The sequence below is a fragment of the Pseudonocardia xinjiangensis genome, from assembly GCF_050948425.1.
In the GTDB taxonomy this organism is placed as follows: domain Bacteria; phylum Actinomycetota; class Actinomycetes; order Mycobacteriales; family Pseudonocardiaceae; genus Pseudonocardia; species Pseudonocardia xinjiangensis.
Genome location: NZ_CP192009.1, coordinates 7,495,749 through 7,552,380 on the forward strand (window position 1 = coordinate 7,495,749; position 56,632 = coordinate 7,552,380).

General features: G+C 73.1%; 54 protein-coding genes (2 of these 54 only partly in view). 16 read left to right on the forward strand and 38 right to left on the reverse strand.

Going from position 1 to position 56,632, the window contains the following annotated elements:
* Together ACQPZA_RS35470 and ACQPZA_RS35475 are read right to left on the reverse strand one after the other, a co-directional pair.
* A protein-coding gene (locus ACQPZA_RS35470) for a PadR family transcriptional regulator (RefSeq protein ID WP_433276764.1) crosses the window boundary here: on the reverse strand, positions 1-100 show its beginning. Its footprint begins 467 nt before the window's first position; 100 of the gene's 567 nt are visible here — the first part of the coding sequence; it begins with the start codon at positions 98-100; its stop codon lies off the left edge, out of view.
* A 23-nt stretch (positions 101-123) separates the two neighbouring features.
* Positions 124-912, reverse strand: a complete 789-nt coding sequence (locus ACQPZA_RS35475; RefSeq protein ID WP_433276767.1) for an alpha/beta fold hydrolase — start codon at positions 910-912, stop codon at positions 124-126.
* A gap of 19 nt (positions 913-931) precedes the next feature.
* On the opposite strand from ACQPZA_RS35475, the gene ACQPZA_RS35480 reads away from it, so the two are divergent.
* Positions 932-1,237 carry an antibiotic biosynthesis monooxygenase family protein gene (locus tag ACQPZA_RS35480; protein ID WP_169400127.1) on the forward strand — a complete coding sequence of 102 codons (306 nt, stop codon included), beginning with the start codon at positions 932-934 and terminating at the stop codon, positions 1,235-1,237.
* A 74-nt stretch (positions 1,238-1,311) separates the two neighbouring features.
* A complete protein-coding gene (locus ACQPZA_RS35485; protein ID WP_433283120.1) occupies positions 1,312-2,064 on the forward strand; it encodes an SIR2 family NAD-dependent protein deacylase in 753 nt (250 codons plus the stop codon).
* Between the two features lie 4 nt (positions 2,065-2,068).
* Here ACQPZA_RS35485 and ACQPZA_RS35490 read toward each other — a convergent pair whose 3' ends face one another.
* Positions 2,069-2,959, reverse strand: coding sequence for an alpha/beta fold hydrolase (locus ACQPZA_RS35490; protein ID WP_433276769.1), 891 nt, complete (start codon positions 2,957-2,959; stop codon positions 2,069-2,071).
* 64 nt (positions 2,960-3,023) lie between these two features.
* On the opposite strand from ACQPZA_RS35490, the gene ACQPZA_RS35495 reads away from it, so the two are divergent.
* Entirely contained in the window at positions 3,024-3,719 is a 696-nt protein-coding gene (locus ACQPZA_RS35495; protein ID WP_433276771.1) for a helix-turn-helix transcriptional regulator, read from the forward strand.
* Positions 3,720-3,925: 206 nt separating this feature from the next.
* Here the strand turns inward: ACQPZA_RS35495 and ACQPZA_RS35500 are convergent, their stop codons facing one another.
* The 5 genes from ACQPZA_RS35500 to lysS form a co-directional block, all read right to left on the reverse strand.
* On the reverse strand, positions 3,926-4,927 hold the full coding sequence (locus ACQPZA_RS35500; RefSeq protein WP_433276773.1) for a YihY/virulence factor BrkB family protein: 1,002 nt from the start codon (positions 4,925-4,927) through the stop codon (positions 3,926-3,928).
* Positions 4,928-5,078: 151 nt separating this feature from the next.
* Positions 5,079-7,625 (reverse strand): ATP-dependent Clp protease ATP-binding subunit, encoded by a 2,547-nt coding sequence (locus ACQPZA_RS35505; protein ID WP_169400245.1) that lies wholly within the window; start codon positions 7,623-7,625, stop codon positions 5,079-5,081.
* A gap of 172 nt (positions 7,626-7,797) precedes the next feature.
* Positions 7,798-8,601: a siderophore-interacting protein gene (locus ACQPZA_RS35510; protein ID WP_433276775.1), complete on the reverse strand. Its 804-nt coding sequence runs from the start codon at positions 8,599-8,601 to the stop codon at positions 7,798-7,800.
* A gap of 82 nt (positions 8,602-8,683) precedes the next feature.
* Positions 8,684-9,028 carry a histone-like nucleoid-structuring protein Lsr2 gene (locus ACQPZA_RS35515; RefSeq protein ID WP_169400252.1) on the reverse strand — a complete coding sequence of 115 codons (345 nt, stop codon included), beginning with the start codon at positions 9,026-9,028 and terminating at the stop codon, positions 8,684-8,686.
* Between the two features lie 114 nt (positions 9,029-9,142).
* Positions 9,143-10,597 carry a lysine--tRNA ligase gene (lysS, locus tag ACQPZA_RS35520; protein WP_433283122.1) on the reverse strand — a complete coding sequence of 485 codons (1,455 nt, stop codon included), beginning with the start codon at positions 10,595-10,597 and terminating at the stop codon, positions 9,143-9,145.
* Between the two features lie 129 nt (positions 10,598-10,726).
* Here lysS and ACQPZA_RS35525 point away from each other — a divergent pair, with 129 nt between their 5' ends.
* Complete coding sequence (locus ACQPZA_RS35525; RefSeq protein ID WP_433276777.1) at positions 10,727-11,473, forward strand: class I SAM-dependent methyltransferase; 747 nt, start codon at positions 10,727-10,729, stop codon at positions 11,471-11,473.
* On the opposite strand, the gene ACQPZA_RS35530 is transcribed toward ACQPZA_RS35525, so the two are convergent.
* The 10 genes from ACQPZA_RS35530 to ftsH all read right to left on the reverse strand — a co-directional run bounded on the left by ACQPZA_RS35530 (position 11,389) and on the right by ftsH (position 20,775).
* A complete protein-coding gene (locus ACQPZA_RS35530) occupies positions 11,389-12,246 on the reverse strand; it encodes a type III pantothenate kinase (RefSeq protein ID WP_433276780.1) in 858 nt (285 codons plus the stop codon). The two genes, ACQPZA_RS35525 and ACQPZA_RS35530, sit on opposite strands and share 85 nt — an antisense overlap.
* 13 nt (positions 12,247-12,259) lie before the next feature.
* A complete protein-coding gene (panC, locus tag ACQPZA_RS35535; RefSeq protein ID WP_169400250.1) occupies positions 12,260-13,135 on the reverse strand; it encodes a pantoate--beta-alanine ligase in 876 nt (291 codons plus the stop codon).
* A complete protein-coding gene (locus ACQPZA_RS35540; RefSeq protein WP_169400251.1) occupies positions 13,132-14,025 on the reverse strand; it encodes a Rossmann-like and DUF2520 domain-containing protein in 894 nt (297 codons plus the stop codon). The genes panC and ACQPZA_RS35540 overlap by 4 nt, the downstream gene beginning before the upstream one ends.
* Positions 14,026-14,158: 133 nt before the next feature.
* Positions 14,159-15,436 (reverse strand): PrsW family intramembrane metalloprotease, encoded by a 1,278-nt coding sequence (locus ACQPZA_RS35545; protein WP_344016136.1) that lies wholly within the window; start codon positions 15,434-15,436, stop codon positions 14,159-14,161.
* A 40-nt stretch (positions 15,437-15,476) separates the two neighbouring features.
* Positions 15,477-15,938, reverse strand: a complete 462-nt coding sequence (locus ACQPZA_RS35550; RefSeq protein WP_433276783.1) for a DUF3180 domain-containing protein — start codon at positions 15,936-15,938, stop codon at positions 15,477-15,479.
* On the reverse strand, positions 15,935-16,444 hold the full coding sequence (gene folK / locus ACQPZA_RS35555) for a 2-amino-4-hydroxy-6-hydroxymethyldihydropteridine diphosphokinase (RefSeq protein WP_433276785.1): 510 nt from the start codon (positions 16,442-16,444) through the stop codon (positions 15,935-15,937). Before folK ends, ACQPZA_RS35550 begins: the two co-directional genes overlap by 4 nt.
* On the reverse strand, positions 16,441-16,830 hold the full coding sequence (folB, locus tag ACQPZA_RS35560; protein ID WP_433276787.1) for a dihydroneopterin aldolase: 390 nt from the start codon (positions 16,828-16,830) through the stop codon (positions 16,441-16,443). The genes folK and folB overlap by 4 nt, the downstream gene beginning before the upstream one ends.
* The gene (folP, locus tag ACQPZA_RS35565) at positions 16,827-17,657 is read right to left on the reverse strand and encodes a dihydropteroate synthase (RefSeq protein WP_433283124.1); all 831 of its coding nucleotides are present in this window, start codon (positions 17,655-17,657) and stop codon (positions 16,827-16,829) included. The genes folB and folP overlap by 4 nt, the downstream gene beginning before the upstream one ends.
* Before the next feature lie 59 nt (positions 17,658-17,716).
* On the reverse strand, positions 17,717-18,280 hold the full coding sequence (folE, locus tag ACQPZA_RS35570) for a GTP cyclohydrolase I FolE (RefSeq protein WP_211175307.1): 564 nt from the start codon (positions 18,278-18,280) through the stop codon (positions 17,717-17,719).
* A 77-nt stretch (positions 18,281-18,357) separates the two neighbouring features.
* On the reverse strand, positions 18,358-20,775 hold the full coding sequence (gene ftsH, locus ACQPZA_RS35575) for an ATP-dependent zinc metalloprotease FtsH (protein WP_433276789.1): 2,418 nt from the start codon (positions 20,773-20,775) through the stop codon (positions 18,358-18,360).
* Between the two features lie 295 nt (positions 20,776-21,070).
* Between ftsH and ACQPZA_RS35580 the strand changes: the two genes are divergently transcribed.
* Positions 21,071-22,003 carry a serine protease gene (locus tag ACQPZA_RS35580; RefSeq protein ID WP_433276791.1) on the forward strand — a complete coding sequence of 311 codons (933 nt, stop codon included), beginning with the start codon at positions 21,071-21,073 and terminating at the stop codon, positions 22,001-22,003.
* A gap of 63 nt (positions 22,004-22,066) precedes the next feature.
* Here the strand turns inward: ACQPZA_RS35580 and hpt are convergent, their stop codons facing one another.
* The 4 genes from hpt to dacB form a co-directional block, all read right to left on the reverse strand.
* Positions 22,067-22,618, reverse strand: coding sequence for a hypoxanthine phosphoribosyltransferase (hpt, locus tag ACQPZA_RS35585; protein ID WP_169400274.1), 552 nt, complete (start codon positions 22,616-22,618; stop codon positions 22,067-22,069).
* 30 nt (positions 22,619-22,648) lie between these two features.
* Positions 22,649-23,641, reverse strand: coding sequence for a tRNA lysidine(34) synthetase TilS (gene tilS / locus ACQPZA_RS35590; protein WP_433276794.1), 993 nt, complete (start codon positions 23,639-23,641; stop codon positions 22,649-22,651).
* Positions 23,642-23,855: 214 nt separating this feature from the next.
* Entirely contained in the window at positions 23,856-24,938 is a 1,083-nt protein-coding gene (locus ACQPZA_RS35595; protein ID WP_433276796.1) for a zinc-dependent metalloprotease, read from the reverse strand.
* Positions 24,939-25,026: 88 nt separating this feature from the next.
* Entirely contained in the window at positions 25,027-26,370 is a 1,344-nt protein-coding gene (gene dacB, locus ACQPZA_RS35600) for a D-alanyl-D-alanine carboxypeptidase/D-alanyl-D-alanine endopeptidase (RefSeq protein WP_433276798.1), read from the reverse strand.
* A 233-nt stretch (positions 26,371-26,603) separates the two neighbouring features.
* Here dacB and ACQPZA_RS35605 point away from each other — a divergent pair, with 233 nt between their 5' ends.
* Positions 26,604-27,122, forward strand: a complete 519-nt coding sequence (locus ACQPZA_RS35605; RefSeq protein ID WP_169400341.1) for an inorganic diphosphatase — start codon at positions 26,604-26,606, stop codon at positions 27,120-27,122.
* 690 nt (positions 27,123-27,812) lie between these two features.
* Here ACQPZA_RS35605 and ACQPZA_RS35610 read toward each other — a convergent pair.
* From ACQPZA_RS35610 to ACQPZA_RS35620, 3 genes are all read right to left on the reverse strand, one after another.
* Positions 27,813-28,319 (reverse strand): MarR family winged helix-turn-helix transcriptional regulator, encoded by a 507-nt coding sequence (locus ACQPZA_RS35610; protein WP_312859589.1) that lies wholly within the window; start codon positions 28,317-28,319, stop codon positions 27,813-27,815.
* Between the two features lie 116 nt (positions 28,320-28,435).
* Positions 28,436-29,650, reverse strand: a complete 1,215-nt coding sequence (locus ACQPZA_RS35615) for an acetyl-CoA C-acetyltransferase (protein ID WP_433276801.1) — start codon at positions 29,648-29,650, stop codon at positions 28,436-28,438.
* A 38-nt stretch (positions 29,651-29,688) separates the two neighbouring features.
* On the reverse strand, positions 29,689-30,141 hold the full coding sequence (locus ACQPZA_RS35620; RefSeq protein ID WP_433276803.1) for a MaoC family dehydratase: 453 nt from the start codon (positions 30,139-30,141) through the stop codon (positions 29,689-29,691).
* Positions 30,142-30,288: 147 nt separating this feature from the next.
* On the opposite strand from ACQPZA_RS35620, the gene ACQPZA_RS35625 reads away from it, so the two are divergent.
* Positions 30,289-31,245: an ATP-binding protein gene (locus ACQPZA_RS35625; protein WP_433276805.1), complete on the forward strand. Its 957-nt coding sequence runs from the start codon at positions 30,289-30,291 to the stop codon at positions 31,243-31,245.
* Between the two features lie 52 nt (positions 31,246-31,297).
* Positions 31,298-32,074: a transglutaminase family protein gene (locus ACQPZA_RS35630; protein ID WP_433276807.1), complete on the forward strand. Its 777-nt coding sequence runs from the start codon at positions 31,298-31,300 to the stop codon at positions 32,072-32,074.
* Positions 32,075-32,158: 84 nt separating this feature from the next.
* Here ACQPZA_RS35630 and ACQPZA_RS35635 read toward each other — a convergent pair whose 3' ends face one another.
* A complete protein-coding gene (locus ACQPZA_RS35635) occupies positions 32,159-33,058 on the reverse strand; it encodes an aldose 1-epimerase family protein (RefSeq protein ID WP_433283126.1) in 900 nt (299 codons plus the stop codon).
* Positions 33,059-33,164: 106 nt separating this feature from the next.
* Here ACQPZA_RS35635 and surE point away from each other — a divergent pair, with 106 nt between their 5' ends.
* Complete coding sequence (gene surE, locus ACQPZA_RS35640; RefSeq protein WP_433276809.1) at positions 33,165-33,965, forward strand: 5'/3'-nucleotidase SurE; 801 nt, start codon at positions 33,165-33,167, stop codon at positions 33,963-33,965.
* 33 nt (positions 33,966-33,998) lie between these two features.
* Here the strand turns inward: surE and ACQPZA_RS35645 are convergent, their stop codons facing one another.
* From ACQPZA_RS35645 to ACQPZA_RS35665, 5 genes are all read right to left on the reverse strand, one after another.
* A complete protein-coding gene (locus tag ACQPZA_RS35645; RefSeq protein WP_169397298.1) occupies positions 33,999-34,388 on the reverse strand; it encodes a hypothetical protein in 390 nt (129 codons plus the stop codon).
* A 39-nt stretch (positions 34,389-34,427) separates the two neighbouring features.
* Positions 34,428-35,843, reverse strand: coding sequence for a fused MFS/spermidine synthase (locus ACQPZA_RS35650; RefSeq protein ID WP_211174504.1), 1,416 nt, complete (start codon positions 35,841-35,843; stop codon positions 34,428-34,430).
* Positions 35,844-35,920: 77 nt separating this feature from the next.
* Entirely contained in the window at positions 35,921-37,072 is a 1,152-nt protein-coding gene (locus ACQPZA_RS35655) for an acyl-CoA dehydrogenase family protein (protein ID WP_433276812.1), read from the reverse strand.
* Position 37,073: 1 nt separating this feature from the next.
* Positions 37,074-39,065, reverse strand: coding sequence for an acetyl/propionyl/methylcrotonyl-CoA carboxylase subunit alpha (locus ACQPZA_RS35660; protein WP_433276814.1), 1,992 nt, complete (start codon positions 39,063-39,065; stop codon positions 37,074-37,076).
* Positions 39,066-39,092: 27 nt separating this feature from the next.
* Positions 39,093-40,694 (reverse strand): carboxyl transferase domain-containing protein, encoded by a 1,602-nt coding sequence (locus ACQPZA_RS35665; RefSeq protein ID WP_433276816.1) that lies wholly within the window; start codon positions 40,692-40,694, stop codon positions 39,093-39,095.
* A 131-nt stretch (positions 40,695-40,825) separates the two neighbouring features.
* Between ACQPZA_RS35665 and ACQPZA_RS35670 the strand changes: the two genes are divergently transcribed.
* Entirely contained in the window at positions 40,826-41,500 is a 675-nt protein-coding gene (locus tag ACQPZA_RS35670) for a response regulator transcription factor (RefSeq protein ID WP_169397304.1), read from the forward strand.
* Here ACQPZA_RS35670 and ACQPZA_RS35675 read toward each other — a convergent pair.
* The gene (locus tag ACQPZA_RS35675; RefSeq protein ID WP_433276818.1) at positions 41,476-43,098 is read right to left on the reverse strand and encodes a sensor histidine kinase; all 1,623 of its coding nucleotides are present in this window, start codon (positions 43,096-43,098) and stop codon (positions 41,476-41,478) included. The two genes, ACQPZA_RS35670 and ACQPZA_RS35675, sit on opposite strands and share 25 nt — an antisense overlap.
* A 164-nt stretch (positions 43,099-43,262) precedes the next feature.
* Here ACQPZA_RS35675 and ACQPZA_RS35680 point away from each other — a divergent pair, with 164 nt between their 5' ends.
* Positions 43,263-43,874 (forward strand): SACE_7040 family transcriptional regulator, encoded by a 612-nt coding sequence (locus ACQPZA_RS35680; RefSeq protein WP_433276821.1) that lies wholly within the window; start codon positions 43,263-43,265, stop codon positions 43,872-43,874.
* Positions 43,875-43,990: 116 nt separating this feature from the next.
* Entirely contained in the window at positions 43,991-46,837 is a 2,847-nt protein-coding gene (gene ppc, locus ACQPZA_RS35685; protein ID WP_433276823.1) for a phosphoenolpyruvate carboxylase, read from the forward strand.
* Positions 46,838-46,856: 19 nt separating this feature from the next.
* On the opposite strand, the gene ACQPZA_RS35690 is transcribed toward ppc, so the two are convergent.
* Positions 46,857-47,702, reverse strand: coding sequence for an SDR family NAD(P)-dependent oxidoreductase (locus tag ACQPZA_RS35690; protein ID WP_433276824.1), 846 nt, complete (start codon positions 47,700-47,702; stop codon positions 46,857-46,859).
* Between the two features lie 125 nt (positions 47,703-47,827).
* Between ACQPZA_RS35690 and ACQPZA_RS35695 the strand changes: the two genes are divergently transcribed.
* The 3 genes from ACQPZA_RS35695 to ACQPZA_RS35705 are packed head-to-tail and all read left to right on the forward strand — an operon-like array spanning position 47,828 to position 50,090.
* Positions 47,828-48,598: a LamB/YcsF family protein gene (locus ACQPZA_RS35695; RefSeq protein WP_433276826.1), complete on the forward strand. Its 771-nt coding sequence runs from the start codon at positions 47,828-47,830 to the stop codon at positions 48,596-48,598.
* Entirely contained in the window at positions 48,595-49,200 is a 606-nt protein-coding gene (locus tag ACQPZA_RS35700) for a 5-oxoprolinase subunit B family protein (protein WP_169397290.1), read from the forward strand. Before ACQPZA_RS35695 ends, ACQPZA_RS35700 begins: the two co-directional genes overlap by 4 nt.
* Complete coding sequence (locus ACQPZA_RS35705; protein WP_433276828.1) at positions 49,197-50,090, forward strand: biotin-dependent carboxyltransferase family protein; 894 nt, start codon at positions 49,197-49,199, stop codon at positions 50,088-50,090. Before ACQPZA_RS35700 ends, ACQPZA_RS35705 begins: the two co-directional genes overlap by 4 nt.
* Before the next feature lie 12 nt (positions 50,091-50,102).
* Here the strand turns inward: ACQPZA_RS35705 and ACQPZA_RS35710 are convergent, their stop codons facing one another.
* The 5 genes from ACQPZA_RS35710 to ACQPZA_RS35730 form a co-directional block, all read right to left on the reverse strand.
* Positions 50,103-51,008 carry a DMT family transporter gene (locus tag ACQPZA_RS35710; RefSeq protein WP_433276830.1) on the reverse strand — a complete coding sequence of 302 codons (906 nt, stop codon included), beginning with the start codon at positions 51,006-51,008 and terminating at the stop codon, positions 50,103-50,105.
* Positions 51,009-51,058: 50 nt separating this feature from the next.
* A complete protein-coding gene (locus ACQPZA_RS35715; RefSeq protein ID WP_433276832.1) occupies positions 51,059-52,606 on the reverse strand; it encodes an adenylate/guanylate cyclase domain-containing protein in 1,548 nt (515 codons plus the stop codon).
* Positions 52,607-52,782: 176 nt separating this feature from the next.
* The gene (locus tag ACQPZA_RS35720; protein ID WP_433276834.1) at positions 52,783-53,610 is read right to left on the reverse strand and encodes a MaoC family dehydratase; all 828 of its coding nucleotides are present in this window, start codon (positions 53,608-53,610) and stop codon (positions 52,783-52,785) included.
* Positions 53,610-54,953: a 3-oxoacyl-ACP reductase gene (locus ACQPZA_RS35725; RefSeq protein WP_433276836.1), complete on the reverse strand. Its 1,344-nt coding sequence runs from the start codon at positions 54,951-54,953 to the stop codon at positions 53,610-53,612. Before ACQPZA_RS35725 ends, ACQPZA_RS35720 begins: the two co-directional genes overlap by 1 nt.
* 1 nt (position 54,954) lies before the next feature.
* Positions 54,955-56,250, reverse strand: coding sequence for an acetyl-CoA C-acetyltransferase (locus ACQPZA_RS35730; protein ID WP_433276838.1), 1,296 nt, complete (start codon positions 56,248-56,250; stop codon positions 54,955-54,957).
* A gap of 83 nt (positions 56,251-56,333) precedes the next feature.
* On the opposite strand from ACQPZA_RS35730, the gene ACQPZA_RS35735 reads away from it, so the two are divergent.
* Positions 56,334-56,632 carry the start of a TetR family transcriptional regulator gene (locus ACQPZA_RS35735; RefSeq protein WP_433276840.1) on the forward strand. 367 nt of this gene lie beyond the right edge of the window, so the window shows 299 of its 666 coding nt (coding positions 1-299); the start codon lies at positions 56,334-56,336; its stop codon lies off the right edge, out of view.

Below are 56,632 nucleotides of genomic sequence, written 5' to 3' on the forward strand. Positions count from 1 at the left end.
GCTCCGCGCGGTCGACGCGGGCGTCGCGACGGATCTGGTGGCCGTACATCGCGCCCCGTTTCGCGAGCGCACTGAGCACGAACAGGCGGGTGGGATTCACGCCGGGCAGTAAAACACGAGTACTCACATGTGAGTAGTAAGAAACGCCTCCACCGCTGCCCGATAGGCGCCCGGGTCCCCCGCGTGCACGAGGTGCCCGGTGCCGGGGATCCGCACGTGGGCGGCCGCCGGCATCCGGGACGCCATCTCCGCCATCTGCCCGCCCGGCGCGACGCTGTCCCCCGCCTCGATCAGCAGGGTCGGGCAGCCGACCGCGGCCACGGCGTCCCAGTGGTGCCGCTCGGCCCACTCCGCCGCGATCCCGACCGTGTCCTCCACGCGGGCCAGCAGGTGGTAGCCGTCGGGCCGTTCCTCGACGCACTCGGTCATGTAGTCGCCGAACTCGGCGCGCGGCCAGCCGAAGGCCTGCCGCACCGCGGCGAGCGAGGGAAACGGCTGTGGCATCGCACCGAACCACGAACCGGCCTCCGCGGCGCTGCGGCCCCGGAAGTCCACCCCCATGTCCTCGACGACCAGCGCCCGCACCAGCTCGGGATGCCGCGCGGCGAGGACCAGGCCGTGCAACCCGCCCATCGAGTGCCCGACCACCACCCCGGGACCCACCTCGGCGAGCACCTCCGCCGCGTCGGCCGTCATGCGGTCGGTGGTCCACGGCCCGCGCGCATCGGACCGCCCGTGGCCCCTGGCGTCGGGACCGAGGACCCGGCCGTGCGCGCTGAGCCATCCCGCCACGGGCCACCAGGTGGTGGCCCGGCCCATCAGGCCGTGCAGCAGCAGGATCGGGATCCCCTCGCCGCCGAACTCCACCACGGCCAGGTCGAGACCGTCGCTGGTCCGCATGCTGCGCCGCATCCCGGCTAGCCTAGGTGGCATGGCCGTCGTGAAGATCAATGCCATCGAGGTACCCGAGGGCGCGGGGCCCGAACTGGAGAAGCGGTTCGCCAACCGGCTGCACGCCGTGGACGGGCAGCCGGGCTTCATCTCGTTCGAGCTGCTGCGCCCCGTCAAGGGAGAGTCGCGCTACTTCGTGCTGACGCACTGGGAGGACGACGAGTCGTTCCAGGCCTGGCGGGACGGGCCGGCCGCGGAGGCGCACGGAGGCGAGCGCGCGAAGCCCGTCGCCACGGGAGCGTCCCTGCTCGAGTTCGAGGTCGTTCAGCGCTCCACGGCTTCCTGAACCTCACGGAGGCGTCCGCTGCCGCCGCCCTCCTCGCCGGCGCCGACGCACTGCTGGTGTGCGCCGGCGCCGGGATGGGCGTCGACTCCGGTCTGCCCGACTTCCGCGGGCCGGAGGGCTTCTGGCGCGCCTACCCGCCCTACCGTGGGCTGGGACTGCGGTTCGAGGAGATCGCCGACCCGATGCACTTCGCGGCCGACCCGGAGCTGGCCTGGGGCTTCTACGGGCACCGGCTGGCCCTCTACCGGAGCACGGTGCCGCACGCCGGGTTCGGCGTACTGCTGAAGTGGGCGCAGCGGGTGCCCGTGCGCGTCTTCACGTCGAACGTCGACGGCCAGTTCCAGTGCGCCGGCTTCACCGAGGACCAGGTGACCGAGTGCCACGGCTCCATCCACCACCTGCAGTGCCTGGTCGACTGCGGGCAACCGGTGTGGCCGGCCGACGGGGTAGTGGTGGAGGTGGATCACGCAACGATGCGCGCCACCGGACCGCTGCCGTCCTGCCCGTCGTGCGGCGCGCTCGCCCGTCCCAACATCCTGATGTTCGGCGACGCCGAGTGGGTCGCCGACCGCTCCGCCGGCCAGATGCAGGCACACAACGCCTGGCTGCGTGGTCTCCGGGCAACGGGACAACGGCTCGCCGTGGTGGAACTCGGAGCGGGAACCGCACTCCCCACGGTGCGCAGAGAAGCCGAACGGGCGAGCGCGGCATCCGGGGCGCTGGTCCGGATCAACCCGCGCGAGCCGAACGTGCGTCACGGCCGCGGCGTGGCGATCGCCGCGCCCGCCGCAGCCACCCTGCTCGCCCTGGACGACCTGCTCGGCTGACCCGTCACGCCGGCACGAGGTGCGCGAGCGCCCTCTTCCAGAACGGCACGATCAGCAGGTGCCCCGCCCCCGGCACCATCTCCAGCCGCGCATCGGGCAGCTGCCGCTGCCACCAGACGCCGTGCGCCTGCCCGATCGCGTCCGCCGAGCCGTAGGCGAGCAGCACCTGCGCCGCGACGTCGGCGGGATCGAAGCCGTACGGCTGCAGCGTGTAGCCCGCGATGTCCGCGACCATCCCCGCCCCACCCTGTACGAGCGCCTCGTCGAGCATCGCCCGCACCCGGTCCGACACGCCCGGCTCCGCGAGCACCGGCCCGTCCACCTCGTCGATCCCGACGAGCCCGAAGCGGGCGTCACCGGTGAGAGCCGCCAGCACCGGCCCGAACGCGGCCGTCAGCGCCTCGTGCGCGACCTCGGCAGGCGCACCCCGGAGCGCTTCCACGCCGGCCCGGTTCTCCTCCGGGATCCACGGCACCTCCTCGTCCGGAGCCGGAGTCCCGATCACAGCCACCCGTCCGACCAGGTCAGGACGCCGGGCCGCGAGCGCGAGCGCCACCCGTCCCCCTGCCGACCAGCCCGCAACCGCAGCCGTGCTGCCTGGCGCGAGGATGCTCTCGAGCACCGCCGCGGCGTCCTCCGCCGCCGTCTCCACGGTTGCGAACGCCCCGCCGGACACCGGGTCGGACCCGCCGTAGCCGGGACGGTCGGGCGCCACCAGCCGGATCCCGCGCGCAGCGGTCTCCGCCGGGTCGGGGTCGAACGCTCCGGAACCGGGCGCCGCATGGCAGAAGAGCACCACCGGGGCACCGGCGGGGGCGTCCGGCGTGAGGTCGTGCAGCGCGACGCGGCGACCGTCGGGGCGGCGGATGTGCTGGGGAGTGCTCGTCGTCGTCATGGAAGAAGCATCTCAGCGGGTCGGTGACACCGTGGTGTCACCGTTTTCCGGGCATTCTCGACACGTGAACCGCACCGAACGGCTGTACGCGATCGCGGAGGAGCTACGTGCCGCCGGCCCGGCCGGACGCACCGGCAGCTGGCTGGCCCAGCGCCTCGAGGTATCCACCCGCACGATCAAGCGCGACGTCGAGGCCCTGCTCCAGGCCGGACTCCCGCTGTGGGCACAGGCCGGACCAGGCGGTGGCTACGTCCTGGACACCGCCACGCTGCCCCCGCTGAACATCACCGGAGCCGAGGCGGCCGCGATCGCCGTGGCACTGGCCGCCCTCCCCGCCCTGCCGTTCGCGGTGGACGCACGCAGCGCGCTGTCGAAGGTGCTCGCGGCGATGCCGGCGGCGGAGCGGGAACGCGCCGAGGCGATCGCCTCCCGGCTCTGGCTGCATGTGCCCGAGACGGCCCCGCGCCCGGCCGTCGCCAGGGTCCTCGACGAAGCCGTGCGCCGGCAGCAGGTCGTCGCCCTGCGCTACGTCGGAGGAGCGGGCGAGGTCACCGAGCGTGCCGTGGAGCCGGTGGCACTGGCCGCGACCGGCGGCCACTGGTACCTGCTCGCCTGGTGCCGGCTGCGGAAGGGACCGCGGTGGTTCCGCACCAGCCGGATCACCTCCGCGCACCTCACCGCCGAACCCGCCCCCACCCACGACGCGGCCACGCTCTTCGGCACACCCCCCGACGACGCCCGCCCCGTCACCCTCCGCTGACCCGACGCGCCCCGCGCGAGTCGCCAACTTCCCGCGCGCGAGTCGCCCGTTCCACGCCCGCGAGTCGCCCCTTTCGCACCCGCGAGTCGCCCGTCCCGGGTGCGCGAGTCGCCGTCCCCTGTGCCCGCCCCCCTGCCGCCCCTCCGAGTCGGGACGGCAGGAGGGGGCGACTCACCCGCAGAAACGGGGCGACTCGCGGGAGTTGGTCAGCGGGCCGGGGAACCGGGGTGCTCGTCCAGCTCGTCGGGGATGCCGTCGTCGTCGCTGTCGGGCAGCAGTGGGTCGGGGCGGCCGGCGCGCACCGCTTCCAGCTGCGCGGCCAGTGCCAGCCCCGTGAGCAGTGCGATACCCGTGACGTTCGCCCACAGGAGCAGGGCCATGACGGCGGTGAGAGGCCCGTAGGTGTCGTCGAACCCCGCCGCGGCCACCACGTACAGCGCGAGCAGCCCGGACCCGGCGAGCCAGGCCAGCACGGTGACCGCCGCACCCACCGCCAGCCAGCTCAGCCCCGGCTGGCGGCGGCGGGGAGCATGACGGAACAGCAGCGTCACGGCCACCACGAGGGCCGCCAGCCCGATCGGCCAGCGCAGCGCGTCCCAGACCTCCTCCGCGCCGTCACCCCAGTGGTAGACCTGCTCCATCGCCTCGCCGAACGGCTCGCCCGCCACGATCAGCAACAGGCCGAACGCCATCGCGACGCCCGCCGTCGCCGTCAGCACCGCGGCACGGCCGTACTTGCGCAGTGCCTGCCGGTCCCGCTTGGTGCCGTAGATCCGGTTCGCGCCCCGCTCCAGCTGGGCGAACGCGGAGGTGGCGGCAACGAACGCGGTGGCCAGGCCGAGCAGGACCACCACCTCGGCGCGCTCGCTCCCCTCGTCGGGACGCCCGTCGAGCACCTCGGAGAGAAGCGAGTCGCTGCTGCCCGGGGAGATCGCCACCACCGTGCGCGCGACGACCTCGGCGAACGACTCCACACCGAGCGCGCTCGCCAACCCGGCCCCGGCGATCACCAGCGGCACCGCGGCCAAGGCCAGCTGCAACGCGAAAGCGCGGGCGTGGCTGAACCCGTCGCCGTAGCGGAACCTCACGAACGCCGTGGCCAGAAGGTGGCCGAGGCCGTAGCGACGCACCGTGTGCCACGCGTCGTCGGCCGACAGCTCCTCGCCGGACATCAGCTCGGTCTCCGGGACCACGCGAACCGAGCTCACGCACCGAACCTACCGGCCCCCGAGGTTCAGGAAAGCCACTTTCCTGCCCGGAGAGGGCCTGAAAGTGGCTTTCCTGAACTTACGGGACGCGAGACGCGGAACGGCCCGCCCGGGCGGAGCCGGGCGGGCCGTTCGCGGTTGTGCTTGTCGATCAGTCGTCGCTGGACTTCGCCAGGTCGACGGGCGGGGCGTCAGGGACCGTGACGGGCTTCGGCTCACCGCGGAAGGTGAACTTCGCCTTGTCGTCAGCGGCCCGGGACCCCTCGGGGGCGTCGGAGTCGACACCCTCGACGTCGACCACCACGATCTGGCCGGGCTCGATCTCGCCGAACAGGATCTTCTCCGACAGCTGGTCCTCGATCTCGCGCTGGATGGTGCGGCGCAGCGGCCGGGCGCCCAGCACGGGGTCGAACCCGCGCCGCGCGAGCAGCCCCTTCGCCGCAGGCGTCAGCTCGATGGCCATGTCCTTGTTGGCCAGCGCAGCCTCCACCCGCGTGATCATGAGGTCGACCATCGTGATGATCTGCTCCTCGGTGAGCTGGTGGAACACGACGATGTCGTCGATGCGGTTGAGGAACTCCGGCCTGAAGTGCTTCTTCAGCTCGTCGTTGACCTTGTTCTTCATCCGCTCGTAGTTCGACACCTCGTCGTTGCCCTGGGCGAACCCGAGGCCGACCGCCTTGGAGATGTCCTGCGTGCCGAGGTTCGAGGTGAAGATGATGACGGTGTTCTTGAAGTCCACCGTCCGGCCCTGACCGTCGGTCAGGCGGCCGTCCTCGAGGACCTGCAGGAGGGTGTTGTAGACCTCCTGGTGGGCCTTCTCGATCTCGTCGAACAGCACCACGGAGAACGGCTTGCGGCGCACCTTCTCGGTGAGCTGGCCGCCCTCCTCGTAGCCCACGTACCCGGGAGGGGCACCGAAGAGCCGCGAGGCGGTGTAGCGGTCGTGGAACTCGCCCATGTCGATCTGGATGAGCGCGTCGTCCTCGCCGAACAGGAAGCTCGCCAGCGCCTTGGACAGCTCGGTCTTACCGACACCCGAGGGGCCGGCGAAGATGAACGAGCCGGACGGGCGCTTCGGGTCCTTCAGGCCGGCCCGCGTGCGGCGGATGGCCTGCGAGACCGACTTGACGGCCTCCTCCTGGCCGATGATCCGCTTGTGCAGCTCGTCCTCCATGCGGAGCAGACGCGTGGTCTCCTCCTCGGTGAGCTTGAACACGGGGATACCGGTCCAGTTGGCGAGCACCTCGGCGATCTGCTCGTCGTCGACCTCGGCGATGACATCGAGGTCGCCGGACTTCCACTGCTTCTCCCGCTCGCCCTTCTGAGCGAGAAGCTGCTTCTCGGAGTCGCGCAGATGCGCGGCCCGCTCGAAGTCCTGCGCGTCGATCGCCGACTCCTTGTCGCGACGCACGGCCGCGATCTTCTCGTCGAACTCGCGCAGATCCGGCGGCGCGGTCATGCGGCGGATCCGCATCCGGGCGCCGGCCTCGTCGATCAGGTCGATCGCCTTGTCGGGCAGGAAGCGGTCGCTGATGTACCGGTCGGCCAGCGTGGCCGCGGCGACGAGCGCCGGGTCGGTGATGGTGACCCGGTGGTGCGCCTCGTAGCGGTCGCGCAGCCCCTTCAGGATCTCGATGGTGTGGCCGACACTCGGCTCGCCCACCTGGATCGGCTGGAAGCGGCGCTCCAGCGCCGGGTCCTTCTCGACGTACTTGCGGTACTCGTCGAGCGTGGTGGCACCGATGGTCTGCAGCTCACCACGTGCCAGCATCGGCTTGAGAATGCTGGCGGCGTCGATCGCGCCCTCGGCGGCACCGGCACCCACGAGGGTGTGGAGCTCGTCGATGAACAGGATGATGTCGCCGCGCGTGCGGATCTCCTTGAGCACCTTCTTGAGGCGCTCCTCGAAGTCACCGCGGTAACGGGAGCCGGCGACCAGTGAACCCAGGTCGAGCGTGTAGAGCTGCTTGTCCTTGAGCGTCTCGGGCACCTCGCCCTTGACGATGCCCTGGGCCAGCCCCTCGACGACGGCGGTCTTGCCGACGCCGGGCTCGCCGATCAGGACGGGGTTGTTCTTGGTCCTTCGGGAGAGGACCTGCATGACCCGCTCGATTTCCTTCTCCCGGCCGATGACCGGGTCCAGCTTGCCCTCACGGGCCGACTGGGTGAGGTTGCGACCGAACTGGTCGAGAACCAGCGACGACGACGGGGTGCCCTCGCCACGACCACCGGAGGTGCCCTCGGCGGGCTCCTTGCCCTGGTAGCCGGACAGCAGCTGCAGGACCTGCTGGCGGACGCGGTTGAGGTCCGCACCCAGCTTCACGAGGACCTGCGCGGCAACTCCCTCACCCTCGCGGATGAGGCCGAGCAGGATGTGCTCGGTGCCGATGTAGTTGTGGCCGAGCTGAAGCGCCTCGCGCAGAGACAGCTCCAGCACCTTCTTGGCCCGCGGCGTGAACGGGATGTGCCCGCTCGGTGCCTGCTGGCCCTGACCGATGATCTCCTCGACTTGCTGGCGGACGCCCTCCAGGGCGATCCCGAGGGACTCCAGGGCCTTGGCGGCCACTCCCTCGCCCTCGTGGATGAGGCCAAGGAGGATGTGCTCGGTGCCGATGTAGTTGTGGTTGAGCATCCTGGCCTCTTCTTGGGCCAGAACGACAACACGCCTCGCTCGGTCGGTGAACCTCTCGAACATTTACACTCCTAGCCTGGCTGCGCCATGCACCGGCGCGCGCTGCGCCGCGTACACCCCGGGTACCACTGTATCGGCCCAGGGGGGATGGTCGCCCGGGTCGTTCGTAGTGGAAACAACGTCGCAACGCCTGTCCGGATTCCCGATCGGCCCATTGCCGGGGTGGACCCGCTGGTCAGCCTGCCGGGGCGGCCGCACGCTCCGCAGCCTTGTCCGCACGCCACCCGTCCTCGTTGCGTCCGCGTCTCCAGTATCCGGAGACCGACAGCAGTTCGCGGGCCACCTCGCGCTCGCCGACAAGGTGGGTCCGCACCCCGCGTACCAGGCCCGCTTCGCCGTGAACGAACGCATGGACGCGCCCGTGGGGAAAGGTCATGGCGCGCACGGCCGCGAGCAGCTGATCGGGCGTGTCCGCATTGCGGTGGAGCCAGGTGACCCGCAGATCCCCCGGCGAACTCAGGTGCTGCTGTTCGGCGGCGTCGGCCACCTCGAGGACGGCGTGGACGGGCACCCCCGCCGGAACGCGTTCGCAGGCCGCGCCGATAGCGGGCAGCGCACTCTCGTCACCCACCATCAGGTGCCAGTCGGCCTCGGGGTCCGGCGCGTACGCGCCGCCGGGACCCAGCAGCCGCAGCACGTCGCCGGGGCGGGCCGCTGCCGCCCACGGCCCTGCGACACCCGTGTCGCCGTGCACGACGAAGTCGATCGCCAGCTCACCGGCGTGCGGATCGAAGGAACGCACCGTGTACGTCCGCGTGATCGGCCATTGTTCGCGTGGCAGCTCCGCCCGGATCACGTCCATGTCGAACGGCTCTGGACAGGCAACGCCTGCGCGCGGAAAAACGATCTTCACGTAGCGGTCGGTGTAGGGCGTGTCGGGGAAACCGTCGAGGTCACCGCCCCCCGCCACCACTCGGATCATGTTCGGGGTCAGCCGTTCGGTGCGGCGGACCTCCAGGACGGTCGTCCTACGGGCCACGGGGCCTCCTCTGCCGGGTTAGGTCACCCTAAACAGAAGACGGGGCCGGCGCACCCCGCCGACCCCAACCCGTCCCCTGAACTCAGTTCTCCTGGTGGTATGCGTCGAGCACCTCGGCCGGAATACGGCCCCGGTCGGAAACCTTCATGCCCCGCTTGCGGGCCCAGTCGCGAATCGCCTGGTTCTGCTCCCGGTCGATGGACGGACGGCGCGCCGGAGCGCTCGTTGCCGTACCACCACGGCGGCGTCCGCCACCGGAACGACGGGCGGCCGCGACGAACGCCGCGAGTGAGTCCCGCAGCTTCTCCGCATTGTCCTTCGAGAGGTCGATCTCGTAGTTCTTGCCGTCGACACCGAACTCGACCGTCTCGTCGGCAGCCTCTCCGTCCAGGTCGTCGATCAGTCGGATCTCACGGATCTGCGCCACCGTCGCAGCCCTCCATACTTCATCGTTGTTGTTCTGCGGCGACGCCGCATCAACGCGCACGATATATCCAATTCAGTGCGACTGTCGAGTCGGGCCGCCCAACACTGCCGGTAGTTACTCAGAACGCACGATCGGGTACAGAATGGTCTCCCGGATTCCGAGCCCTGTGAGCGTCATGAGCAGCCGGTCGATGCCCATTCCCATCCCACCCGACGGCGGCATTCCGTACTCCATCGCACGCAGGAAGTCCTCGTCGAGCTGCATCGCCTCGACATCTCCTGCCGCGGCGAGCAGGGACTGGGCGTAGAGCCTTTCCCGTTGCTCGACGGGATCGACCAGTTCGGAGTACGCGGTGGCGAGCTCCGTGCCGAACACGATCAGGTCCCATGCCTCGGCGAGCCGCGGCTCGGCGCGGTGGCGCCTGGTCAGCGGGCGGACCTCGATCGGGTAGTCGCGAACGAACGTCGGCTCGACGAGTGTGTGCTCCACAAGCTTCTCGAACAGTTCCAGCACGATCTCACCCGCACTCAATGAATCCTTGAGTTCGACGTCGTGCGTCGCTGCGAGCTTCCGCAGATCCTCGACCGGAGTGTCCAGGGTCACCTCTTGGCCGACCGCCTCCGTGACAGCCGCGTGCAGCGTCACCGATCGCCATGGGGCGCCCAGATCGTGTTCGGTGCCGTCGTGGTGGCGGACCACCGTCGAACCGAAGACGGCACGCGCGGAGGCCAGCACCATCTCGCGTGTCAGATCGGCCATGTCGTCGTAGGTCGCGTACGCCTGGTACGCCTCGAGCATCGCGAACTCCGGCGAGTGCGTGGAGTCGATGCCCTCGTTCCGAAAGTTCCGATTGATCTCGAAGACTCGTTCGATACCGCCCACCACGCTGCGCTTCAGGAACAGTTCCGGGGCGATCCGCAGGTACAGATCGACGTCGAGCGCGTTGGCATGGGTGACAAACGGACGCGCAGTGGCGCCGCCGTGCTGCAGTTGCAGCATCGGTGTCTCGACCTCGACGAAGTCGCGCTCGTGGAGCACCGACCGGAGCGTCCGAACGACCTGAGCGCGGTTGCGGACCATCTCCCGTGCCTGTGGCCGGACGATGAGGTCGACATAACGCTGGCGCACGCGCATCTCCTCGGAGAGCTCGCGATGTGCCACCGGCAGCGGGCGCACGGCCTTGGCCGCCATCTCCCAACGGTCGGCCATCACCGACAGCTCGCCTCGGCGGGAGGTGGCCACCTCGCCGTGCACGAAGACGTGGTCGCCGAGATCGACGCTGGTCTTCCAGCGGGCCAGCTCCTCATCGCCCACCAGCGCGAGGCTCAGCATCGCCTGCAACTCCGTGCCGTCGCCCTCCCGCAGCGTGGCGAAGCAGAGCTTGCCGGTGTTGCGCAGGAAGATCACCCGGCCGGTGACACCGACCTGCTCGCCGGTGCCCGTGTCGGGCGGCAGATCCGGATGGGCGGCCCGCACGTCGCGGAGGCTGTGCGTGCGCTCGACCGCGACCGGATAGGGGTCCCGGCCCTGGGCGAGCATCTCCGCCCGCTTGGCCCGGCGCACCCGCATCTGTTCGGGAAGCTCGTTGTCGGGGCCGTCGAGGGGGTCGGTGCTCACAGACTCCAGGTTAGTGACGCCCGCTCCCGGGTTTCCGGCCGGTCTTCCCGGCCCGATCCGCGGCGACGTACGGTCGATCGTGTGACGACATCCCGGGCCCGGTCCTTCGGCACCGCGGCCGCCGAATACGCCCGCCACCGTCCGGAGTACGCGGACAACGCCGTCGACTGGGCCCTGGAACCCGTGGCCGCCCGGCCCTCGCTCCAGCTACTCGATCTCGCTGCCGGCACGGGAAAGCTGACCGGCGCGCTGCACGCCCGGGGTCCCGTCATCGCCGTCGAGCCCGACCCGGCGATGCTCGCCGAGCTGCGGTCCCGGTTCCCCGACGTCGACGCGCGCGAGGGCAACGCGGAGTCGATCCCGTTGCCGGACGCGTCGGTCGACGCCGTGCTGGTCGGTCAGGCCTGGCACTGGTTCGACCCGGAGCGCGCGCTGCCGGAGATCGCCCGCGTCCTGCGGCCCGGTGGGGTGCTCGCCGCCCTGTGGAACGGCGACGACGCGAATGTCGAGTGGGTCGCCGGCTATCACAAGGCCGCAGCCCTGATCGAGCGCCGGGTCCGCGACCGCGCCGACTCCGGCCTCCGGCTGCCCGAGCACGAGGCCTTCGAGGCGAGCGAGCACACCGTACTGCCCAACCCGGTGCGCACCACGATCGACGGCCTGGTCGCAACCCTCGGCACGCACTCGTGGGCGCTCGTCGCCGATCCCGCCGACCGCGACGCGGCGCTGGCACGGGTCCGGGCCTACCTCGCGACGCGCCCCGAGACGTCGGCAGGCGAGTTCGAGCTCCCGCTCGTGACCGACGTGGTGCGGATGTTGCGCAGGTAGGTCAGCCGCAGACCCAGCAGCGTCAGGTCGGGCACGAACTCGGTGATCGTCTCCGAGTTCCCGACCATCAGCGGCGCGAGGCCGCCGGTGGCCAGCACCGTGACCGGGCCTGCCTTGGGCCCGAGCTCGGCGAGGATGCGTCCGACCAGCCCGTCCACCTGGCCGGCGAACCCGTAGAGCACCCCGGACTGCAGGCACTCCACCGTGTTCTTGCCGATCACCGAGCGGGGCGGGACCAGCTCGACGGTGCGTAGTGCGGCCGCGCGGGTGGCCAGCGCCTCCAGCGAGATCTCGATGCCGGGGGCGAGCGCACCACCGAGGAACTCCCCCTTCGCGGACACCACGTCGATGTTCGTGGACGTCCCGAAGTCGACGACGATGCACGCGGTGTCGAACAGGCGATGGGCGGCGAGGGTGTTCATCACGCGGTCGGTGCCCACCTCCTTCGGGTTGTCGACCAGCAGCGGAACGCCCGTGCGCACGCCGGGCCCCACGACGACGTTCGGGTCACCGCGGCGGTCGATGAGCAGCCGCAGCTCACGGAGCAGGCTCGGCACGGTGGACAGGGCCGCGATGCCGGTGACCTCGCCCGCGTAGCGGCCGAGCAGGCCGTCGACGGCGACGGCGAGCTCGTCGGCGGTCATGCGCGGGTCGGTGCGCATCCGCCAGTCGCGCACCAGTGGCGGGTCGACCTCGGGCTCGCCCTCGGTGCCGGTGTCCGCGTAGAGCCCCAGCGCGATCTGGGTGTTGCCGACGTCCACGCAGAGCAGCACGGCGCCGTCCCCCCTACAGCTGCACGGAGATGTTGTCGATCAGGCGGGTGCGCCCGAGCCGCGCCGCCACCAGGAGCCGCGCGCGACCCGCTGTGGGGTCCGGCCGCAGGTCGGGGTCGCGCAGCTCGAGGTACTCCACCTGCAGCGCGGGCTCCTCCGCCAGCACCGCGCGCGCCGCGTCCAGCACGGCCTCCGGGCCGCGGGCCGACACCGCCGCCCCGGCGGACAGCGCGCGCCGCAGTGTGGCCGCCCTGGGCCGCTCCTCGGCTGAGAGGTAGACGTTGCGGCTCGAGAGCGCCAGGCCGTCGGGCTCCCGGACGGTGGGCACTCCGACCACCGACACCGGGAAGTCCAGGTCGCGCGCCATCCTCCGGACCAGGATCAGCTGCTGGTAGTCCTTCTCGCCGAAGAACGCCACGTCCGGGGCGACGATGTGGAAGAGCTTCGCGACCACCGTGAGCACACCACCGAAGTGCCCGGGCCGGGCGGCGCCCTCGAGCTCGTCACCGAGCCGACCGGGCACGATCGTGGTGTCGGCGCCGTCGGGGTACATGTCGGTCACCTCGGGGAGGAACACCAGCTCGACGCCCTCCTCCCGGCACACGTCGAGATCGGCCTCGAGCGGTCGGGGATAGCGGTCGAGGTCCTCGCCCGCCCCGAACTGCAGCGGATTCACGAAGATCGACACCGCCGTGACGGTGGCACCGGGAGCGCGCCGGGCGTGCCGGATCAGCTCCCGATGGCCCTCGTGCAGTGCGCCCATCGTCGGGACGAGCACCACCCGGCGGCCCGCGCCGCGCAGTGCGCGCGTCACCGGCGCGATCTCGGCGGGCGAGCGGTGCACGACCAGCTGGCCCGGGGCGTAGCCGCCCTGCGTACGAACCGTCATGTGGAGCCTTCCAGAACGGCGAGCACGTCCTTCTCGGCGTACTCGGACAGCAGACCGGCCGCGAACGCCCGCCGCGCCGTGCGGGCGGCGAGCACCCGGTAGGTCTGCGCGAGGTCGGGGTCGGCGGAGGAGAGCTCGCGCAGGTGCGTGCGCACCGTCTCGACGTCGCCGCGCGCGACCGGGCCCGTCAACGCGCGGTCCCCGTGGCGCAGCGCGTTGTCCAGAGCAGCCGACAGCAGCGGCGCGACGAGCTGTTCGGCCGGGCTGATGCCGGCCCGCTCCAGGGTCTCGACGCAGTCGCGGACGAGCGTGACGAGATGGTTGGCGCCGTGGGCCAGCGCAGCGTGGTAGAGCGGGCGGACCTCCTCCGAGATCCGCACCGGCTCGGCGCCCATCTCCACCACGAGCGCCTCGCCGACGCTCCACGCGGCCTCGTCACCTCCCGTGGCGGTGACACCGACGCTGCAGCCGGCGAGCCGCGCGACGTCCTCGGTGCGGCCGGTGAATGTCATCACCGGGTGCAGGGCCAGCGGCAGCACGCCGTGCTCGGCGGCCGGGGCGAGCGCAGCCACCCCGTGGGCACCTGAGGTGTGCACGACGATCTGGCCGGGACGGAAGCTGCCTGCGGCGGCCAGCCCACGTACCAGGCCGGGCAGCACGTCGTCCGGGACGGCGAGGAGCGCGAGGTCGGCACCCGCCACGACCTCGTCGGGGGCCAGGAGCGGCACGCCGGGCAGCAGCGCCTCGGCGCGCTTGACCGACGCCCGGGACACCCCGGAGGTGGCGACCACCCGGTGTCCCGCGGCCACCCACGCCGCACCCACGACGGCCCCGACCCGTCCTGCCGAGACGACCCCGACGGCGAGCCGGGCCGGCCTGCCTGCACCCATCACCATCTCCTCGCTCGGCCGTGCCGCTGGGGTACCGGACGACGAGCCACCGCCGCGACGCGAGCACAGGTTACGCGGCCGGGCGAGTGCGACGGGCAGCCGACCTGGGCGGCACCGGTTCGGGTGGCCCCGGTCAGGGGTGTCGGGGCGGCCAGCTCTGCGGGGGCGCATCGGGGGGCATGGACGCCGCCGGGGGCGGTCCGGGCGGCGGTGGCGTCCAGGTCTGGTTGCCCCGGTGCCGCATGGCCACCGTCAACGCCTCGGGGTGGCCCACGGCGCGGGCGCGCGCCTGGCGCAGGCCGGCCAGCGCCTCGTCGTGCCGGAACACCCCGGAGGGTCCAACCGCACCACGCTCCATCCGCGCCCGGAGGAACGCGAGCTCGGTGACGGCGTCCTGGTACTCCGAGACGGCCTTCGCCACCTGCCGGCCCGAGCCCCGCCGCACCGCGGCCCGCCAGCCGCGCCTGCCGGCCAGGCTGGACAGCAGCGGGACCTCGCTCGGGGCGATCCAGCCGGCCCGGGCGAAGCCGGGCAGCTGGTCGATCACGGTGCGCTGCTCGCGCCTGCGCTGCCACACCACGACGGCCGCAACGGCCAGGAACATCGGCACCATGATGAACCCGTAGACCGTGAAGAACACGGCACCGCCGTACAGCGAGGCCGACGCGTTCCAGAGCGCGTGCAGCGTCACCGCCAGTAGATAGCCGACGGGCACGGTGACCAGTGCGACGCCGAGGCTGCGGCTGCGGGCGGCAATCCCGGCGCCGATCCCGGTCATCACCGTGAACAGCGGGTGGGCGAACGGCGAGAGCACACCGCGCAGCAGGAGCACGGCCACCACCCCGCTGCCCTGACCGACCATGTCGCCCTCGGAGAAGGCCCGGCCGATGTAGAGGATGTTCTCGGTGAACGCGAACCCCGCCCCCACCAGCCCGGCGTAGACGATCCCGTCGACGATCCCGTCGAACTCCCGCCTGCGCAGAGCCAGCAGGCCGACGACGAAGATGCCCTTCACCGCCTCCTCCACCACCGGGGCGATCGCGACCGTCCCGAGGACGTCACCGCTTCCGCGGCCGACGACCTCGTCGGCCACCAGCACCGCGCTCGAGTTGATCAGCAGCGCCGTGAGGGCGGCGAAGCAGGCGCCCCACAGGAACGCGGTCAGCAGCAGCCGCGGCGGCTCCGGCTCCCAGCGGTCGACCCACAGGAACGTCGCGACCACGGGGCCGACCGGCAGCAGCGCGCACAGCGCACCGACCAGGACTCCGCCCGGCCCGACCGTGCTGCCGAACACCCCGAGGACGATCAGCCCGCAGATCGCGAGCGCCACGAGTCCGAGGACCGGGCCGAGCACGCCGCGGCGCTGCCGTCCGATTGTGGGCATCGGAACGGCCCGGGTCGCCTGCGCCATGGGCCGAGAGCCTACGGGCGCCCACTACGGGGCGTGCACGTCACTCACCCGGCTTCTCGCGCGGCTCGTCATCCGGGGTACGGCAGCACCATTCCAACCACAGAGCGCCACCGACGAGGACGAGAGCGCACGCCAGGCCGACGCCGGCCGCCAGTGAGTCGTCGGCCGCGGCCGTGACGTCGGCGGCCCGGGGCAGCACGTGGGCGAGCAGCCCGGCCCATACGCCCGCCATGACCGCGCCGGCCAGCGACGACGCCTTGGCGACGAGCACCGCCCTCGCCGCCACCAGCGGTTGTACCGGCTGCGTTCCCGGCCGGTGCCGGATGCGGGCGCGCAGCGCGCTCCCGGCCAGAGCCTCGGCCACCCCCAGCACGCCCAACGTCGCCCCGGCCGGGAGCGGGAGCGCCGGCAGCGAGTTGTAGGTGAGCCGCACGATCAGGTTCACGACCAGTCCCGTCACGAGCGCGACGGCGAGCAGGTGGCGCGGGCGCGTCAGCGTCATGGCACGAGCACCAGGTCGTCCCGTCGCCGCATCCCGGACTCGGCGTCCGGCCCCAGCGCCGCCAGCAGCGCGGCGACCGGGCCGTGGCCGGGTAGCTGCGCGTCCGCGTCCACGTCGAGCCAGGGCCGCAGCACGGTGGCGCGCTCGGGCGTGCCGGGGTGCGGCAGCAGGAGGTCCGGATGCGTGCTCCGCACCGGGCCGTCCGGGCCGTCCACCGTGACGACGTCGACGTCCAGCGTCCGGGGACCCCAGCGGACCTCGCGGATCCGGCCGGACGCCTCCTCCAGGCCCTGTCCGCGGCGCAGCCACCCCCAGGCGTCGGTCCGGGGGTCGTCGACGACGACCACGGCGTTGAGGAAGTCGTCCTGCTCCACACCGCCCCAGGGGGACGTCTCGTACACCGGCGACGCCGTGACCAGCACGCCGGCGAACCCCTCGACGGCCGCCCGCAGGTGGGCGAACCGGTCACCCAGGTTCGATCCCAACGACAGCACGGCGCGGGTCACGCTGGGATGATCCGGGGCTGCGGGTCGCGGCGCGAGCGGTGGACCACCACGGACACGTCGGCGAACTCCAGCGGGATAGGAGCCTGCGGCTTGTGCAGCACGACCTCGACGGACTGCACGCGGCCGTCGGTCATGACCTCGTCGGCGACGCGTCCCGCCACTGCCTCGATGAGGTTGTACGGCTCACCACCGACGATCGCGGCGACCCGCTGGGCGAGCACCCCGTAGTGCAGGGTGTCGGTGAGGTCGTCCGACGCCGCGGCCGCGGCCAGGTCCATCCAGACCGTGACGTCCACGACGAAGTCCTGCCCGTCGCGGCGCTCGTGGTCGAACACCCCGTGGTGCCCGCGGACCTTCAGCCCTCGCAGCTCGATCCGGTCGGTCATCGCCCGTCCTGGGAGGCGGTGCTGGCCCGGGACGTACCCAGCTGCCATGCCGCGGCCACCGCGACCGCGTCCAGTGTGCTGTGCACGTCGTGCACGCGCACGCCCCACGCACCGTTGTAGGCCGCCAGCGCACTCACCGCCGCCGTGGCACCGTCGCGGTAGTCGAACGGCCGCGGCGTGCCGTCGGCGTCGGCCAGCAACTGGCCGAGGAAGCGCTTGCGGGAGGCACCGACCAGCACCGGGAAGCCGAGCGCGGTCAGCACGTCGAGCCTGCGCAGCAGCGCCCAGTTGTGTGCCGCGGTCTTCGCGAAGCCCAGACCGGGGTCGAGCACCAGGCTCGACGGCTCGACGCCCGCCAGTACGGCTGCGTCCACCCTGGCCACGAGCTCGTCACGCACCTCACCGACCACGTCCTCGTAGGTGGCGAGCGAGTTCATCCGGTCGCTGTGCCCCCGCCAGTGCATCAGGATCCACGGCACGCGCGCCTGAGCGACGGTGGCGGCCATCGCGCGGTCGGCGAGGCCACCGGAGACGTCGTTGACGACGGAGGCACCCGCCTCGACGGCCGCCTCGGCCACCGCCGCCCTCGTGGTGTCGATGCTGACCCGCACACCCTCCGCCACCAGGTCCCGGATCACCGGGAGCACCCGGGCCTTCTCCACGTCGGCCTCGACACGGCCGGCGCCGGGGCGGGTGGACTCACCGCCCACGTCGACGAGGTCGGCCCCGGCCTCGTGCATCGCGACGCCGTGCGCCACCGCGTGCTCACGGTCCAGGTAGCGGCCCCCGTCCGAGAACGAGTCGGGCGTGACGTTGAGGACGCCCATCACCACGCACCGCCCGGGCCGGGGCAGTCCGGGTAGCTCCGGGCGGGTGCCCACGCGCCTCACCCGCTCCGGATCAGCGAGAGCGCCTCGGCCCGCGACGTCGGCGAGGACTGGAACATCCCGCGGACCGCTGACGTGACGGTGCGCGACCCCGGCTTGCGGATGCCCCGCATGCCCATGCAGAGGTGCTCGGCCTCGATCACGACGATCACACCGCGCGGGACGAGCTTGCGCACCATCGCGTCGGCGACCTGCCCGGTGAGCCGCTCCTGCACCTGCGGGCGCCGCGCGTAGAGATCGACCAGACGTGCCAGCTTGGACAGCCCGGTGACGCGCCCATCCACGTTCGGAATGTAACCGACGTGCGCCATGCCGTGGAAGGGCACCAGGTGGTGTTCGCACGTGCTGAACACCGGGATGTCCTTGACGAGGATGAGCTCCTGATGGTGCTCGTCGAACGTCTTCTCCAGCACGGTGTCCGGATCGACGTACAAGCCGGCGAAGATCTCCTCGTAGGCCCGGGCGACCCGGGCCGGGGTGTCGCGCAGACCGTCGCGCTCGGGATCCTCCCCGATCGCGATCAGCAACTCGCGCACGGCGGCCTCGGCGCGTTCCCGATCCATCCTGGGCTTACCGTCCGCGGCGCCCCGCTCGAACGCCTCGGCCGCGGAGGCTCCCGTGTCGCCCAGTGCTCCCGAGCTCAGCGCGACCCGTCCTCGTCCGGACCCTTACCGTTCTCCTGCGGCGGTGCGGGCGGCGGAACGGGCCCGTCGGCGTGACCGTTGCCCGCGGCGGGCGGGGCGGTCGGCGGCCACGGCGGCTGCTGCCACTGCCCAGCCGGCGGCCAGGGCTGGCCGTGCGGCGTGGTGGCGGGACGCCAGTCGGCCGGCGCACCGTAGTTAGGCTGTACCGAGTTGGGCTGGCCGGCGCCGGGCTGCTGCGCGGGGGGCCCGGGCTGCTGCATCGGAGGGGGACCCCAGTTCTGCTGGGGAGCCGTCGGCGGCCCGTACCCGCCAGGGGCAGTGGCCGGGAACGGAGGCTGACCGGGACCGGCGGGATACCCACCGTGCGGGCCGGGACCGGGCGTGGGCACCGGACCCCCGTTGGGCCCGGGGGTGGGCACCGCGTAACCGCCGCCCGGGTAGGACCCGACGGGGGCGGGCTCGCGCTGCGGCTCGGTGTTGGGCGGCCACGGCTCGCCACGCTCCCTGGCCCGCTCGGCCGGAGTCTGGATCGGCGGCTTGTCCGACGGGGTGCGCCCGCCGAAGTCGTTGAACGCGGTGATCCGCGGCCGCTTCTCCACCCGGTCGAAGATGCGCTCGAGGTCCCGGCGGGTGAGCGTCTCCTTCTCCAGGAGCTCGAACACCAGGTCGTCCAGCACGTCGCGGTAGGTGTTGAGGATCTCCCAGGCCTCCGTGTGCGCGGCCTCGATCAGCGCGCGCACCTCCTCGTCGATCTCGTGGGCGACCTCGAGGGAGTAGTCGGCCTGGTTGCCCATCGACCGGCCGAGGAACGGGTCGCCCTGGTCGCGGCCGTAGCGGACGGCGCCCAGCCGAGCGCTCATGCCGTACTCGGTGACCATCGCCTTGGCGATCTTCGTGGCCTGGTCGATGTCGGAGGAGGCACCGGTGGTGGGCTCGTGGAAGACGAGCTCCTCCGCCGACCGGCCGCCCATCGCGAACACCAGCCGCCCGATCATCTCCGAACGGGTCATCAGACCCTTGTCGTCCTCGGGGACGACGAGCGCGTGGCCACCGGTGCGCCCGCGGGGCAGGATCGTGAGCTTGTAGACCGGCTCCAGGTCCGGCATCGCCCAGGCCGCGAGCGCGTGGCCGCCCTCGTGGTAGGCGGTGATCTTCTTCTCCTGCTCGGAGATGATCTTGCCCTTGCGCCGCGGACCGCCGACGACGCGGTCGACGGACTCCTCCAGCGCCGCGCCGTTGATCAGCGTGCCGTTCTCCCGCGCCGTGAGCAGCGCGGCCTCGTTGACGACGTTGGCGAGGTCGGCGCCGGACATGCCGACCGTGCGCTTGGCCAGGCCCTCGAAGTCGACGTCGTTCGCGAACGGCTTGCCCTTGGAGTGGACGGCCAGGATCGCGCGCCGGCCCGCGAGGTCGGGGGCGCCGACCGGGATCTGGCGGTCGAAGCGGCCGGGGCGCAGCAGCGCGGGGTCGAGGATGTCGGGCCGGTTGGTGGCCGCGATCAGGATGATGCCGCCACGGGCGTCGAACCCGTCCATCTCGACGAGTAGCTGGTTGAGCGTCTGCTCGCGCTCGTCGTGGCCACCGCCGAGGCCCGCGCCGCGCTGGCGGCCGACCGCGTCGATCTCGTCGACGAAGATGATGCAGGGCGAGTTCTGCTTGGCCTGCTCGAACAGGTCGCGCACCCGGGACGCACCGACACCGACGAACATCTCGACGAAGTCGGAGCCGGAGATCGTGTAGAACGGCACGCCCGCCTCGCCCGCCACGGCGCGCGCGAGCAGCGTCTTGCCGGTGCCGGGAGGGCCGTACAGCAGCACGCCCTTCGGGATCTTCGCGCCGAGCGCCTGGTAACGGCCGGGGTTCTGCAGGAAATCCTTGATCTCGTGGAGCTCTTCGACCGCCTCGTCGGCGCCCGCGACATCACCGAAGGTGGTCTTCGGCATGTCCTTGTTGAGCTGCTTGGCCTTCGACTTGCCGAAGGACATCACGCGGTTCCCGCCGCCCTGCGCGTTGTTCATCATCCAGAACAGGATGAGCAGCACGAGGCCGAGCGGGATCAGGTAGATGAGGATCGTGGTCAGGAACGACTCCTGGCGCACGACCGTGTTGAACGACGGCTTGTTGCCCGCCGTCTCCAACGCCTGCACGATGGGGCCACTGGTCTGTGCCGGGTACTGGGTGATGACCTGGGTGGCGCCGTTGACCGGCTGGTTCAGGGTGAGGCGCAGCTGCTGCTCGTTGTCCTCGATCAGCGCGTCCTTGACGTTGCCGCTGCTGATCTGGGCGAGCGCGACCGACGTGGGCACCTGGGTGTAGCCGCGCGTGTCGTCGAAGAGCACGCTGAAGGTGAAGTAGACCAGGATCGCGGCGAGGATCCAGATCAGCGGGTTGCGGAGCAGGCGCTTGCGGTCCATGCAGCTTCGGCCGTGCGGCCTTCACCCTCCCTGGCGAGATTCCCCGACGGAGACCCGGCGCAGCACACTGACCGGCCCTGAGTCCGCCAGGATAGCGGTCTTGAAGCCGGGCCGCGTCGTCGACGTCGACCGACGCACCCCTCATGGGTACGTGCTGGTACAACGGCCGGAAGGGGACCGGTGTTCCCACCCCGCCTTTCCCGGCAAAGCCGGGGTATCCCGCACAGACCGCTGTCGTTGAGTTGACGGCGGTAGTGATCGACATCGGCCGGCGGCCGGTGATGGGGGAGTGCACATGAGGTTCCGGTTCCGTGGTGTCGCGCTGGGCATCGCCGTCGGCGTGGTTGCGCTCGGCGCGTTCGCCGCCCCGGCAGCGACGGCAGCACCGGCACAACCATCGGTACCTGCGGAAACCACCGCGGACCAAGCCGAATGGGCACCGGCCGACACGGCCGCGATCCACCCCGGCGTGGTCACCGAGACCACCGGCGGCGGGGCCTGCACCAGCAACTTCGTCTTCACCTCCGGCGACCGGACCTTCCTCGGCCAGGCCGCCCACTGCGCCGGCACCGGCGAGGCCACCGAGACCAACGGGTGCGACTCCGGCACCGGACCCGTCGGCACCCTCGTCACCATCAAGGCGGCCGACGGCACCGACCGCACCGGCACACTCGCCTACAGCTCCTGGGTCACCATGCAGGGCAACGGCGAGTCCGACCCCGACACCTGCGCCTACAACGACTTCGCGCTGGTCGAGATCGCGCCGGAGGACGTCGCCGACGTCAACCCGAGCATCCCGTTCTTCGGCGGCCCCGTCGGCATCGACACCGACGGCCTGGTCGCGGGCGAGCCCGTCTACAGCTACGGGAACTCGCCGCTGCGCGCCGGCGTCAAGGCGCTCAGCCCGAAGGCAGGCGCCAGCGCGGCCGAGGCGGGCGGCGGTCGCAGCCACGAGGTCTACACGATCACCCCCGGCGTCCCCGGTGACTCGGGCAGCGCGTTCGTCGACGGGAAGGGCGACGCCGTCGGCCTGCTCTCCACGCTCAACCTCGCCCCGCTGCCCGTGAGCAACGGTGTGAGCGACCTCGCCCACGACCTGCAGTACGCCAACGCCAACGGCGGCCTCGGCGACATCCAGCTCGTGCCGGGCACGCAGCCGTTCACCCCGGCGCCCCCCGGCGTTTCGGCCACCACGCTCGCCGGGCCGGCCGGACCGCCCGTGGGCTGAGCGGCCACGGTCCGCCGCGATCGGCGCCTCCCCTGCCCGGCAGGGAAGGCGCCGTTCGCGCGTTCAGGCGTAGACGGCCGGGTCCAGCGTCCCGATGAACGGCAGGTCGCGGTAGCGCTCGGCGTAGTCGAGGCCGTAACCGACCACGAACTCGTTGGGGATGTCGAAGCCCACGTACTTCACGGGGACGTCGACCTTCACCGCATCCGGCTTGCGCAGCAGCGTGACCACCTGGAGCGACGCGGGCTGGCGCGACTCCAGGTTCTTCAGCAGCCAGGACAGGGTCAGCCCCGAGTCGATGATGTCCTCGACGATCAGCACGTGGCGGCCCGCGATGTCGCGGTCGAGGTCCTTGAGGATGCGCACCACCCCGGACGACGACGTGGCGGAGCCGTAGGAGCTGACCGCCATGAACTCGAGCTGCACCGGCAGCGGCAACGCCCTCGCGAGGTCGGTCATGAACATCACCGCGCCCTTGAGGACCCCGACGAGCAGGAGGTCCGACTCGGCCTGCTCGGACGCGTAGTCCGCACCGATCTGTGCGGCCAGCTCAGCGATCTTGTCACGGATCGCCTGCTCGGTGACCAGCGTCGAGGCGATGTCGCCGTCGTACACGCGGACGTCCTCCTGCGGTATCGGGGAAGATCAGCCCGATGGCCAGCGGACCGGGCGCAGCAGCAGCCTGCCACGCTCCCGCACCAGCTCCAACCCACCGGGAAGGGCCACTCCCCCACGATCCGGACCATGAGCTGCAAGAACGTCAGCGGCGCGCAGATGCACCTCAGTGAGTGTGGTCACGGCCGAGGCCGCCAACCAGGCCCTCAGCACCCTCCGGCGCACCGCAGGCGGCGTGGTCGCGAGCGGTTCGAGGCGCAGCGCGTCGCCGTCACGGGCCTCCGCGACCAGGGCTGTGGCCAGCGCGTCCAGTGCGTCGTCGTCCTCCCGCAGCTGCGCGGCGGTACGCGCCAGCGCCGCCGCCACTCCCCCGGCGAGCACGTCCTCCAGCAGCGGCATCACCTCGTGCCGCAACCGCACGCGGGTGAACCTCGGGTCGACGTTGTGCGGGTCGTCCCAGACCGGGAGGTCCAGGGCAGCGCACGCCGCCACGGTGACCGCGCGCCGCACCCCCAGCAGCGGGCGTGACCAGGGCGGATCCCAGGCGCGCATGCCCGCGATCGACCGCGCTCCCGAACCCCGTCCGAGCCCGAGCAGCACCGTCTCGGCCTGGTCGTCGAGCGTGTGGCCGAGCAGCACCGGCGCAGCCGGGTGGGGGCGCGCGGCGCGCAGGGCGGCGTAGCGGGCCCGCCGGGCCGCGGCCTCCGTGCCGCCGGGGCCGCCGACCTCCACGCGGTGGACCGACGCCACGGCGCCCATGCCCGTGAGCAGCTCGGCAGTGGCGGCGGCCTGCCGGGCCGAGCCGTCCTGCAGACCGTGGTCGACCACGGCGGCATGCACCTCGCCCGCACCTCGGACGGTCAGGGCCGCGGCGGCGAGGGCGAGCGAGTCGGCCCCACCGGAGCAGGCCACGAGCAGCGGGGCGTCCCGGTACGGGGAGGGCAGCGCCGCGAGCGCGGTGCGGACGGCACGCCGGACCTCCGCGACCGCGGGGTCGACGCGTCGCTGCGCCTGGTCGCCCACCGGTCCTCCCCGCCTAGCCACGACCGCCCCGCGAACCCGCGGGGACCTGGGATGCGAGTGTGCCGGACGGGCTCCGGGACCCAGGCGGCGCGCAGGCACGCATCCGGGCGACTCGCGCACGCAGATCGGGCGACTCGCGGGGAGGGTTCGGGCGACTCGCGCACGCAGATCGGGCGACTCGCGCACGCGAACCGGGCGACTCGCGGGGGGCGGGTCAGGGGTGGACTCGGCGCAGCCAGGCTCCGGGGTCGGCGAGCTCCGCGCGGGTGGGGAGGGTCTCGGGGCTCTCCCAGACGCGGTTGAAGCCGGCCATGCCGGCGGCGAGCACCACGTGGCGGGTGAAGGCGGAGCCGACGGCGTACTGCCGCACCTTGGCCTCCACCCCGAGCAGCGCGCGCAGCACCCGGTCGACGACGCCGCTGCCACGGCGGCGCGCGGTGAACCGGGAGCGGATGATGGCCACGCTCGGGACCACCTCGGGCCCCGCGGCGTCCATCACGTGGTCGGCGTGACCCTCCAGCAGCGTGGTGAGGGCGAGCAGCCGGTCGAGCACCGCCCGCTGCTCCGGGCCCTGCAGGAGCTCCACGATCGCCAGCGAGTCGCCGCCGGACGAGCGCACCGCGCGCACCACCTCGGGCAGCCGCTCCAGCACCGCGCCCCGCTCCATGCCCTGCGTGACGGTCAGGAAGCGGCCGACCTCGGTGGCGAAGTAGGTGCGCAGCCACGGAACGGCGGTGAACTGGAGCCGGTGCGTGGCCTCGTGCAGGCACACCCACAGCCCGAAGTCGGCGGCCGGCACATCGAGAGCCCGCTGCGCGGCGTGCACGTTGGGCGCCACCAGCAACAGCCGTCCGTCGCCCGCCGGGCCGCCGAACGGATCGTACTGACCCAGCACGCGGGCCCCGAGGTACGCGACGACGCCACCGACCTGCAGACCGGCCGTGCGGGCGGTGACGATGCGGGCCGCGCGGGACACCGCGGGCAGCTCGGCGTCGGCGGTGAGCGCCGCCATGCCGTGCACGGCGGCCGCGGCCCACGCCGGCCGGTCGACGACGTCGGCGGGCAGCAGCGGCAGCCCGTGACCGAGGCCGGTGACCTCACGGACGTGTCCCTCGGCCACGGCGGCGTCCGACCGCAGCCGCGCGACGAGCTCGCCCGCCTCCTGGCGGGTGGCCTCCGGGCCGGGCTGCATGAGACGGCTCGCGGTGCGCCGGGCCAGCTCCCAGTCGACCGGGAGGCCGCGCTCGGTCGGGCCGGGCTGCTGGGCGGACTGGGGGACGTCGGTCGCGTGCGGCACCCGACCCACGCTACGCAACGGGCGACGGGTGCGCCCCCGCTCTGCGAAACCCCTTTCCCGGCACGCGCGAAAGATCAGCGGCGGGGTGTCAGCGGCAGCCGCAGCCGCTCAGCAACGCCGCCATCGCGTCCAGCTTCGGCCGGATGGACGACGGGTTCACGCCGTTGGACATCAGCGCGAAGACCAGCAGCCTCCCGTCGGCATCGGTCACGATCCCGGCCAGGCTGCTCACGCCGGTCAGCGTGCCGGTCTTGGCCCGCACCACCCCGCGGCCGGGCCCCGACGGCCCGGAACGGAACCGGTCCTCGAGCGTGCCGTCCCCAGCGGCCACGGGCAGGCCGCTGAGGACGGGGCGCAGGAACTCGGTGCCGTCGGGACCCTCGACTGGCGCAGCGGCCGCACCGAGCAACGACCCGAGCAGCCGCGCCGGGACCCTGTCCTCGGTGGACAGGCCACTACCGTCGTGAAGCACGGCGCCGGTCGGGTCGAAACCGGCCTGGCGGAGCGCGGCGAGGGTCTGCTGTGCGGCGCCGTCGAAGGTCGGCTCGCCGCCACGGGCGATCGCGACCTCCCGGGCGAGGACCTCGGCGAGCACGTTGTCCGAGGCACGCAGAAGCTGCTCCACCAGGTCCGTGATCGGGAGCGAGTGCACCGACGCGAGGGACTTCGCGCCCGGCTGGGCGGTGCCCTCGGAGACGTTCTTCGGGTCGGCTCCCAGGTCCTGCGCCAGCGCACGGCCCGCAGCCAGCGCGGGGTCGTCGACGCGGGGGCCGTCCTGTTCCGTCGGGTCGATCCGGCCGCCGTCCACCATCACCGGCTCGATCGGGGTGATGAAGCCCGCGGCGACGTCGGCAGGGTCCCAGCCCTCGGCCATCGACGGCCCCTTGTAGCGGCTGGTGTCGACGAGCACGCGCGTGATCGGGCCGGGTACCGCCTTCCGCACGGCGGCCGCGAGGTCGGACATCCGGGGCGCGCCCGGGTACACGCTGTTCCGACCGGGCGGCAGGGTCGTGAGAGTGGGATCGCCGCCGCCGACGAGCACCACCGTGCCGGGCTGTGAGCCCTGGACCACGCGCGTGACGAGCGTGTCGGTGGGGTTGAGCGTGAGCAGCGCGGCGGAGACGGTGAGCAGCTTGCCCGTGGAGCCGGGGACCAGCGCCTTCTCCGGTGTGTGCTGCCAGAGGGTGTTCCCGGTGGACGGGTCGACGACGACGCCGGTGAACGTCCCCGGCATCGCGTCGGCGGCCCCGTCCAGGGTCTGGGACAGCCCGGCCGTGGTGGGCCGGGGCGCGTTCGCCGGGAGCGGCCCGAGCACGGCGGGCGGTGCAGGCGGCGCCTCCGCGGCCTCGGCCTGCGTCAGCCCGAGCCGTTGCACCAGGGTGGGGCCGCTGAGTGCCACCGCACCGCCGGACGCCCCGGCGACGGCCAGCACAACGAGAACGATCAGCCCACGTCGCGCTCCGCGACCCGGCAGACGCAGCGTGTCACCGATTCGGCGCCCGATACCCACGTCGCCCCCTCCCGCATAGCGCGCGACAACAGCACTGGTCGGCCGGTCACAACCCGGCAGACGCGGTCCCCCACACTAGAGGCAGGCGCCGGAGCCGGTCGCCCGACCGGCATCGGCTCTGTAGATGCCCGCTTCTGAGCAGCAGGAGAGCGCCAGTGGACTTCGACGTCACGATCGAGATCCCCAAGGGGGGTCGTAACAAGTACGAGGTGGACCACAAGACGGGGAGGATCCGGCTGGACCGGACGCTCTTCACCGCCACCCAGTACCCGGCCGACTACGGGTTCATCGAGGACAGCCTCGGTGAGGACGGTGACCCGCTCGATGCCCTCGTGCTCGTGCAGGAGCCCACGTTCCCCGGCTGTCTGATCCGGGCCCGCGCCATCGGCATGTTCCGCATGAAGGACGAGAAGGGCGGGGACGACAAGGTCCTGTGCGTCCCGAGCGACGATCCGCGCCAGGAGCACCTGCGCGACATTCATCACCTGCCCGAGTTCGACCGGGCCGAGATCCAGCACTTCTTCGAGATCTACAAGACGCTGGAGCCGGGCAAGAGCGTCGAGGGCGCCACCTGGGTGGGTCGGGCCGACGCCGAGCGCGAGATCAAGGTCTCGTGGCAGCGGGCGAGGGACGCCGAGGCGGCGGAGGCCGAAGAGGCCGAGTCCGAGCACTGAGCACCGAGCAGGCGGCCTGCGGGGAGGCCGCTCCGTTCGGTCAGTGACCCGGCAGATCCTGGTCGGCGCGGAGCCCGAGGATCTCCCGGACCTGCGCCGGGTGCAGTCCCCGGGCCACGAGTTCGCCGGCCACGGCGTCCAGCTCGCCGGCCCGATGCTCCGGCTCCCGGCGGCCGAGCGCACCGCGTCGCGGGCGGCCTCGGCTGCGCGCACCTCGGGGAGGGCCTGCCTGGGGTCGGGCAGCAGTGTGGTGAGCAACCGGTCCCTGGCAGCGTTCGCGCCGTCAGGGACCTGGGTCGGGACGGGCACGGCCTCGGCCGGGACGGTGATGGGCGCCGCCGAGGGCGCCAGCGTCGCCAGCGGGCCGAGCTCCTCGTCACGTCGGGCATCGACGCCCGACTGCGTGCGCAGCGGCAGCTCCTTCATCATGACCACGGCGAAGAGCCCGATGACGAGCCCCGCCGTGGCCGCCAGGAACACGGTGCTCATGGAGCTCGCGAACCCGTCGAGGATCGGCCTGCTCAGCACCGGGTCGGCGGCGGACAGGAACGACGCCGATCATCAGCCCGGCGAAGATCGTCAGGATCTGCCGGTGGCTGAGCACGCTCCCGTGCCCGCTGGCGGCCCCGCGGCGAGGATGTCCGGCCGGTCACCGGCGGGGCCGGCTCGGGGCACGGACATGGGGCTCCCTCAGTGCCGCGCTGCCGCCACGTCGATCGGAGCGGCCGCCGGCTCGGCGGGACGTGACGTCTCGCTCTCGAAGTCGGTGGTGAAGCGGGCCAGCAGGTCGGCCAGCGCCGCGCGGTCCTCGCCGGACCAGCTCTCGAGCATCTGTGCGATCTTCTCGTTGCGGATGCGCCGGTTCTCCTCGAACACCCGCCTGCCCTCCGCGGTGGCGGCGAGCAGCGTGGCGCGCCCGTCGACCGGGTCGGCCGTGCGCTCGACGAGACCGAGCCGCACCAGGTGACCGATCTGGCGGCTGATCGTGGACGGGTCGGAGTACACGGCCTCGGCCAGCGACCCGGCCCGGCGCGGCCCGTCCTTCACGAGGTGGACGAGCAGGTGGTAGGTGGCCCGCTCCACGGCGTCCGGGTGCTCGGCCTGGTACTGCACCTGCTTGCGCTCGATCAGACGAACCAGCCGGATGAGCTGGCTGCCGACCTCGTCGGCAATGGCGAGCTCGTCCTGGGACGGCACGGTGGTAGCCCCCTGCGGGATTGTCGGCTTGCGTGTGTCACGCAAAAAGTTGACTCATACAAGGATGTACCTGTCCGTGTCGTCTCGGCAACCCGGCCGGGTGTGATGTGTGCGGGTCAGGAGACCCGTTCGAACACCGCCGCCAGACCCTGGCCCCCGCCGATGCACATCGTCTCCAGGCCGTAGCGGACCGAGCGGCGGTCCATCTCCCTCGTCAGGGTGGCCAGGATGCGCCCCCCGGTGGCGCCGACGGGGTGGCCGAGCGAGATGCCCGAGCCGTTGACGTTGAGCCGGTCGAAGTCCTCCGGCGCGAACTTCCATTCGCGGGTGACGGCGAGCACCTGGGCCGCGAACGCCTCGTTCAGCTCGATCAGGTCCATGTCGGCGAGCGTGAGCTCGGCCGCGTCCATCGCCTTCGCGACGGCCGGCACGGGGCCGATGCCCATCGTGGCGGGCGGGACCCCGCCCACGCCCCACGAGACCAGCCGGACCAGCGGCCGCAGACCCAGCTCCGCGGCCTTCTCCGGGGAGGTGACCACACAGATGGACGCGCCGTCGTTCTGCCCGCTGGCGTTGCCCGCGGTGACCGTGGCCTCCGGGTCGTCCCGGCCGAGTACAGGACGCAGCCCGGCCAGCTTCTCCACCGACGAGTCGGCCCGGATGTGCTCGTCGGCGTCGACCACCGTGTCGCCCTTCCGGCCCTTCACCGTGACCGGCACGATCTCGTCGGCGAACCGGCCCTCGTCGCGGGCGGCGGCGGCGCGCTGGTGGGAGCGGACGGCGAACTCGTCCTGCTCCTCGCGCGGGATCGAGTACTCCCTGCGCAGGTTCTCCGCGGTCTCGAGCATCCCGCCGGGCACCGGGAAGTTGATCCCGCCCGCCGTGACGCGGCCCCGCGCCAGTGCGTCGTGCAACATCACGCCGGGCCCGCCCTTGGCGCCCCAGCGCATCGCCGTGGAGTAGAACGGCGCGCCCGACATCGACTCGGCCCCGCCCGCGAGCACCACCTCGGAGGCGCCCGCCTGCACCTGCATCGCGGCGTACAGGACGGCCTGCAGGCCGGAACCGCACCGCCGGTCGATCTGCAGGCCGTTGACGGTGACGGGCAGGCCGGCGTCCAGTGCGGCGACCCGGCCGATCGCGGGGGCGTCCATCGTCGGGTAGCAGTGCCCCAGCAGCACGTCGTCCACCGCGTCCGGGGGCAGGCCGGTGCGGTCCATGAGACCCCGGATCACGACTGCCGCGAGCTCGTGGGCCGGCACGTCCCGCAACGAGCCGCCGAAGCCGCCCACCGGGGTCCGCAGTGGCTCGCAGATGACCGCGTCACGCATCAGGTTCGTCTCCCTCGTCGTCCCTGCAGTTCCCGGCCCTACACGTGCTGGCGGGTCAGCCACTCCGCCACGAGCGCCGGCCGGTCGGATCCGTCGATCTCCACCGTGACCTTGTTGGTGATCTGCACCCCACCGGCCACGTCGGCGACATCGACCAGTTCGATGCTGCCCCTGACCTTGCTCCCGACGGGTACGGGCGAGGTGAACCTCACGCGGTTCAGGCCGTAGTTGATGCCCATCTTCACGTTCTCGATCCGGTAGATCTGCGAGATCAGCGCGGGCAGGAGCGAGAGCGTCAGGAACCCGTGAGCGATCGTGGTGCCGAACGGGCCGGCCTTCGCCCTCTCCTCGTCGACGTGGATCCACTGGTGGTCGCCCGTGGCGTCGGCGAACGTGTCGATCCGCGCCTGGTCGATCGTCACCCAGTCACTCACCCCGACCGGGCCGCCCACCGCCGCCCGCAGCTCGTCGACACCGCTGAAGACTCGCATCGGCACTCCTGATCTTCGATCCGCTGATCCACCGTTGCACAGGCGGATCTCCACCGCCGATTAACCCTGCCATACGGCTCCCGGTGGTTCGCCCTGCTCCGAGCGGGTATGCGCAGTTGAAAAGCAGTCGAGCAGGGGACGGGCCACATGGATACCGCAGCGGAGACGGCGCCGCCGCCGCGACGCGATGGTGCGTGGCACGAGGCCGTGCCGTACTCCTCGGCCGGCCAGCTCGTCGAACGGCTGGCTCCGCAGGTCGCGGCCGCGGTGTCAGCCGGCGATCCGGTCCTCGCGGTGCTCGACGAGGCCACCGGCGTGCGGCTGCGCGACGTGCTCGGCACCGACTCGTCGGGCGTCGACTTCCAGGACCCGCTCGAGGTGCACCGGATGCCGGCCTTCACCGTCGCCCTGCAGTGGGCCAGGACGAGCAGGCTGATCACTGCTCCCGGCGGGCGGGCGCTCGTCGTGGGCCAGCAGCTGGACGCGATCGACCGCGGGCCCCACCACTGGGCACGGCTCGACATCGGCGTGAACGTCGCCACCGCCGGGCTGCCCGTCACGGTGCTGTGCCCCTTCGAGGACGACATCGCCCACCTGGACACGGTGCAGGCGACCCATCCGCTGCTGGGCACGGCCACGGGTTCCGAGCCCAGCCGTTTCTACCGGGAGCCGGAGGAGTCGGTGCTGGACTATCCGCCGCCTCCGCCACCCGACCTGGGCACGCCGGCCGCGGAGCTCATCTTCGTGCCGGACGACCTGGTCGACCTGCGTCACCTCGTCGTCCGGGTCGCCGGTTCGGCAGGCCTCGACCCCGACCGCGTGGCGGACCTGGTGCTGGCGGTCAACGAGCTGGCGTCCAACAGCGTGGAGCACGGTCCGGGGTGGGGCAGGCTGCGCCTGTGGACCGGCGCCGAGTCCGGCGCCGACGTCGTGGCCGAGGTGGCCGATACCAGCCGGATGACCGTGCCGTTCCCCGGCATGAGGATGCCGCCACCGGCAGGCGCCCGCGGCCGGGGCCTCTGGCTCGCCGCGGAGCTGTCCGACGCGCTCGAGGTGTGGAGCGAGCCGAGCAACACCGTCATCCGGGTGCAGATGAGCATCTGATGTGCCTGATCCGCCGTCGACGGGCCGGGTGGGCGGGGGCCACGATGACCGGATGGACGCCGTGGCGCACTTCGCCGAGCTGGTCGGACGGCCCGACCCGCCGCTGGACCGCGCCGCGCTCGCCCTCGCCGCGGGCGCCGACGCCACCCTCGGCCCGGAACCGTGGCTGGCCGAGCTGGACCGGCTCGCCTCGGGCGTCACGTCACTCGACGGGCTGCTGCAGCGGCTGTTCGCGGAGGAGGACTTCCGGGGCAACGTCGACGACTACCACGACCCGCGCAACTCCCTGCTCCCGCACGTGCTGAGGCGCAGGCTCGGCATCCCGATCACCCTGGCCGTCGTGACGATCGAGGTGGGCAGGCGGGCCGGGATCGCGCTGGAGGGGGTCGGGATGCCCGGGCACTTCCTGGTCCGGCCGGTCGGGACGCAGACGCTCATCGACGTCTTCCACGGGGGCGCCGTGCTCGACGCCGCCGCGTGCGAGGCGCTGTTCCGGACCGCCACCGGCGCCGGCCCCGACGTGCCCTTCGGCCCGCACCTGCTGGCCGCGGCCCCGACGCGGTCCATCCTGCTGCGGATGCTCGAGAACCTGCGGTTGATCTACCGGGCCCGCCAGCGTGCGGCCGACCTCGAGTGGGTCGTGCGGATGCGCCTCGCGCTGCCCGGCGCCGGACTCCCCGACCTGCTCGAGCTGGCCGGCACGCTCGGCGACCAGGCCCGCTGGATCGACGGGGCCCGCCTGCTGGAGGAGCAGGTCCCCGGCGCGCCGCCGGAGCGGGCCGAGATCCTGCGGACCGCGGCCCGGACCCTGCGCGCCCACCTCAACTGACCCCCGCACCCCACCCGCGAGTCGCCCGTTCCCGGCCCGCGAGTCGCCCGTTCCCGGCCCGCGAGTCGCCCGTTCCCGCGGCGATCACCCGAGCGGTCGGAGGCCCCAGCTTCCGGTCCACGTCTCCCCCGGCTCGACGACGAGGAGCCCGGTGCCGGTGTTGAGCGCGTCCGGGGGGCAGGTCATGGGCTCGACGGCGACGGCCCGTCCGCGCCCGGGGTGGTCGTCGGGGGTGAAGACCTGCACCCAGCCGAAGTCGGGGTCGGCCCACAGCTCGACACCGGCTCCCGGCCCGGTCAGCCGGTGCCGGATGACGGGGTCGCCGTCGGCCGGGGCGCAGTCGCCCCAGGCGTGGTCGAGGGTCACGCCGCGCAGCGGGCGCCCGCCACGGAAGTCGAGGTCGCCGTCGGCCGGGGTGGCCGGGCCGGTGGGCAGGCCGCCGGACAGCGGCAGCGTGGATGCGGCGGCCAGGGTGAGCACGCAGTCGTCCGTGGCCTCGTCCCCCGCCCTCAGGTACGGGTGCGCCCCCACCCCGAACGGCACTGCATCGGTGCCCACGTTGCGCACGCTGTGGGTGACGGTGAGCCCCTCGTCCCCGACGGCGAACCGCACGCTGGTGTCGAGCGGTACCGGCCAGCCCGGCTGCGGGGGGACCACCGCGTGCAGCGTGATCGACTCCGCGGTGCGCTCACCGGGCAGGTAGAGGCTGTGGCGGAGCAGCCCGTGGATGGCGTTTCCCGCGGCGGGCTCGCTCAGCACGAGCTGCTGCGGCCGGCCGTTCCACGTCCAGCGGCCCCGCGCGGTGCGGTTCGGCCACGGGACGAGGACGGTGCCCGAACCCCGTGGGGGACGCGCGGTCTCGTCGAACGTCTCGATGTACGGGAGGCCGCCGGCCTCGAAGGACCGGAGACCGGCGCCGACCTCCGTGACGACGGCGCGGACGTCGCCTGCGGCGATCTCGAACTGCTCGCCCGTCGGGGGCATGGGGATGCGCGTGACCACTTCGGGAGCCTACGTGCGCGGCGCACGGGACCGGTGAGGGTCATCGGCGCGTCGCCCGACGGCCACCTACCTCGCATACGGTGGCTGGGTGGCTTCTTCCCGACGTCTCCGCGCATTGATCACCAACGACGACGGAATCGACTCACCAGGGCTGTGGGCCCTCGCCGCCGGAGCGCGTGACGCCGGCTTCGACGTGGTGGTCGCCGCTCCCCACGTGGACGCCAGCGGCGTCGGAGCATCGGTCCTGTCGGTCCGGGAGGGCAACCGCACCCGCCTGCACCGCCGGGAGCTCGACGGCCTGCCCGGGATTCCCGCCTACGCCGTGGAGGGGCACCCGGCATTCATCGTGCACTCCGCCGGGCGCGGCTGGCTCGACCCCGAGCCGGACGTGGTGCTGTCCGGGATCAACCGCGGGGCGAACCTCGGCCACGCGGTGCTGCACTCCGGCACGGTCGGGGCGGTGCTCGCCGGGTCGCTGCACGGCTGGCGCGGGCTGGCCGTGTCGCTCGACGTCCCGGAACAGGACACGGAACGCCCCCGCTGGGAGACGGTGCTGGCGGTCCTGCCCGAGGTGCTGGACGTGCTGCTCGCCGCCCCCGACGGCACCGCACTGTCGCTCAACGTGCCCAACCTGCCCGCTGCCGAGATCGGCGAGCTGCGCGAGGCCCGGCTGTCGGCGTTCGGAGCCGTGCAGGTGCGCGTGGACCTGCGCACCGGGGAGCACGGGGAGGCACTCCACAGCGCGGTCCAGGAGATGGCGTCGGCCCCGGAGCCCGGCACCGACCTCGGGCTGCTCACCGCCGGGCATCCGACGCTCACCGAGCTGCAGTCGGTGTCGGAGCGGTCCGGTGTGCTGGACCGGGCGGCACCGAGCAGGCGCGCGGGCTAGGGCCCCCGTCCCGCGGAACGTCGCCGACGCGCTTCAGTGCTCGTCGGCGCCGGTGAGCTCGTGCTCGAGCCGGTCGGCCGCCTCGACCACCAGCCGGAACGAGCGGTCGAACCCGTCGAGCGCGGTGTCGCCGAGCGGGATCGAGTGGCGGAACAGCACCAGCCCGTCGTTGACGACGGCGCCGCCCGCGAGCGACTCACCCGCGAGGGTGAGCATCGCGGCGAGGTCGATGTCGCCCACGCGCCCGACCGGTGACGTGATCTGGGCCCACGGGTGCCCGTCCTCCCCTGTGACCAGCCGCACCGCGACGAGCTGGGTGCGCTCGCCGGACGTGGGGAGGTTGAACCACAGCTCGTCCTCCACCTGCCGCATGATCTCGTAGCGCACGCGGACGAAGGACATCAGATCGTCCCAGCTGGCCACAACGCCGCCTCTCCTCGGTCGAGCCGGACCGTACCGCGCTCAGCCCCTCAGCTGGTCGACCGGTGCCCAGTCGTCGGTGAGCACGGCGGCGGCACCGGCGAACTCACGGGTGCGGTCGTCGCCGAGCACCGAGCCCGGTTCGCCCCGCACGGCCGCTCTGGCGGCCAGCCCGGCGAGGTCGAGCGGCAGGTCGGACGCCACGATCACCGCGTTGCCCCCGCCGCCCGGCCCGAGCTGGTCCGGGCGGACCAGCAGTACGACGTTCGGGAACCTGGTCGCCACGGTGGCCACCTCCGCCGCCAGCAGCCGCCACGGCTGGCGGTCGATCACGTTGAGCACGAAGACGCCGTCGATCCGCAGCACCCGGTTCACATCGGCGACGAACTCGGTGGTGGCGAGGTGCCACGGCACGGACCGCGCGCCGAACGCGTCGCCCACCACCAGGTCCGCGGAGGCGGTCTGCAGGCCGGCGAGCGCGGTTCTGGCGTCCCCGATCTGCACGGTGGTGCCCGGGATGTCGGCCGCGCCGAGCTCGCGGCGCGCCAGGTCGACCACGCCGGCGTCCACCTCCAGCACGGTCGAGGTGCTGCCCGGCCGGGTCGCGGCCAGCCAGCGCGGCATCGTGAAGCCGCCCCCGCCGATGTGCACGGCGTCCACCGGACGACCTGCGGGGAAGACCGTGTCGATCGCGTCGGCGAACCGCTGGGTGTAGGCGAACTCAAGACGTGTCGGGTCGGAGAGGTCGACCGCCGAGTGGCGCAGGTCGTCGAGCACGAGGATCCGGGTGCCGGGCCGCCCGGCGTCGGTCTCGATGCGGGCGCAGTAGTACACGGTGTCGACGTCGCAGCGTCCCGGCACGGCCACGAGCACGGCGCCTGCCACTGCCGCGGCGACCGCGACCCCGACGACGGTGGCCGGCGCGCGGACCGTGGCCGTGACCGCCGCCAGCAGCAGGCAGGAGGCCGCCGTGACCAGCAGGATCGCGGTGACCGGCAACAGCGACACCAGCAGGAACCCGGTGAGGAAGACCCCGGCGAGCGACCCGAGCGTGCCGGCGGCGGACAGCCGCCCGATCACCGCACCGGAGCCGTCCAGACTCGACAGGCTGGCCCGCGTGACGGCGGGCGTGACCATCGCCAGCGCGGTGACCGACACCAACGTGGATACCGCGACCAGCACCACCGCGGCGTAGGGGCCGGGCCCGAGCGCCGGACCGAGCAGCCGGATCAGCGGGCGCACCACCAGCACCCCCAGGCCGCCGACGGCGAGCGCGCCCGCGGCCACCCAGCGTGGTGGCAGCACGTCGGACCAGCGCCCCCCGAGCGAGGCGCCCGCGGCGATCCCGGCCAGCGCGACCCCGATCACCGCCGTCGTCGACTCGAGGGTCAGACCGACGTAGGGCGCCACGAGCCGGGTGGAGAGCGTCTCCACCACCAGGATTGCGGCACCGCTCACAATCACGACTATCCGGGCGAACAGGGCGTTCACCCCACCATCCTCCGGTGGCCCCCCGCCGCGGCGCCAGCGGGGTGCTACAAACCCAGCTGCCGGGCGATCAACATGCGTTGAACTTCGGAGGTGCCCTCGCCGATCTCCAGAATCTTCGCATCCCGGTAGAAGCGCCCCACCGGATACTCGTTCATGAACCCGTAGCCGCCGAAGACCTGGGTGGCGTCGCGGGCGTTGTCCATCGCCGCGTTCGACGCCACCAGCTTCGCGATCGCCGCCTCCTTCTTGAACGGCTCGCCCGCGAGCATCTTCGCCGCCGCGGCGTAGTACGCCAGCCGGGCGGTGTGCGCCCGCGCCTCCATGTCGGCGATCTTGAACTGGATGCTCTGGTAGCTGCCGATCGGGTTGCCGAAGGCCACGCGATCGTGGGCGTAGCGCACCGACTCGTCCACGCAGCCCTGCGCGAGCCCGACCGACAGGGCGGCGATGGCCACCCGGCCCTCGTCGAGGATCGACAGGAACTGCGCGTAGCCGCGCCCCCGCTCGCCGAGGAGGTTGGCGGCAGGCACCCGGCAGTCGTCGAAGAAGAGCTCGCGGGTGTCGGAGGCCGACCAGCCGACCTTCGAGTACTTCTTCGACACCCGGAACCCCGGCGTCCCGGCCGGCACCATGATCGCCGAGATCTCCCGGCGCCCGGTGGCGTCCGCATCACCGGTGAGCGCCGTGACCGTGACGACCGAGGTGATGTCGGTGCCGGAGTTGGTGATGAACGCCTTCGAGCCGTTGATCACCCACTCGTCGCCGTCGAGCCGCGCGGTGGTGCGGGTGGCACCGGCGTCCGAACCGCCACCGGGTTCGGTGAGCCCGAACGCGCCCAGCCGCTCCCCTGCGGTGAGCGCGGGAAGCCACTCGCGCTTCTGCTCGTCGGTGCCGAACCGGTAGATCGGCATCGAGCCCAGCGACACCCCCGCCTCCAGGGTGATCGCCACCGACGAGTCGACGCGCGCGAGCTCCTCCAGCGCGACACACAGGGCGAAGTAGTCGCCGCCCATGCCTCCGTAGGACTCGTCGAAGGGCAGGCCGAACAGGCCCATCGCCCCCATCTTCGCCACGATCTCGTACGGGAACTCGCCACGCTCGTAGAGCTCCCCGATGACCGGAGCCACCTCCTTGCGGGCGAAGTCCTCGACGGTAGCCCGCAGCGCCTCGTGCTCGGGGCTCAGCGTGAGGTCCATGTCATCCCTCTTCCGTGGTGGGTTCGACGACCAGGAGCACGGCGTCACGCGCGACGGTGGCGCCCGCACGGGCCCGGAGCTCACGGACCACCCCGTCGACGGGTGCGGTGAGCACGTGCTCCATCTTCATCGCCTCGACGACGACGAGGCGGTCGCCGGCGGCGACCTGCTGCCCCTCGGCGACCTCGACGACGGTGACCGTGCCGGGCATCGGCGAGAGCACCGGCCCGCCTGCGCCCTCCTCCGCGGAGGCCGCCGCGTCCAGCGGGGCCTGCTCGCGGATGCCCCAGGCGTGGCCGTCGCGCCCGAGCCACAACGTCTCGCCGCCGGCCCAGTGGTAGCGGCGGGTGACGCCGTCCAGGGTCACCTCGAGCAACCCCGCGCGGCGCTGCGCGCGCAGCGACACCGCAGCGCCGTCGCCGACCACGCACTCGGCGGACGACGCGCGCCCGCTCACCCTGACGACCACGGGCTCGTGGCCGGTGACGAGCATCTGCCACGTGGTCGACGCCGGGTCGCCGATGCGCCAGCCACCGGGCACGTCGAACGGGTCGACCACCGGCCCGGTGGGCTCCAGTTCCAGCATGGCGTGGGCCGCGGCGGCCGCGAGCACGTCGGCAGGCAGCTCGGACGCGGTCCAGGCCGCTCCCCGGCGCGCGACGAGGCCGGTGTCCAGCCGCGCCGCCCGGACGTCGTCGTCGGCGAGGAGGGCGCGCAGGAAGCCGATGTTGGTGTCGAGGCCGAGCACCACCGTGTCGCGCAGTGCGGTGTCGAGCCGGCGGAGGGCCTCGGCGCGGTCGGCGCCGTGGGCGACGACCTTCGCGAGCATCGGGTCGTAGTCCGACCCGACGACGGCACCCTCGGCCATCCCCGAGTCGACCCGGACCCCCGGACCGGCCGGTTCGTGCAGCGCCAGTATCCGGCCGCCGGTCGGCAGGAAGCCCGCGGCCGGGTCCTCGGCGTAGACCCGCGCCTCGACGGCGTGCCCGGTGAGGCGGACGTCGTCCTGGGCGATGGGCAGCGGCTCACCTGCGGCCACGCGCAGCTGGAGCTCGACGAGGTCGAGCCCGGTGACCATCTCGGTGACCGGGTGCTCCACCTGGAGCCGGGTGTTCATCTCCATGAAGTAGAAGGCCCCGTCGCCTGCCCGGTCGCCCTCCACGATGAACTCGACGGTGCCCGCGCCGGAGTAGCCCACTGCACGCGCGGCCTCGACCGCCGCGGCACCCATCGCGGCGCGCTGCTCCTCGGTGAGCAGCGCCGACGGCGCCTCCTCGACGATCTTCTGGTGGCGTCGCTGCAGGCTGCACTCGCGCTCGCCCAGGTGCACGACGGCGCCGTGCGCGTCGGCCACGATCTGGATCTCGATGTGCCGTGGCGTACCGACGAGCCGCTCCACGAGCAGCGTGTCGTCGCCGAACGAGCCGCGGGCCTCGCGCCGGGCGGACGCGACGGCGTCGGCGAGCCGCTCGGGGCGGTGCACCTCGCGCATTCCCTTGCCACCGCCGCCGGCGCTGGGCTTGAGCAGCACCGGGTACCCGATCTGCCGGGCGGCGGCGGCCAGGTCGTCGTCGGACAGACCCGCGCCGTCCGAACCCGGGACGACGGGCACCCCCGCCTTGGCGACGGTCTGCTTGGCGCGGATCTTGTCGCCCATCGCCTCGATCGCGGCCGCAGGCGGCCCGACGAACGTGATCCCGGCCTCCTCGCAGGCCGCGGCAAAGGCCGTGTTCTCGCTGAGGAACCCGTAGCCGGGGTGGATCGCCTGCGCGCCGGTGGCCCGCGCCGCCTCGATCACGGCGGGGATCGACAGGTAGCTCTGCACGGCCGCCGCAGGCCCGATCCGGACCGCGACGTCGGCGAGGGCGACGTGCGGGGAACCGGCGTCGGCATCGGAGTACACGGCGACGGACCGCACCCCCATGCGCCGCAGGGTGCGCAGCACGCGCACGGCGATCTCGCCCCGGTTCGCGACGAGCACGGTGTCAAACACGCGAAGCCTTCCTGCTGGTCGGGGCGGTCACATCCGGAAGACGCCGAAATGCGGCGTCTCGAGAGGAGCGTTGGCTGCAGCGCTCAGCGAAAGACCCAGGACGGTTCTCGTGTCGAGGGGGTCGATCACGCCGTCGTCCCAGATTCTCGCCGTGGAGTAGTACGGGTGGCCCTGGTGCTCGTACTGGGCGCGGATGCGGTTCTTGAAGTCCTCGTCGGACTCCCCGTTCCCGTTGCCGCGCACGGCGGAGAGGACCGTGGCGGCCTGCTCGCCGCCCATGACGGAGATGCGGGCATTGGGCCACATGAACAGGAAGCGCGGTGAATAGGCCCGCCCGCACATCGAGTAGTTGCCGGCCCCGAACGAGCCGCCGATGATCACGGTCAGCTTCGGCACCCGCGTCGAGGCCACGGCCGTCACCATCTTCGCGCCGTTCTTCGCGATTCCGCCGGCCTCGTACTCGCGGCCGACCATGAAGCCCGAGATGTTCTGCAGGAACACCAGCGGGATCCCGCGCTGGTCGCACAGCTCGATGAAATGGGCACCCTTGAGCGCCGACTCGGAGAACAGGATGCCGTTGTTCGCCACGACACCGACGGGGTGCCCGTGCAGCCTCGCGAAACCCGTGACGAGGGTGGTGCCGTACTCGGCCTTGAACTCGTGGAACCGCGAACCGTCGACGATCCGCGCGATCACCTCGCGCACGTCGTACGGGGTCCGGGAGTCGGTGGGCACCGCGTCGTAGAGCGACGCCGGGTCGACGGCGGGCTCCTCCGTGGGGAGCACGTCCCACGGCCGCGGCGCGCGCGGTCCGAGCGTGCCGACGATCGAGCGGACGATCCGCAGTGCGTGCGCGTCGTCGTTGGCGAGGTGGTCGGTGACCCCGGAGATCCGCGAGTGCAGGTCCCCGCCGCCGAGCTCCTCGGCCGTGACCACCTCGCCGGTCGCGGCCTTCACGAGCGGGGGGCCGCCCAGGAAGATCGTGCCCTGGTTACGGACGATCACGGCCTCGTCGCTCATCGCCGGGACGTACGCGCCGCCCGCCGTGCAGGAGCCGAGCACCGCGGCGATCTGCGGGATGCCGAGCCCGGACATCGTGGCCTGGTTGTAGAAGATCCGGCCGAAGTGCTCACGGTCGGGGAAGACGTCGTCCTGCGCGGGCAGGTACGCGCCCCCGGAGTCGACGAGGTAGATGCACGGCAGCCGGTTGTGCAGCGCCACCTCCTGGGCGCGCAGGTGCTTCTTCACCGTCATCGGGTAGTAGGTGCCGCCCTTGACGGTGGCGTCGTTCGCCACGATCACGCACTCGCGCCCGGCCACCCGCCCGACGCCTGTGATCATCCCGGCTCCCGGGGCCTCGTCGCCGTACATGCCGTCGGCCGCCAGCGGCGAGAGCTCGAGGAACGGGCTGGACGGGTCCACCAGCGAGTCGACGCGCTCGCGCGGCAGCATCTTGCCGCGCTCGACGTGCCGCTGCCGGGCGCGCTCGGGGCCACCGAGCCGGGCCGCGGCGAGCTTCCGGCGCAGGCCGGCGACCAGCTCGCGGTGCGACGCGGCGTGGCGCGCGGCGTCCGGCCCGGACGGGTCGACCGCGCTGCGCAGCGGCGGACCGGACGTGGCGACGGGCATGCGGACCCCCTCCGTGGACTGGGCCGATGTTAACGCTCATTAACCCGGTGGTGCCAGTGCCCAGAAATCGATGGGCATCGGAAGCGTTGGGGGCGCCGAGCCTCGTGATCGGCCCCCGCTACGGTCTGATCGTGCGGGTGCTGCTGGTGGAGGACGAGGTGCCGCTGGCCGAGATGGTGCGCCGCGGGCTGGCGCACGAGGGCCACTCCGTGCACGTCGTGCACGACGGCCTCGCCGGTCTCGCGGCCGCGAGCACGCGCCAGCACGACGTCGTGGTGCTCGACATCATGCTGCCGGGCCTGTCCGGCTACCGCGTGCTCGAACGGATGCGGGCCGCCCAGATCTGGACCCCGGTGCTCATGCTCACCGCCAAGGACGGCGAGTACGACGAGGCCGACGCGTTCGACCTCGGCGCCGACGACTACCTGGTCAAACCGTTCTCGTTCGTCGTGCTCCTCGCCAGGCTGCGGGCGCTGCTGCGGCGCTCGGGGGAGGCGAGGCCCACCGTCCTGACGGTCGGATCGCTGCGCCTCGACCCGGCCAGGCACCGCGTGCACCGCGGCGACACGGAGATCACCCTGACCCCGCGGGAGTTCGGCGTGCTGGAGCACCTGATGCGCCACGCGGGCGAGGTGGTCACGAAGACCGACATCCTGCGCGCGGTCTGGGACGCCCACTACGAGGGCGAGGTCAACGTCGTCGAGGTGTACGTCGGCTACCTGCGCCGCAAGATCGACGCCCCGTTCGGCACGAGCACCATCGAGACGGTGCGTGGGGTCGGCTACCGGATGATCGAGCCGCGCTGATCGTCCGCCACCCCTGAACCGCCCCGCCACTGGCGGGGCACCGGCAGGCCGTTCGGATCGGTGAGCGGGACCCCCGGGGTGCCCCACGGGCTCGTCTCCTCGCCGCCGGACACCGCCGGGATGCCCCACGGCCTGGTCTCCGGATCACGCTTCGCGTCCTCGTCACGCACGGGCCGCTGGGCGTGCGCAGTGGACGGAACGGGGGCCACCGGCCGCCACGGGGCCGCAGGCGTTCCCTCGGCGAGGGGCTCCTGAGGCAGAGTGGCCGGCAGCCGGACGCGGAAGCGCGCCCCGCCGCCCGGCGCGTCGTCCACGGTCACGCTGCCCCCGTGCGCAGCCACGACCTCGGCGACGATCGCCAGGCCCAGCCCCGAGCCGCCGTCGGCCCGGGCGCGGGCGGAGTCGAGCCGGACGAACCGCTCGAACACCCTGCCCCGATCCTCGGCCGGCACGCCCGGTCCGTCGTCCGAGACCTCGATCACGGCGGTGCTCTCCTCCCGCGTGACCGTGACGATCACCCGCGAACGCGCGTGCCGGCGCGCGTTGTCGACGAGGTTGCGCACCACCCTGGCGAGCTGCCCGCGGTCACCGATCACCCGCACGGGCTCGGCGTGCACCTCGGCCACCACCCGGCTGTCGGACGGACGGCCGCGCTCGCTCTCGGCGACCTCGTCGAGGTCCACCTCCTCGCGGCGCGGCTGCAGGCCGCGCTCGTCGGCCCGCGCGAGCAGCAACAGCGCGTCGACCAGCCGGTTGAGCCGCTCGGTCTCGCCGCGCAGCGCCGTGACGGTGCCGGGGTCGGTGGGACCCCGCTGCATGAGCTCGAGGCCGGTGGCGATCGTGGCGAGCGGGCTGCGCAGCTCGTGGCTGGCGTCGGCGACGAACCGGCGCTGGACGCCCTGGGCGTCCTGCAGCCTGCCGATCATCGCGTTCATCGTCTCGGCGAGGCGGCCGACCTCGTCGCGCGCACCGGGCACGGGGACACGCTGGGCCAGGTCCTTCTCGCTCATCGCGGCCACCCGGGCGCGGATCGCCTCCACCGGGCGCAGCGCGCGGCCCGCGAAGTAGTACGTGGTGAGCCCGGTGACCAGGATGAGGATCGGCACGCCGAAGAGCAGATAGAACAGCACGGTGTCGGTGGCGGTCTGGACGCTCGTCAACGGCAGCGCCACGTAGATCGCGACGTGGTTGCCTGCCGACACGGTGCCCGCGGCCACCAGCACGGCCGGGACGCGGCTGCCGTCGGCGCGCATCACCTCGGTCTTCGGCAGCACCACCCGCTGCCCGTCCTGAGGCCACAGCGACGACAGCGGCTGCGAGCGCCCGGCGGCGTCGCTGCCCCCCTCGATCACGGTGACGTCGTCCTCGTCGTCGTCCGACTCGTACCGGACCAGCACCTGGACCAGGTCGTCCGGGGTATTGGCGAGGACCCTGATCGCCTCCCGGGCGTTCTCGTTGGACGAGCCCTCGTAGTTGCCCTCGACCCGGTCGATGAGCTGTTGCATCCGGGTCTCGGCGGTGGCCTGCACCGTGGCACGCAGCGACTGGCCGACGAGGAGGACCAGCGCAGCTCCCGCGACGATCAGCGCTAGGGTCACCACCACCGCGGCCGCGAGGGCCGACGCGGCGCGCACGCCGAGACGCGCGCGGATCGCCCTGCGTAGACCGGCCACTCCGCGAGCGTAACGATCGGCGCTGTGAGGTCGCTGAGTACGCCGCGGAGCCAGTTAACAGGCGTTAACCGGGGCGCTACGCTGCCCTGATGGCGGCGTCCCCGGCGGCGGGCACAGGCGGCAGCAGGCGGGAGCAGATCCTCACTGTCGCGGCGCAGCTGTTCGCCAAGCACGGCTTCCACGGCGTGAGCATCGCCGATCTCGGTGCCGCGGTCGGGGTGAGCGGACCGGCGCTGTACCGGCACTTCCCCGGCAAGGAGGCGCTGCTCGCCGAGATGCTCGTCGGCATCAGCGAGCACCTGCTCGCCGGTGGGCAGGCCCGGGCGTGCGCGTCGGACGACCCGCGGGAGGTGCTGGCGGCGCTCGTCGAGTTCCAGGCCGACTTCGCCCTGCGCGAGCCGGAGCTGATCGTGGTGCAGGACCGCGACCTGGCGAACCTGCCGGCGGAGGCACGCAGGCGGGTGCGCAGGCTGCAGCGCACCTACGTCGAGATCTGGGTCGACACTCTGCAGCGGGTCCACCCCGGCCTGACCGCCGAGTCGGCCCGGATCGCAGCGCACGGCGCGTTCGGCCTGCTCAACTCCACTCCACACATCGCGCCGGGCCCCCTCGGGCCGGGCCGCAGCGAGGGGCGGCCGCACGCCGCGGCGGCGCTGCTGTCCCGGATGGCGCTCGCGGCACTCATGGACCTGCCCGGCTGACGCCGGTGCGGCGGCACGGGGGGCTGGCGCGCGGCACCCTCGACAGGAGACGATGCCGTCGGTCCTGTCGTTCCCACCGGCGCGAGCGGCCCCCCACCGCCGAACCGGAGGCGCCAGTGAGCGACCGTGCGACGCCGATGTTCCACGCCTCCGCACCGGGCACACCGGGTGTGCTGACACCCGTCCCGCCCGCGACCCGCGGTGCCGGCGCTCCGCGGGACGTCGCCGCCCACGCCGGCGTCACCTCCGAGTCCGGCCACGAAGCGCTGCGCGCCGACATCCGGCGACTCTCGACGATGCTCGGCCAGACCCTCGCGCACCACGGCGGTCCCGAGCTGCTGGAGCTGGTCGAGCAGGTCCGCAGGCTCTCCCGGTCGGCGATCGAGGCCGGCGGCGACGGCGACGCGGAGATCACGCGGCTGCTCTCCGGCCTCGACGCGGGCACCGCGGTGTCGCTGGCCAGGGCGTTCTCGCAGTACTTCCAGCTCGCCAACATCGCCGAACAGCGCCACCGGGCCCGGGAGCTCGCCGCCTCCGACCCCGGCGGCCGTGGCCCGCTGCGCCGGCTGATGGAGCAGCTCGCCGAGTCGGACGACGGCGGGCCCGACCGCGCCGAGGTGCAGTCCGTGCTGGCCCGCACCGAGCTCCGGCCGGTGTTCACGGCACACCCCACGGAGTCCTCACGCCAGTCGGTGCTCGCGATCCTGCGCCGGGTGGCCGACGGGCTGGACCGCGGCGCGTCCGACGAGTCGCTCGGCGCGCTGGTCGACCTGCTGTGGCAGACCGACGAGCTGCGCCCCGACAAGCCCACCGTTGCCGACGAGGCCCGGGCCATCGGCTGGTACATGGAACAGCTCGGCCGCACCGCGGTACCCGAGCTGCTCGGCGAGTTCGAGCGCGAGGTGCGCGCAGCCGGGTTCACCGTGCCCGATGGCGCGCGCCCGCTCGTGCTGGGCTGCTGGGTCGGTGGCGACCGCGACGGCAACCCCAACGTCACCCCGGCCGTCACCCGCGAGGTCCTCGAGCTGTACTCCGAGCGCGCCATCCGCATCCACGACGGCCTGGTCGAGGAGCTGGTCGGCGAGCTGAGCGTCTCCACCCGCGTGATCGGGGTCTCGGAGGAGCTGCGCGGCTCGCTCGCCCGCGACCGCCGGGCCCTTCCCGGGATCCACGACCGGTTCATCCGGCTCAACGCCCACGAGCCCTACCGGCTCAAGCTCTCCTACATCCAGGCGCGGCTGGCCAACACGCGCGAGCGCATCAAGCTCCACGGCGAGCACCGGCCGGGCGTCGACTACCTGGGCCCGCACGGGTACATCGCGGACCTGGCGGTGATCGACCGTTCCCTGCGCGCCCACCTCGGCAGCCGGATCGCCGACGGCACCCTGGCTCGGGCGCTGCGCACCGCGCGGGCGCTCGGCCTGCACCTCGCGGAGCTCGACGTCCGCGAGCACAGCGAGCGCCACCACCAGGCACTCGGCGCGGTCTACGACGCGCTCGGCGAGCTGCCGAAGCCGTACGCGGAGCTGACCCGCGAGGAGCGCACGCAGCTGCTCGCGCGCGAGCTGGAGGGCGGGCGCCCGCTGGCGCGCAGGCACTACGGGCTGCCCGCGGAGGCCGTGGACGTCCTGGCGACCTTCGACATGCTCCACGACGTGCAGCACGAGTACGGGCAGGAGGTGGCCCGCACCTACATCGTCTCCATGTGCCAGGGCGTCGACGACGTGCTGGCCGTGGCCGTCCTCGCCCGCGAGGCGTTCATGGTGGAGCTGCACCGCGACCCGCGCTCGTCGATCGACCTGGTGCCGCTGTTCGAGACCGTCGAGGAGCTCTCCCAGGCCGGGGCGCTGCTGGACGGCCTGCTCTCCGTTCCGGGCTACCGGCAGCACGTACGCAACCGCGGCGACCTCCAGGAGGTGATGCTCGGGTACTCCGACTCCAACAAGGGCGCCGGCATCACCACGTCGCAGTGGGAGATCCAGCGGGCGCAGCGCCAGCTCCGCGACATCGCCGCCAAGCACGGGATCCGGCTGCGGCTGTTCCACGGCCGCGGCGGGTCGGTCGGACGCGGCGGCGGCCCGTCCGCGGAGGCGGTCGCGTCGGCGCCGTTCGGGTCGGTCGACGCCACGATGAAGGTCACCGAGCAGGGCGAGGTCATCTCCGACAAGTACTCGCTGCCCGCGCTGGCCCACGACAACCTCGAGATCATGCTGTCCGCCGTGCTGGAGGCCACGCTGCTGCACCAGTCGGCCCGTTGGGGCGACAGCAAGCTGGATCGCTGGGACGAGGCCATGGACGTCGTCAGCAACGCCGCCCGCGAGGCCTACCGCGGGCTCGTCGGCCGTCCGGGCCTGCCCGAGTTCTTCGCCTCGGCCACGCCGGTGGACGAGCTCGGGCGGCTCAACGTCGGCTCCCGCCCGTCCCGGCGGCCCGGCCGCGGTGCCCCCACCCTCGACGACCTGCGCGCCATCCCGTGGGTGTTCGGCTGGACGCAGACCCGGATGGTGGTGCCCGGCTGGTATGGGCTCGGCTCGGGGCTGCGCGCGGCCCGCGAGGCGGGCTACGGCGAGGTGCTCGACGAGATGCGGGACTGGGCGTTCTTCACCAACCTGCTCGGCAACGTCGAGATGACGCTGACGAAGACCGACCTGCGCATCGCCGGTTTCTACGTCTCCGAACTGGTGGAGCCCGACCTGCACCCGATCTTCGACGACATCGTCGCCGAGCACGAGCGCACCCTGCGCGAGGTGCTGAAGCTCACCGGGAGCACGATCCTGCTGGCCCGCCACCCGGTGCTGCGCAACACCCTCGCGGTGCGCGCGGCCTACCTGGAGCCGTTGCACCACCTCCAGGTCGAGCTGCTGGGCCAGCGCCGCCAGACCGAGGACCCGGATCCGGACCTGCACCGCGCACTACTCCTGACGATCAACGGCATCGCGGCGGGCCTGCGCAACACCGGCTGACGTGGCGGCCCGGGTCTCCTCACGGGCGGCGGCGCACGGTCGGCTCCTCGCCCGTGCTGCCGCGGTTCACGCCCACGAACCCGCGGGCGGCCGCGTCGCCGCCGTACGCCGCCTGCACCCGGGGTCCGGACGCCCGCAGGCCTCCGTCCACCGTGATGTCCTCGCCCGTCAGGAACGGTGCTGCGGGACCGGCGAGGAACGCGATGACGTCCGCGATGTCCTCGGGACGCCCGAGATCCGGCCACGGCTGCGCCTGCGCCATCACGGCGGCGGCGGTGGCCGCGCCGCCGGCCACCAGCGGCGTCGCCACGAGCCCCGGGCAGACGGTGTTGACCCGGATCCGGTCCGGCCCGAGCTCGGTTGCGGCCACCCGCCCGAGGTTGATCACCGCCGCCTTCGCCGCCGAGTAGGCCTGCGGTCCTGCCCCCGCCGAGAACCCGGCGATCGAGGCGACGTTGACGATGGACCCACCCCGCCCCGCCGCCCTCATGGCTGCCGCACCGTGCTTGATCCCGAGGAACACCCCCCGTACGAGCACCGCGAACGTGTAGTCCCAGTCGCTGACCTCGATGTCGGTGAGCCGCCCGAAGGCACCTCCGACGCCTGCGTTGTTCACCACACAGTCGATCCGCCCGAACTCCTCGACGCATGTGGCCACCGCCGCCTCGACGTCGGGTTCCTGCGCGACGTCGGCACGGACGAACCGGACGGCCGCACCGAGCTCGGCGGCCGCGGCGGCGCCGTTGGCGGTGTTGAGATCGGCGAGCACGACCCGCCATCCGTCCCGGACCAGCCGCTGCGCGGTTGCCCGGCCGATACCGCTGCCGCCGCCGGTGACGAGGGCGGCGGGAAGGTCGTCATCCATGACGTCGATCCTGCCCGCGTGGGCAGCGGAGTGAACCCCGTCTCCCGCCTTGCCGGATTGTTCAACGATCCTTACGCTCAAATCTCCTGGTCGGCGAAGAGCGGGCCCCGCGGATTGGACAAGCTGTGAGAGTGGACCTCAACTCCGATCTCGGCGAGTCGTTCGGCCGGTGGGTGCTCGGCGACGACGACGCGATGCTCGATCTGGTCACCTCGGCCAACGTGGCCTGCGGCTTCCACGCCGGCGACCCGTCGACCCTGCGCCGCACCTGTGCCAAGGCCGCCGGCTCCGGCGTGGTGGTGGGCGCGCAGGTCAGCTACCGCGACCTGGCGGGATTCGGCCGCCGGTTCATCGACGTGGAGCCCGGGCAGCTCGCCGACGACATCATCTACCAGATCGGCGCGCTCGACGGCATGTGCCGGGTGAACGGCACCTCCGTGCGCTACGTCAAGCCGCACGGAGCGCTCTACAACACCGCGGTGCACCACGAGGCGCAAGCTGCGGCGATCGTGGCCGCGGTACGGGCGTACGACCCCTCGCTACCCGTGCTCGGCCTGCCCGGATCGGCGCTGCTGCGCGCCGCCGAGGCCGCCGGGCTGCGGACGGTGCGCGAGTTCTTCGTCGACCGCGGGTACACGCCCGAGGCCACCCTCGTGCCCCGCTCCCAGCCGGGAGCCCTGCTGCACGACCCGGAGGAGGTCACGGCCCGGCTGCTGCGGATGATCGACGACGGCGTCGTGACGGCCGTGGACGGCACCGACGTGCGCGTGAGCGCGGAGTCCGCATGCGTGCACGGCGACTCACCGGGAGCGGTCGCGATGGCCACGGCCGTGCGGGCGGGCCTCGACCGCTCCGGCGTCGCGCTGGCGCCGTTCGCCGGGGAGCGGGCCGGGTGAAGGTTCTCCCGTTCGGGGACTCGGGCCTGCTCATCGAGGTGGACGGGCTGCCCGAGGTACTCGCGCTCGCCGACGCCGTGCGCGCGGCTCCACCGGCGGGCGTGCTCGACATCGTCCCGGCGGCGCGGACGGTGCTGCTCACCCTCGCCCCGCGCACCGACATCGGCGCGGTGCGCCGGGACGTGCTGGCACTGCCCGTGGAGCCGGGAGCACCACCGCCGGACGGGAAGACGATCGAGATCACCGTGACCTACGACGGGCCCGACCTCGACGAGGTGAGCCGCCTCACCGGGCTCGACGCGGCCGAGGTGGTCAAGGCCCACACGGGCACGCCGTGGCGGGTCGCGTTCGGCGGGTTCGCCCCCGGCTTCGCCTACCTCGCGGGGGGCGACCCGCGCCTGGACGTCGAGCGCCGGTCCGAACCGCGGACGTCCGTACCGGCCGGGGCGGTCGGGCTGGCCGGTGAGTACAGCGGCATCTACCCGCGCGCGTCACCGGGCGGCTGGCAGCTGATCGGCCACACCGACGCGGTGCTGTGGGACGTCGACAACGGTGCCCTCCTGGAACCGGGTGGCATCGTCCAGTTCGTGGAGGCCCGGTGAGCACCCGCGCGTTGGAGGTGGTGGCGACCGGAGCGCTGGCGCTCGTCGAGGACCTCGGACGGCCGGGACACGGCGCGTCCGGCGTCGGACGCTCGGGAGCCGCCGACCGCAGCGCGCTCCGCCTGGCGAACCGGCTGGTGGCCAACCCCGAGGACGCGGCCGGGATCGAGGCCGTGTTCGGTGGCCTGGCCGTTCGCGCCTCGTCCGACAACCGGCTGCCGCTCACCGTGGCACTCAGCGGTGCCCCGGCGCCGGCCGACGTCGACGGCGCTCCGGTCGGCCATCACGCGCTGGTGACGGTGCGGCCAGGGCAGGTGCTGCGGTTGGGGACTCCACCCACCGGGCTGCGTACCTACCTCGCCGTGCGCGGCGGCATCGCCGTCGAGCCGGTGCTCGGCTCGCGCAGCACCGACGTGCTCGCCGGGCTGGGGCCGCCGAAGCTCGAACCGGGCCAGGTGCTCCCCGTCGGCCCGGAACCGGCCGAGCTCCCGCTGGTGGACGTGGCGCCGGTGGCGGTGCCGCCCGGCGGCGCCGTCACGCTGCGGGCGATCATGGGCCCCCGGGCGGACCGGCTCGCCGACCCCGCCGCGCTCGCCCGCACCGTCTGGACGGCGTCGAGCCGCAGCGACCGCGTCGGGATGCGGCTGGAGGGTGCGCAGCTGGAGCGCGTCGGCTCCGGCGAGCTGCCGACGGAGGGCATGGTGCGCGGCGCGATCCAGGTGCCGCCCGGCGGGGAGCCGGTGCTGTTCCTCGCCGACCACCCGGTGACCGGCGGATACCCGGTGGGCGCCGTGGTGATCGACGCCGACGTCGACCGGGCGGCCCAGGTGCGTCCCGGCCAGACCGTGCGCTTCGTCATCGTGCCGCCTCCGTGGCAGGACGAGAACTGACCCACCGGACGGCTACCGGCGCCGGGACAGTGCGACGCCGGCCAGGCAGATCACGCCCCCGACTAGCGCCAGCAGCGCCGGCACCTCACCGAGCAGCAGCCCGGACATCACGATCGTGATCGGTGGCACCAGATAGGTGCTCACGCCCAGCCGCCCGGCGTCCATCCGGGCCAGGGCGTAGGCCCAGGTGCTGAAGGCCAGCGCGGTGGGCACGACGGCGAGGTAGAGCAGCCCTGCCGTGGCGCCCGCCGGAGCCGCGGCGGCGTCGGTGAGCAGCGCCGGCGTGAACGGCAGGCACGCGACGGCGCCGATCGTGCACGCCAGCCAGGTGACCTGGAGCCCGGGCAGCCGCCGCAGCACGAACTTCTGAGCGAGCACTCCCACCGCGTACGTGACCGCGGCGACGAGACAGAGCAGCACACCCAGGATGTCGGACCGGTCCAGGTGCGCCGTGGACGCGCCGACCAGCACGGCCCCGCTGAAGGCGACCAGCGCCCCCACCACCAGCCACCGCGGGAAGCCCTCACCGAGGAGCAGCCCGGCGAACAGCGCGATCAGGATCGGCCCGACGTTCACCACCATGGCGGCGGTACCGGCGTCGACGCGTTGCTCGGCCGCGTTGAGCGCCACGTTGTAGACGCCGAACCAGGCGATCCCGCACAGGGCGATCAGCGCCCACTCCCGTGCGGTGGGGGTGACCCAGCGCCTGGTGACCAGCATTCCCGCACCCAGCGCGAGCGACCCGACGAGCAACCGGCCCAGCGCCAGCGGACCGGGGTCGTAGGACTCCCCGACCGCACGGATGGCGACGAACGCCGACGCCCACGCGCAGACCGTGACCACGACGGCGGCCACCGCGCTCCACCGGTAGCGGGAGGTGGGAACGACGGGGGCTGCCGGGGTCGTCTGCTGGGTCACGGGCCGACGCTAGCTCCGGGTCTCTCCCTGATCCACGCGGATTCCGGCCATTACGCGCCGAGATCCTGACGGCTCGCGCGGCGCACACCCGGCTCCGTCTGCCGGGACTCGCACGGGGTTGCGAGGCGGGTCGGCGCGCCACGGCCCCGCAGCACCGTCGTGTCGCCGAGCGTCCAGCGGGCGGCCTCCGCCTCGTCAGCCAGCCCGACGGCGGCGCCCGTGGCGAGCACCCGGCCGGGCACCGTCTTGGCCAGCTCGGTCAGCCGCGCGGCCTCGTTCACCGGGTCGCCGATCACGGTGTACTCGTAGCGCCGCACGTCGCCCACGTTCCCGGCCACGGCGTCCCCGGCGGAGACGCCGATCCCCGCGGTGGCCTCCGGCAGCTCGGCGGCCAGCCGCGCGGCGAGCACCCGGCCGGCGGCCAGTGCGGAACCCGCCGGGTCCGCCGCGTCGACCGGCGCGCCGAACACGGCCAGCGCCGCGTCGCCCTCGAACTTGTTGACCCAGCCGCCGTGGTCCTCCACGACCTCGACGACCACGGCGAACAGGCGGTTGAGCAGCCCGACCACCTCGGTGGGCGGCCGCTGCACCGCCAGGGCCGTCGAGCCGACGAGATCGACGAAGAGCACCGCCACCCGGCGTACCTCGCCGCCGAGCCGCACCTCGTCGGTGGCCGCCGCCACCCGGGCGACGTCACGACCGACGTGCCGGCCGAAGAGGTCCCGGATGCGCTCCCGCTCCCGCAGGCCGCTGATCATCGTGTTGAAGCCGGACTGCAGCTGCCCGAGCTCGGTGCCGTCGTAGACCGTGACGCTCGCGTCGAGGTCGCCGCCCTCCACCCGCCGCATCGCCCGGCGCACCGCGTTCACGGGGTCGGCCACCGCCCTGGCCGCCCCCACCGTCACCAGCAGGCCCGCGACCAGCGCCGTGGCCCCGACGGCCAGCACGATCACCGCGAACCGGTCGGCGGACACGTCGCGGTAGACCAGTACGGACAGCGCCGAGAGCAGCAGCCCGACCACCGGCACAGCCGTGCCGAGCGCCCAGAACAGCAGCGCCCTGACCACCACCCCGGGCAGCGCCCGCCGCCGCGGTGGCTGCGCGGCCAGCACGCGCGCCGCCGTGCGCCGCAGGATCCGCTCGCTGAGCAGGTAGGACAACGCGCAGGTGGTGATGCCGCCCAGCACGATCGTCTCCCCGACCGAGACCGCGAGCCGCAGCGACCAGCGGGCGTTCAGGCCGGCGAACAGGGCGGCGCCCACGACCCAGAGCACGGCCTGCACGGTGACCAGCCGCAGCGGGCCGTGGAGCACCATGCGCTGCTCCGTGCGCTTCTCCGGGCGCTCGCCACCGGAGGCGGGAGTGCGCAGCCGGAACCGCCGGGCTCCCCACACCAGCCCGACCGGCACCGCCAGCAGCAGGTAGCCGCCGAACGTCACGATGTTGAGCATCCGCACGGTGGCCGGATCCGCGAGCGGTCCTTCGGGCAGCACCCACGCCGCGAGCACGAGCACCACACCGGCGCCCGCCACGTTGGCGACCACCACGACCACGGCGAGCGCGATCCGCGTCGGCAGGTCGAGCACGGACCGCGCCATGATCGGGCAGCGTAGGGCGGCGCTCACGATCGCGACATGGTCACGTGCCGCCGTCCTGCCCGCGAGTCGCCCGCTCCGGACCCGCGAGTCGCCCGTTCTGACCGCGCGAGTCGCCCGATCCGGACCCGCGAGTCGCCCGGTTTTGGTGCGCGAGTCGCCCTACCCGGCCCGGCGGATCAGGGGCGGACCGTCGCGGTGAGGTGGACGGCCCCCACGCGCTGGCGCACGTCGAGGTTCCAGCCGTCCCCGGCCGGGGCGGCGTGCAGCTCGACCGTGCTGGGCAGCAGCAGCGGCTTCCCGAAGGCGACGTCGTAGGTGAGCCCGGCGGGCAGACGCCCCTGCAGCGCGGCCAGCGCGCGTCCGGCCGTCCACATCCCGTGGGCGATCGCCCGCGGGAAACCGAACGCCCGTGCGGTCAGCGGGTGCAGGTGGATCGGGTTGACGTCGCCGCTGACACCGGCGTAGCGACGGCCGGTGCCGCCGTCCACCCGCCAGACCGCGGCAAGGGCACCGCCGGACACTCCCGGCGGCGGCGCCGGCGCCGGATCACCGTCGGCAGCGGGCGCGGTGGCTCCCCTGGCGAGATAGGTGCTGCGCCCGTGCCACACGGGCTCGCCGCCCGCGTCGACCCGCGCGACGAGATCGACCTGCGCGCCCTTCGGATGTGCGACGAAACGCTCGGCGTGCACCCGGACGTCGAGGGGTTCGGCGGCGTCGATCCCCCGGTAGACGGTGATCGTGTTGCGGATGTGCACCAGCCCCGGCAGCGGCAACGGGAACGCCCGGTCCGCCATCAGCTCGACCTGCAGCGGGAACGCCAGTACGTGCGGATACGTCGGCGGGAGCACGTCGTCCACCGCGAAGCCGCAGACCCGCGCGTACGCCGCGAGGTGCGAGCGGTCCACGGACACGCCCTCCCGCGACCGCTCGCGGTCCGGGAGCACCGACGCGCGCGGCCCGAACGACCCGACCGCGGCCTTGAGGTACTGCGGAGCCAGTCCCATCAGGCCCCCAGGATGCTCTGCCCACACACCCGCACGACCTGTCCGGTGACCCCACCGGTCTCGGCCTCGGCGAGCCAGCCGACCGTCTCGGCGACGTCCACCGGCAGCCCGCCCTGGCGGAGGCTGTTGATCCGGCGCCCGGCCTCGCGGGTGCCCAGCGGCATCTTCCCGGTCATCTCGGTCTCGATGAAGCCCGGAGCCACCGCGTTGACCGTGACACCCCGCTCGGCGAACCGGGGCGCGAATGCCCGCACCATCCCGATCACGCCCGCCTTGCTCGCGGCGTAGTTCGTCTGACCGCGGTTGCCGGCGATCCCGCTGGTGGAGGCGATGCACACGATGCGTCCGGTGTCGCTGAGCAGGTCACCGGCGAACAGCGCCTCGTTGATCGCGAGCTGCGCGCGCAGGTTGACGGCCAGCACAGCGTCCCAGCGGTCGGCGTCCATGTTGGCGAGCAGCTTGTCGCGGGTGATGCCCGCGTTGTGCACCACCACGTCGAGCCGGCCGTGCCGTTCCCGCACGTGGGCGAGCAGCCGGTCGGCGGCGTCGGGCGCGGTGATGTCGAGTTGCAGCGCGGTACCGCCGACGCGGTTGGCCACGCGCGAGAGCGACTCGCCCGCCGCCGGGACGTCGACCGCGACAACCGTGGCGCCGTCGCGGGCGAGGGTGTCGGCGATGGCTGCACCGATGCCCCTGGCCGCGCCGGTGACCACCGCGACCCGCCCGGCCAGCGGCCGCACCACCTCGTCGGGCGCGTCCATGCCGATCGGGTCCTGGGCCGGCCCGACGGGCACGCCGACCCGCACGACCTGCCCGTCGACGTACGCCGAGCGGGCCGAGAGGAAGAAGCGCACCGCGGAGTCGGTGGCCGCCGGCGGCGCGTCGGGGTGCACGACCAGCAGGTTGGCGGTGGCGCCCGCGCGCACCTCCTTGGCCGCCGACCGCACCAGCCCGTCGAGAGCCTGGGCCGCGGCGGCGGCCTCCACGTCGCCCGCGTCGGGCTCGGGGCCCAGCAGCAGCAACCGGCCCGACGGGGCGAGCCGCCGGACCGCCGGAGTCAGGAACTCCCGCACGGCGGCGAGGTCGTCGAGCGTCCGGACGCCGGTGGCGTCGAGGACGGCCGCGGCCACCGTGCCGTCCCCGGCCGCGTCGGCGATGTCGGCGTCCTTCAGCAGCGCACGGATCTGCTCCGCGTACCGGCCCGCGCCGACGGCCCCGACCAGCGCGGGTCCGTCGAGCAGGGGCCGGCCAGGCGCGTAGCGGCGCAGCACCGGGATGCGCGGCACGCCGAGCCGCCGGACCAGCTGGTTCTGCGACAGATCGCGCAGCGTGTCGTTGGACATGTCAGTTCCCCTCGAGGATCGCGACGACGCCCTGGCCGCCCGCTGCGCAGATGCTGATCAGGCCCCGGCTCTTCCGGCCGCCAACGCTGCCCTTCTCGTGCAGCAGCTTCGCCAGCGTCGCGACGATGCGCCCGCCCGTGGCGGCGAAGGGGTGACCGGTGGCCAGCGAGGACCCCGCCACGTTCAGCTTCGCGCGGTCGATCGCGCCGAGCGGGGCGTCGAGCCCGAGCCGCTCCTTCGCGAACGCCGGGTCCTCCCACGCCTTGAGGGTGGCGAGCACCGTGGACGCGAACGCCTCGTGGATCTCGTAGAAGTCGAAGTCACTCAAGGTGAGGCCGTTGCGCTCGAGCAGCCGCGGCACGGCGTACAGCGGCGCGGTGAGCAGCCCGTCGGACCCGAGCACGAAGTCGACCGCCGCCGTCTCCGCGTCGACCAGGTGCGCGAGCACCGGCAGCCGGTGCTGCGCCGCCCACTCGTCCGACCCGAGGAGGACGGCCGCGGCGCCGTCGGTGAGCGGTGTGGAGTTGCCTGCCGTCATGGTGGCGCCCTCGCCCTTGCCGAACACGGGCCTGAGCTTGGCGAGCTTCTCCACGGAGGTGTCGGGCCGCAGGTTCTGGTCGCGGGTCAGCCCGAGGTAGGGCGTGACCAGGTCGTCGAAGAAGCCGCGGTCGTAGGCGGCGGCCAGGTTGCGGTGGCTCGCGACGGTCAGCTCGTCCTGCTCCTCGCGTCCGACGTGCCACTCGAGCGCGGTGAGCGCGGCGTGCTCGCCCATCGACAGCCCCGTGCGCGGCTCGGCGTTGCGGGGGACCTCCGGGACGATCTGGCCGGGCCGCAGCCCGCGCAGTGCCTTGAGCCGGGCGCCCAGCGAGCGCGCCCCGTTCAGCTCCATCAGCACCCGGCGCAGGTCGTCGTTCAGGGCGACCGGCGCGTCGCTGGCCGTGTCGACACCGGCGGCAACGCCGCTCTCGATCTGCCCGAGTGCGATCTTGTTGGCGACGAGTACCGCGGTCTCCAGGCCGGTGCCGCAGGCCTGCTGCACGTCGTAGGCGGGGGTGGAGGGCGAGAGCGTGCTGCCGAGCACGGCCTCGCGGGTGAGGTCGCGGTCGCGGCTGTGCTTGAGGACCGCGCCGCCCGCCACCTCTCCGATCCGCTCGCCCGCCAGCCCGAAGCGGGCGGCGAGCCCGTCGAGCGTGGCCGTGAGCATGTCGAGGTTGGACGCGCGGGCGTACGCGCCGTTCGCGCGGGCGAAGGGGATGCGGTTGCCACCGATCACGGCGGCCTTCCGGGTCTCCGGCACAGGTTCCTCCCGGGGGTCTGGGCTTCAGGATGGGCGTTACCCGTCAGTAGCCGATACTCAAAGTACACGGTACTCTCGGTGCCGTGAAGGCGGTCCGGGACAAGCGAACGAGCCGGTGGGACGCCCATCGGCGCGCCCGCCGTGCCGAGCTGACCGACGCCGCGATCGCCGCGATCCGCGCCCACGGCGCCGGCGTCGGGATGGACGAGGTCGCCGCCGGGGCGGGCACCAGCAAGACCGTCGTCTACCGGCACTTCACCGACCGCACCCAGCTCTACGTCGCTGTCTGCGAGCGGGTGGCCGAGGTGCTGGTGGCGCAGGTGCGCGCCGCGATGGCCGGCGGCGAGAGCCCCCGCGCGAAGACCGCCGCCGGCATCGCCGC

What these genes read in the sequence shown, in the direction of transcription:
- ACQPZA_RS35480 (WP_169400127.1), top strand. Translation starts at nt 932, where the DNA reads ATGGCCGTCGTGAAGATCAATGCCATCGAGGTACCCGAGGGCGCGGGG.
- ACQPZA_RS35725 (WP_433276836.1), bottom strand. Translation starts at nt 54,953, where the DNA reads ATGTCCAACGACACGCTGCGCGATCTGTCGCAGAACCAGCTGGTCCGG.
- ACQPZA_RS35615 (WP_433276801.1), bottom strand. Translation starts at nt 29,650, where the DNA reads ATGCGTGACGCGGTCATCTGCGAGCCACTGCGGACCCCGGTGGGCGGC.
- ftsH (WP_433276789.1), bottom strand. Translation starts at nt 20,775, where the DNA reads ATGGACCGCAAGCGCCTGCTCCGCAACCCGCTGATCTGGATCCTCGCC.
- ACQPZA_RS35715 (WP_433276832.1), bottom strand. Translation starts at nt 52,606, where the DNA reads ATGGCGCGGTCCGTGCTCGACCTGCCGACGCGGATCGCGCTCGCCGTG.
- ACQPZA_RS35550 (WP_433276783.1), bottom strand. Translation starts at nt 15,938, where the DNA reads ATGACGCTGACGCGCCCGCGCCACCTGCTCGCCGTCGCGCTCGTGACG.
- ACQPZA_RS35680 (WP_433276821.1), top strand. Translation starts at nt 43,263, where the DNA reads ATGGCGGCGTCCCCGGCGGCGGGCACAGGCGGCAGCAGGCGGGAGCAG.
- ACQPZA_RS35690 (WP_433276824.1), bottom strand. Translation starts at nt 47,702, where the DNA reads ATGGATGACGACCTTCCCGCCGCCCTCGTCACCGGCGGCGGCAGCGGT.
- ACQPZA_RS35505 (WP_169400245.1), bottom strand. Translation starts at nt 7,625, where the DNA reads ATGTTCGAGAGGTTCACCGACCGAGCGAGGCGTGTTGTCGTTCTGGCC.
- ACQPZA_RS35720 (WP_433276834.1), bottom strand. Translation starts at nt 53,610, where the DNA reads ATGGGACTGGCTCCGCAGTACCTCAAGGCCGCGGTCGGGTCGTTCGGG.
- ACQPZA_RS35625 (WP_433276805.1), top strand. Translation starts at nt 30,289, where the DNA reads ATGGATACCGCAGCGGAGACGGCGCCGCCGCCGCGACGCGATGGTGCG.
- ACQPZA_RS35620 (WP_433276803.1), bottom strand. Translation starts at nt 30,141, where the DNA reads ATGCGAGTCTTCAGCGGTGTCGACGAGCTGCGGGCGGCGGTGGGCGGC.
- ACQPZA_RS35630 (WP_433276807.1), top strand. Translation starts at nt 31,298, where the DNA reads ATGGACGCCGTGGCGCACTTCGCCGAGCTGGTCGGACGGCCCGACCCG.
- ACQPZA_RS35580 (WP_433276791.1), top strand. Translation starts at nt 21,071, where the DNA reads ATGAGGTTCCGGTTCCGTGGTGTCGCGCTGGGCATCGCCGTCGGCGTG.
- ACQPZA_RS35665 (WP_433276816.1), bottom strand. Translation starts at nt 40,694, where the DNA reads ATGCCCGTCGCCACGTCCGGTCCGCCGCTGCGCAGCGCGGTCGACCCG.
- folB (WP_433276787.1), bottom strand. Translation starts at nt 16,830, where the DNA reads ATGACCGACCGGATCGAGCTGCGAGGGCTGAAGGTCCGCGGGCACCAC.
- lysS (WP_433283122.1), bottom strand. Translation starts at nt 10,597, where the DNA reads ATGCGGGTGCGCCGGGCCAAGCGGGCGGAGATGCTCGCCCAGGGCCGG.
- ACQPZA_RS35655 (WP_433276812.1), bottom strand. Translation starts at nt 37,072, where the DNA reads ATGGACCTCACGCTGAGCCCCGAGCACGAGGCGCTGCGGGCTACCGTC.
- ACQPZA_RS35475 (WP_433276767.1), bottom strand. Translation starts at nt 912, where the DNA reads ATGCGGCGCAGCATGCGGACCAGCGACGGTCTCGACCTGGCCGTGGTG.
- ACQPZA_RS35540 (WP_169400251.1), bottom strand. Translation starts at nt 14,025, where the DNA reads ATGGGTGCAGGCAGGCCGGCCCGGCTCGCCGTCGGGGTCGTCTCGGCA.
- ACQPZA_RS35545 (WP_344016136.1), bottom strand. Translation starts at nt 15,436, where the DNA reads ATGGCGCAGGCGACCCGGGCCGTTCCGATGCCCACAATCGGACGGCAG.
- ACQPZA_RS35490 (WP_433276769.1), bottom strand. Translation starts at nt 2,959, where the DNA reads ATGACGACGACGAGCACTCCCCAGCACATCCGCCGCCCCGACGGTCGC.
- panC (WP_169400250.1), bottom strand. Translation starts at nt 13,135, where the DNA reads ATGACGGTTCGTACGCAGGGCGGCTACGCCCCGGGCCAGCTGGTCGTG.
- ACQPZA_RS35485 (WP_433283120.1), top strand. Translation starts at nt 1,312, where the DNA reads ATGGGCGTCGACTCCGGTCTGCCCGACTTCCGCGGGCCGGAGGGCTTC.
- folE (WP_211175307.1), bottom strand. Translation starts at nt 18,280, where the DNA reads ATGGATCGGGAACGCGCCGAGGCCGCCGTGCGCGAGTTGCTGATCGCG.
- ACQPZA_RS35635 (WP_433283126.1), bottom strand. Translation starts at nt 33,058, where the DNA reads ATGCCCCCGACGGGCGAGCAGTTCGAGATCGCCGCAGGCGACGTCCGC.
- folP (WP_433283124.1), bottom strand. Translation starts at nt 17,657, where the DNA reads ATGGGCGTCCTCAACGTCACGCCCGACTCGTTCTCGGACGGGGGCCGC.